Annotated in this window: 46 protein-coding genes and 5 pseudogenes (2 of these 51 cut by a window edge); 25 read left to right on the plus strand and 26 right to left on the minus strand. The window is 72.4% G+C overall.

The genetic code is table 11. The annotated features are described in order from the left end of the window. Both WBG99_RS07450 and WBG99_RS07455 read right to left on the minus strand, forming a co-directional pair. Positions 1–271: the start of a DM13 domain-containing protein gene (locus WBG99_RS07450; protein ID WP_338895565.1), read on the minus strand. It extends 344 nt beyond the left edge of the window; the window shows 271 of its 615 coding nt (coding positions 1–271); the start codon lies at positions 269–271; the stop codon falls past the left edge of the window. Between the two features lie 112 nt (positions 272–383). Further along, complete coding sequence (locus WBG99_RS07455) at positions 384–1,121, minus strand: flavodoxin family protein (RefSeq protein WP_338895566.1); 738 nt, start codon at positions 1,119–1,121, stop codon at positions 384–386. 285 nt (positions 1,122–1,406) lie between these two features. Between WBG99_RS07455 and WBG99_RS07460 the strand changes: the two genes are divergently transcribed. The 13 genes and pseudogenes from WBG99_RS07460 to WBG99_RS07520 all read left to right on the plus strand — a co-directional run bounded on the left by WBG99_RS07460 (position 1,407) and on the right by WBG99_RS07520 (position 14,132). Further along, positions 1,407–3,215: a methylmalonyl-CoA mutase subunit beta gene (locus WBG99_RS07460; protein ID WP_338895567.1), complete on the plus strand. Its 1,809-nt coding sequence runs from the start codon at positions 1,407–1,409 to the stop codon at positions 3,213–3,215. Next, positions 3,215–5,389, plus strand: coding sequence for a methylmalonyl-CoA mutase (gene scpA, locus WBG99_RS07465; RefSeq protein WP_338895568.1), 2,175 nt, complete (start codon positions 3,215–3,217; stop codon positions 5,387–5,389). Before WBG99_RS07460 ends, scpA begins: the two co-directional genes overlap by 1 nt. Beyond that, positions 5,386–6,366 (plus strand): methylmalonyl Co-A mutase-associated GTPase MeaB, encoded by a 981-nt coding sequence (gene meaB, locus WBG99_RS07470; protein ID WP_338895569.1) that lies wholly within the window; start codon positions 5,386–5,388, stop codon positions 6,364–6,366. The genes scpA and meaB overlap by 4 nt, the downstream gene beginning before the upstream one ends. 158 nt (positions 6,367–6,524) lie before the next feature. Further along, entirely contained in the window at positions 6,525–7,112 is a 588-nt protein-coding gene (locus WBG99_RS07475) for a transmembrane domain-containing protein (protein ID WP_338895570.1), read from the plus strand. A 201-nt stretch (positions 7,113–7,313) separates the two neighbouring features. Continuing rightward, positions 7,314–7,930, plus strand: a pseudogene (locus WBG99_RS07480) (class F sortase). Between the two features lie 173 nt (positions 7,931–8,103). Continuing rightward, positions 8,104–8,919, plus strand: coding sequence for a carbonic anhydrase (locus WBG99_RS07485; protein ID WP_338895571.1), 816 nt, complete (start codon positions 8,104–8,106; stop codon positions 8,917–8,919). 211 nt (positions 8,920–9,130) lie between these two features. After that, positions 9,131–9,289, plus strand: a pseudogene (locus WBG99_RS07490) (hypothetical protein); the annotation flags it as partial. Between the two features lie 15 nt (positions 9,290–9,304). After that, positions 9,305–10,138, plus strand: coding sequence for a PaaX family transcriptional regulator C-terminal domain-containing protein (locus WBG99_RS07495; RefSeq protein ID WP_338895572.1), 834 nt, complete (start codon positions 9,305–9,307; stop codon positions 10,136–10,138). A gap of 84 nt (positions 10,139–10,222) precedes the next feature. Continuing rightward, positions 10,223–11,116, plus strand: coding sequence for a sulfotransferase (locus tag WBG99_RS07500; protein ID WP_338895573.1), 894 nt, complete (start codon positions 10,223–10,225; stop codon positions 11,114–11,116). Continuing rightward, a complete protein-coding gene (locus WBG99_RS07505) occupies positions 11,098–11,523 on the plus strand; it encodes a hypothetical protein (RefSeq protein WP_338895574.1) in 426 nt (141 codons plus the stop codon). The genes WBG99_RS07500 and WBG99_RS07505 overlap by 19 nt, the downstream gene beginning before the upstream one ends. After that, complete coding sequence (locus tag WBG99_RS07510; RefSeq protein WP_338895575.1) at positions 11,520–12,761, plus strand: glycosyltransferase family 4 protein; 1,242 nt, start codon at positions 11,520–11,522, stop codon at positions 12,759–12,761. Before WBG99_RS07505 ends, WBG99_RS07510 begins: the two co-directional genes overlap by 4 nt. Next, positions 12,758–13,309 (plus strand): adenylyl-sulfate kinase, encoded by a 552-nt coding sequence (gene cysC / locus WBG99_RS07515; RefSeq protein WP_338895576.1) that lies wholly within the window; start codon positions 12,758–12,760, stop codon positions 13,307–13,309. The genes WBG99_RS07510 and cysC overlap by 4 nt, the downstream gene beginning before the upstream one ends. Before the next feature lie 370 nt (positions 13,310–13,679). After that, positions 13,680–14,132, plus strand: coding sequence for an ATP-binding protein (locus WBG99_RS07520; RefSeq protein WP_338895577.1), 453 nt, complete (start codon positions 13,680–13,682; stop codon positions 14,130–14,132). Positions 14,133–14,165: 33 nt separating this feature from the next. Here the strand turns inward: WBG99_RS07520 and argF are convergent, their stop codons facing one another. Together argF and WBG99_RS07530 are read right to left on the minus strand one after the other, a co-directional pair. Continuing rightward, a complete protein-coding gene (argF, locus tag WBG99_RS07525) occupies positions 14,166–15,173 on the minus strand; it encodes an ornithine carbamoyltransferase (RefSeq protein ID WP_338895578.1) in 1,008 nt (335 codons plus the stop codon). 119 nt (positions 15,174–15,292) lie between these two features. Beyond that, on the minus strand, positions 15,293–16,516 hold the full coding sequence (locus WBG99_RS07530) for an arginine deiminase (protein WP_338895579.1): 1,224 nt from the start codon (positions 16,514–16,516) through the stop codon (positions 15,293–15,295). 192 nt (positions 16,517–16,708) lie between these two features. Between WBG99_RS07530 and WBG99_RS07535 the strand changes: the two are divergent. Beyond that, a pseudogene (locus WBG99_RS07535) lies at positions 16,709–17,056 on the plus strand (hypothetical protein); the annotation flags it as partial. On the opposite strand, the gene uppS reads toward WBG99_RS07535, so the two are convergent. The 4 genes from uppS to WBG99_RS07555 form a co-directional block, all read right to left on the minus strand. Then, positions 17,053–18,921: a polyprenyl diphosphate synthase gene (gene uppS / locus WBG99_RS07540; RefSeq protein WP_338895580.1), complete on the minus strand. Its 1,869-nt coding sequence runs from the start codon at positions 18,919–18,921 to the stop codon at positions 17,053–17,055. The pseudogene WBG99_RS07535 and the gene uppS overlap by 4 nt on opposite strands. Positions 18,922–19,142: 221 nt before the next feature. Further along, the gene (locus tag WBG99_RS07545) at positions 19,143–21,689 is read right to left on the minus strand and encodes a polynucleotide kinase-phosphatase (RefSeq protein WP_338895581.1); all 2,547 of its coding nucleotides are present in this window, start codon (positions 21,687–21,689) and stop codon (positions 19,143–19,145) included. Further along, a complete protein-coding gene (locus WBG99_RS07550) occupies positions 21,686–23,188 on the minus strand; it encodes a 3' terminal RNA ribose 2'-O-methyltransferase Hen1 (protein ID WP_338895582.1) in 1,503 nt (500 codons plus the stop codon). The genes WBG99_RS07545 and WBG99_RS07550 overlap by 4 nt, the downstream gene beginning before the upstream one ends. Positions 23,189–23,415: 227 nt before the next feature. Further along, positions 23,416–24,339, minus strand: a complete 924-nt coding sequence (locus tag WBG99_RS07555; RefSeq protein WP_338895583.1) for an LLM class F420-dependent oxidoreductase — start codon at positions 24,337–24,339, stop codon at positions 23,416–23,418. Between the two features lie 241 nt (positions 24,340–24,580). On the opposite strand from WBG99_RS07555, the gene WBG99_RS07560 reads away from it, so the two are divergent. Further along, on the plus strand, positions 24,581–24,748 hold the full coding sequence (locus WBG99_RS07560) for a hypothetical protein (protein WP_338895584.1): 168 nt from the start codon (positions 24,581–24,583) through the stop codon (positions 24,746–24,748). Between the two features lie 183 nt (positions 24,749–24,931). Here WBG99_RS07560 and WBG99_RS07565 read toward each other — a convergent pair whose 3' ends face one another. The 4 genes from WBG99_RS07565 to WBG99_RS07580 form a co-directional block, all read right to left on the minus strand. After that, complete coding sequence (locus WBG99_RS07565) at positions 24,932–25,408, minus strand: DUF6099 family protein (protein ID WP_338895585.1); 477 nt, start codon at positions 25,406–25,408, stop codon at positions 24,932–24,934. Positions 25,409–25,600: 192 nt separating this feature from the next. Continuing rightward, positions 25,601–25,951: a nucleotide pyrophosphohydrolase gene (locus tag WBG99_RS07570; protein ID WP_338895586.1), complete on the minus strand. Its 351-nt coding sequence runs from the start codon at positions 25,949–25,951 to the stop codon at positions 25,601–25,603. Continuing rightward, positions 25,938–27,113, minus strand: a complete 1,176-nt coding sequence (locus WBG99_RS07575; protein WP_338895587.1) for an ATP-binding protein — start codon at positions 27,111–27,113, stop codon at positions 25,938–25,940. Before WBG99_RS07575 ends, WBG99_RS07570 begins: the two co-directional genes overlap by 14 nt. 481 nt (positions 27,114–27,594) lie before the next feature. Then, the gene (locus WBG99_RS07580) at positions 27,595–27,984 is read right to left on the minus strand and encodes a cell division protein SepF (protein ID WP_338900257.1); all 390 of its coding nucleotides are present in this window, start codon (positions 27,982–27,984) and stop codon (positions 27,595–27,597) included. A gap of 422 nt (positions 27,985–28,406) precedes the next feature. Here WBG99_RS07580 and WBG99_RS07585 point away from each other — a divergent pair, with 422 nt between their 5' ends. Continuing rightward, on the plus strand, positions 28,407–32,534 hold the full coding sequence (locus WBG99_RS07585) for a molybdopterin-dependent oxidoreductase (RefSeq protein ID WP_338895588.1): 4,128 nt from the start codon (positions 28,407–28,409) through the stop codon (positions 32,532–32,534). 40 nt (positions 32,535–32,574) lie between these two features. Here the strand turns inward: WBG99_RS07585 and WBG99_RS07590 are convergent, their stop codons facing one another. After that, positions 32,575–32,769: a hypothetical protein gene (locus tag WBG99_RS07590; protein WP_338895589.1), complete on the minus strand. Its 195-nt coding sequence runs from the start codon at positions 32,767–32,769 to the stop codon at positions 32,575–32,577. 184 nt (positions 32,770–32,953) lie between these two features. Next, positions 32,954–33,097: pseudogene (locus WBG99_RS07595) on the minus strand (VOC family protein); the annotation flags it as partial. A 158-nt stretch (positions 33,098–33,255) separates the two neighbouring features. On the opposite strand from WBG99_RS07595, the gene WBG99_RS07600 reads away from it, so the two are divergent. From WBG99_RS07600 to WBG99_RS07630, 7 genes and pseudogenes are all read left to right on the plus strand, one after another. Continuing rightward, the gene (locus tag WBG99_RS07600; protein ID WP_338895590.1) at positions 33,256–33,405 is read left to right on the plus strand and encodes a hypothetical protein; all 150 of its coding nucleotides are present in this window, start codon (positions 33,256–33,258) and stop codon (positions 33,403–33,405) included. An 85-nt stretch (positions 33,406–33,490) separates the two neighbouring features. Next, positions 33,491–35,176, plus strand: coding sequence for a ribonuclease J (locus tag WBG99_RS07605; protein WP_338895591.1), 1,686 nt, complete (start codon positions 33,491–33,493; stop codon positions 35,174–35,176). A gap of 100 nt (positions 35,177–35,276) precedes the next feature. Then, a complete protein-coding gene (locus tag WBG99_RS07610) occupies positions 35,277–36,005 on the plus strand; it encodes a spermidine synthase (RefSeq protein ID WP_338895592.1) in 729 nt (242 codons plus the stop codon). Positions 36,006–36,506: 501 nt separating this feature from the next. Further along, positions 36,507–37,996, plus strand: a pseudogene (locus tag WBG99_RS07615) (Y4yA family PLP-dependent enzyme). Beyond that, the gene (locus WBG99_RS07620) at positions 37,993–39,336 is read left to right on the plus strand and encodes a pyridoxal-phosphate dependent enzyme (protein WP_338895593.1); all 1,344 of its coding nucleotides are present in this window, start codon (positions 37,993–37,995) and stop codon (positions 39,334–39,336) included. The pseudogene WBG99_RS07615 and the gene WBG99_RS07620 overlap by 4 nt, the downstream one beginning before the upstream one ends. Positions 39,337–39,340: 4 nt before the next feature. Further along, positions 39,341–40,543: an aminotransferase class V-fold PLP-dependent enzyme gene (locus WBG99_RS07625; RefSeq protein ID WP_338895594.1), complete on the plus strand. Its 1,203-nt coding sequence runs from the start codon at positions 39,341–39,343 to the stop codon at positions 40,541–40,543. Between the two features lie 80 nt (positions 40,544–40,623). Further along, complete coding sequence (locus WBG99_RS07630) at positions 40,624–41,394, plus strand: class I SAM-dependent methyltransferase (RefSeq protein ID WP_338895595.1); 771 nt, start codon at positions 40,624–40,626, stop codon at positions 41,392–41,394. Between the two features lie 375 nt (positions 41,395–41,769). On the opposite strand, the gene WBG99_RS07635 is transcribed toward WBG99_RS07630, so the two are convergent. The 11 genes from WBG99_RS07635 to WBG99_RS07685 all read right to left on the minus strand — a co-directional run bounded on the left by WBG99_RS07635 (position 41,770) and on the right by WBG99_RS07685 (position 54,551). Then, entirely contained in the window at positions 41,770–43,548 is a 1,779-nt protein-coding gene (locus tag WBG99_RS07635) for an ABC transporter ATP-binding protein (RefSeq protein ID WP_338895596.1), read from the minus strand. After that, positions 43,545–45,311: an ABC transporter ATP-binding protein gene (locus WBG99_RS07640; protein ID WP_338895597.1), complete on the minus strand. Its 1,767-nt coding sequence runs from the start codon at positions 45,309–45,311 to the stop codon at positions 43,545–43,547. Before WBG99_RS07640 ends, WBG99_RS07635 begins: the two co-directional genes overlap by 4 nt. Further along, positions 45,308–46,390, minus strand: coding sequence for a SagB/ThcOx family dehydrogenase (locus tag WBG99_RS07645; RefSeq protein WP_338895598.1), 1,083 nt, complete (start codon positions 46,388–46,390; stop codon positions 45,308–45,310). Before WBG99_RS07645 ends, WBG99_RS07640 begins: the two co-directional genes overlap by 4 nt. 10 nt (positions 46,391–46,400) lie before the next feature. Beyond that, positions 46,401–47,780 (minus strand): YcaO-like family protein, encoded by a 1,380-nt coding sequence (locus tag WBG99_RS07650; protein WP_338895599.1) that lies wholly within the window; start codon positions 47,778–47,780, stop codon positions 46,401–46,403. Beyond that, positions 47,777–49,258 carry a CocE/NonD family hydrolase gene (locus tag WBG99_RS07655; protein WP_338895600.1) on the minus strand — a complete coding sequence of 494 codons (1,482 nt, stop codon included), beginning with the start codon at positions 49,256–49,258 and terminating at the stop codon, positions 47,777–47,779. The genes WBG99_RS07650 and WBG99_RS07655 overlap by 4 nt, the downstream gene beginning before the upstream one ends. Continuing rightward, positions 49,255–50,208: a hypothetical protein gene (locus tag WBG99_RS07660; protein ID WP_338895601.1), complete on the minus strand. Its 954-nt coding sequence runs from the start codon at positions 50,206–50,208 to the stop codon at positions 49,255–49,257. The genes WBG99_RS07655 and WBG99_RS07660 overlap by 4 nt, the downstream gene beginning before the upstream one ends. A 91-nt stretch (positions 50,209–50,299) precedes the next feature. Beyond that, entirely contained in the window at positions 50,300–50,413 is a 114-nt protein-coding gene (amiA, locus tag WBG99_RS07665) for a streptamidine family RiPP (protein WP_240661371.1), read from the minus strand. Between the two features lie 56 nt (positions 50,414–50,469). Beyond that, a complete protein-coding gene (locus WBG99_RS07670; protein WP_338895602.1) occupies positions 50,470–51,291 on the minus strand; it encodes an ABC transporter ATP-binding protein in 822 nt (273 codons plus the stop codon). Between the two features lie 19 nt (positions 51,292–51,310). Next, entirely contained in the window at positions 51,311–52,318 is a 1,008-nt protein-coding gene (locus tag WBG99_RS07675) for an iron ABC transporter permease (protein ID WP_338895603.1), read from the minus strand. Next, positions 52,315–53,463 carry an iron ABC transporter permease gene (locus WBG99_RS07680; RefSeq protein WP_338900258.1) on the minus strand — a complete coding sequence of 383 codons (1,149 nt, stop codon included), beginning with the start codon at positions 53,461–53,463 and terminating at the stop codon, positions 52,315–52,317. Before WBG99_RS07680 ends, WBG99_RS07675 begins: the two co-directional genes overlap by 4 nt. 110 nt (positions 53,464–53,573) lie before the next feature. After that, positions 53,574–54,551 carry an ABC transporter substrate-binding protein gene (locus WBG99_RS07685; RefSeq protein WP_338895604.1) on the minus strand — a complete coding sequence of 326 codons (978 nt, stop codon included), beginning with the start codon at positions 54,549–54,551 and terminating at the stop codon, positions 53,574–53,576. 92 nt (positions 54,552–54,643) lie between these two features. On the opposite strand from WBG99_RS07685, the gene WBG99_RS07690 reads away from it, so the two are divergent. After that, positions 54,644–55,840: a hypothetical protein gene (locus tag WBG99_RS07690; RefSeq protein WP_338895605.1), complete on the plus strand. Its 1,197-nt coding sequence runs from the start codon at positions 54,644–54,646 to the stop codon at positions 55,838–55,840. 544 nt (positions 55,841–56,384) lie between these two features. Here WBG99_RS07690 and WBG99_RS07695 read toward each other — a convergent pair. Next, on the minus strand, positions 56,385–56,783 hold the full coding sequence (locus tag WBG99_RS07695) for a nuclear transport factor 2 family protein (protein ID WP_338895606.1): 399 nt from the start codon (positions 56,781–56,783) through the stop codon (positions 56,385–56,387). Positions 56,784–56,888: 105 nt separating this feature from the next. On the opposite strand from WBG99_RS07695, the gene WBG99_RS07700 reads away from it, so the two are divergent. Then, positions 56,889–57,292: the 5' portion of a helix-turn-helix domain-containing protein gene (locus WBG99_RS07700; protein WP_338895607.1), read on the plus strand. Its footprint extends 4 nt past the window's final position; only the first 404 of its 408 coding nucleotides appear in the window; it begins with the start codon at positions 56,889–56,891; the stop codon falls past the right edge of the window.

Here is a 57,292-nt window from a genome sequence, read left to right on the forward strand (position 1 = left end):
GGGTGCGGGGGCCGGGGGCCGGGGAGGGCGGCTGGGACGGCTCGTCCGAGGGGGTCGTGGCGGCGGGTTCCTCGGCAGGAGGGGCGGCGGGTTCCTCGGCGGGAGGGGCGACGGGCTCCGCAGCGGCCCCGGGCAGTGCCTCCTGGACGGTTTGGTCCTGCCAGAGTTTCCACGGCTGGAACCAGTACAGGCCGAAGCCGACTCCGACGACCGCCACCACCAGCACCGCGATGACCGACCTTCCGGTCGACCTCTTGCGCGCGCGCCCCATCTCTGCCTCGTCTCCTGGAAGTTCTACTGTCACCCCCATTCAACGCCAGCGGGCGGCCGTCCCCCACCCCGCAGGTGGTGACGGAATCCTTACGGCGTGCTCCCGGGCCGGCTCAGCGGTGCTCGGGGTTGTCCGCGCCAGGCCGGCAGCCGGCGTCCCATTCCGTGCGCTGGTTGCCGTGGGCCGGGACGCCCCCGGCGCGTTTGAGCAGGGCCGCCAGGTGCATCAGGTTCCAGGTCATGAAGGCGGTGTTGCGGTTGGTGAAGTCGTTCTCCGGGCCGCCCGAACCGGGGTCCAGGTACGACGGGCCCGGTCCCGCGGGGCCGATCCAGCCGGCGTCCGCCTGCGGCGGGATCGTGTAGCCGAGGTGCTGGAGGCTGTAGAGGATGTTCATGGCGCAGTGCTTGACGCCGTCCTCGTTTCCCGTGATCAGGCATCCTCCGACCCGGCCGTAGTAGGCGTACTGGCCCCGGGGGTTGAGCAGGCTGGAGCAGCTGTACAGGCGCTCGACGACCCGCTTGGTGACCGAGCTGTTGTCGCCCAGCCAGATCGGCCCGGCCAGCACCAGGATGTCCGCGGCCATCACCCGCTCGTACAGCGCCGGCCAGGCGTCCGTGGTGAAGCCGTGCTCGGTCATGTCCGGTCGGACGCCCGGCGCGATGTCCTCGTCGACCGCGCGCACGAGGTCCGTGGTCACCCCGCGCGCGTCCATGATCGCCCGGCTCCTGTCGATGAGTCCCTGGGTGTGGCTGCGCTCGGGGGACGGTTTGAGCGTGCAGTTGATGAAGAGCGCGCGCAGATCGTCGAAACGGTGGCCGTCCTCGGTGGACGGCGTGGGCGATGCCGGCATGGTGGACTCCGGGGGAGCGGACAGGGCGCGGGAGGGGGCGGGATTCCACCGTCCCTGCGGCAGCGTCTCGCGAGCAGCACGCGTTCCTCCGGCGCGACGCGCCGGAGAGCGGCACGCGGCGGCCGTGCCGGGGGCGGTGGTCGCGGCCGTGCCGGGGGTCAGGGGTCCCACCCGTTCAGCCGCCATGTAGTACGTGACCGCTCCGGCTTCAAGGTCGCCAAGAGAGGGCAAGGTCACAGCCGTGCCCTCTGCTGCTCCTTTGTGCCTCTGGCCTAGCATCCGAGCATGACGGTCCTGCCTGACGACGGGCTTGAGCTGGCCGCCGAGTTCCCTGACGCGACCCACGAGCAGTGGCAGCGCCTCGTCGCGGGCGTGCTGCGCAAGTCGGGCAAGGACGTCGAGGGTGCTCAGGCCGAACAAGCCCTGTCCACCGCGCTGGAGGACGGGCTGCGCACCCGCCCTCTCTACACCGCGCACGACACCGCGCCCGCCCCCGGCTTCCCCGGCTTCGCGCCCTTCGTACGAGGGGGCCGGGCCGCGGGCAACAGCGCGGGCGGCTGGGACGTACGCCAGCGGCACACGGCGGCGGACGGCGACGCGGTGCTCGCGGACCTGGAGAACGGTGTCACCTCCCTGTGGCTGGTGCTCGGCGAGACCGGCCTTCCGGTGTCGTCGCTCGCCCGCGTCCTCGACGGCGTCCACCTCGACCTCGCGCCGGTCGTCCTGGACGCGGGCGCCGAGGTCGAGCCCGCCGCACGGGAGTTGCTGCGGCTGTACGAGGAGCGGGGTGTCGCCAAGGAGGCGGCATGCGGCAACCTCGGCGCCGACCCGCTCGGACACGAGGCCCGTACCGGACAGGCGTACGACTTCGCTCCCGTGGCCGGGCTCGCGCGACTGTGCGCCGAGGAGTACCCGGGGCTGCGGGCGCTGACCGTGGACGCGCTGCCGTACCACGAGGCCGGCGGCTCGGCGGCGCAGGAGCTGGGCTGCTCGCTGGCGACCGGCGTCGCCTACCTGCGGGAGCTGACCGAGGCCGGGCTCAGTGTCGAACAGGCCTGCGGTCAGCTGGAGTTCCGCTATGCGGCGACCGCCGACCAGTTCCTGACCATCGCCAAGCTGCGGGCCGCGCGCCGGCTCTGGGCCCGGGTGGCCGAGGTGTGCGGGGTGCCCGCCGCCGGGGCGCAGACGCAGCACGCGGTGACCTCGCCGGTGATGATGACGCGCCGCGACCCGTGGGTGAACATGCTGCGCACGACCGTCGCCACGCTGGCCGCCGGGGCGGGCGGAGCCGACTCCGTCACCGTGCTGCCCTTCGACCACCCGCTCGGGCTGCCGGACGCGTTCGCCCGGCGCATCGCCCGCAACACCTCGACGATCCTCATCGAGGAGTCCCATCTCTCCCGGGTGATCGACCCGGCGGGCGGCTCCTGGTACGTGGAGCGACTCACGGACGAACTCGCCCGGGCAGGTTGGGAGTTCTTCCAGTGGATCGAGCGGGCCGGCGGCCACGCGGCAGGCCTGCGCTCGGGACACCTCGGCCAGGCCCTCGCCGACACCTGGGCGGCCCGGAGCGACAAGCTCGCCGAGCGACGCGAGCCGATCACCGGCGTCAGCGAGTTCCCGTATGTCGCCGAGAAGCCGGTCGTCCGCGCGCCGGCCCCCGAGCCGCAGTCCGGCGGCCTCCCCCGCGTCCGCCGCGACGAGGCGTACGAGGCGCTGCGCGCCCGCTCCGACGCCCACCTCGCCGCCACCGGCTCCCGGCCACGGATCTTCCTGGCGTCGCTCGGCCCGGCCGCCGCCCACACGGCCCGTACGACCTTCGCCGCCAATGTCTTCCAGGCGGGCGGTATCGAACCCGTCACCGAGGGCACGTTCGAGGAGAGCGGCGCCACCGAAGTGTGCCTGTGCTCCAGCGACGCCCTCTACGAGGAGCGGGCCGCGACCGTGGCCGCGGAGCTCAGGACCGCCGGGGCAACGCAGGTGTTCCTCGCCGGCCGCCCCGGCTCGTACGCCGGTGTCGACGCGTACGTCTTCGCGGGCTGCGACGCCGTGGCCGTCCTGTCCGCCACCCTCGACCGCATGGGAGTGTCCTGATGGGAATCCCCGACTTCTCCGGGATCGAGCTGGGTTCCCCGGCCGTCGACGGCGGCGCCGACGAGTGGCGTACGGCGGTCAAGAAGGCGGCCGGCGGTGACGACCCGCTGTGGGAGACCCCGGAGGGCATCGAGGTCAAGCCGCTGTACACCGGGCAGGACCTGGAGGGCCTGGACTTCCTGGGCACCTACCCGGGCATCGCCCCGTATCTGCGCGGCCCGTACCCGACGATGTACGTCAACCAGCCGTGGACGATCCGGCAGTACGCGGGCTTCTCCACCGCCGAGGAGTCCAACGCCTTCTACCGCCGCAACCTGGCGGCCGGCCAGAAGGGCCTGTCCGTCGCCTTCGACCTGCCCACCCACCGCGGCTACGACAGCGACCACCCGCGCGTGACGGGTGACGTCGGCATGGCGGGCGTGGCGATCGACTCGATCCTCGACATGCGGCAGCTCTTCGACGGCATCCCGCTCGACCGGATGACCGTGTCGATGACGATGAACGGCGCCGTGCTGCCCGTGCTGGCGCTGTACATCGTGGCGGCCGAGGAGCAGGGTGTGCCGGCGGAGAAGCTGGCCGGGACCATCCAGAACGACATCCTCAAGGAGTTCATGGTCCGCAACACCTATATCTATCCGCCGAAGCCGTCGATGCGGATCATCTCCGACATCTTCGCCTTCACCTCGCAGCGGATGCCGCGCTACAACTCCATCTCGATCTCCGGCTACCACATCCAGGAGGCGGGCGCGACGGCCGACCTGGAGCTCGCGTACACACTCGCGGACGGCGTGGAGTACATCCGGGCGGGCCGGGAGGTGGGCCTGGACGTGGACGCGTTCGCGCCCCGGCTGTCGTTCTTCTGGGCGATCGGCATGAACTTCTTCATGGAGGTCGCCAAGCTGCGGGCGGCTCGCCTGCTGTGGGCGAAGCTGGTCAGGCAGTTCGACCCGAAGAATCCCAAGTCCCTGTCCCTGCGCACGCATTCGCAGACCTCGGGCTGGTCGCTGACGGCGCAGGACGTCTTCAACAACGTCACGCGCACGTGCGTCGAGGCGATGGCGGCCACCCAGGGCCACACGCAGTCCCTGCACACCAACGCCCTCGACGAGGCGCTGGCCCTGCCCACCGACTTCTCCGCGCGCATCGCCCGCAACACCCAGCTCCTCATCCAGCAGGAGTCCGGCACGACCCGCGTCATCGACCCGTGGGGCGGCAGCGCCTACGTGGAGAAACTGACGTACGACCTCGCCCGGCGGGCCTGGCAGCACATCCAGGAGGTCGAGCTGGCCGGCGGCATGGCCCAGGCCATCGACGCGGGCATCCCCAAGCTGCGCGTGGAGGAGGCCGCGGCCCGCACACAGGCCCGTATCGACTCCGGGCGGCAGCCGGTGATCGGCGTCAACAAGTACCGCGTGGAGAACGACGAGCGGATCGAGGTCCTGAAGGTCGACAACTCCTCGGTCCGCGCCCAGCAGATCGAGAAGCTGCGCCGGCTGCGCGCGGAGCGCGACGAGCGGGAGTGCCAGGACGCGCTGGACGCGCTGACCCGGGCCGCCGGCGGCGAGGGCAACCTGCTGGAGCTGGCGGTGCGCGCGGCCCGCGCGAAGGCGACGGTCGGGGAGATCTCCGACGCCCTGGAGAAGGTGTACGGCCGGCACGCGAGCCAGATCCGTACGATCTCCGGTGTGTACCGCACCGAAGCAGGCGAGTCCCCGAACGTGGAGCGCACCCGGGCCCTGGTGGACGCGTTCGCCGAGGCCGAGGGCCGCCGGCCGCGCATCCTGGTCGCCAAGATGGGCCAGGACGGCCATGACCGGGGCCAGAAGGTGATCGCCACCGCCTTCGCCGACCTCGGTTTCGACGTGGACGTCGGCCCGCTGTTCCAGACTCCGGCCGAGGTGGCCCGCCAGGCCGTCGAGGCGGACGTGCACATCGTCGGGGTGTCGTCGCTGGCCGCCGGGCACCTCACCCTCGTCCCGGCGCTGAAGGAGCAGCTGGCCGAGGAGGGGCGCGAGGACATCGTGATCGTGGTCGGCGGGGTGATCCCGCCGCAGGACGTGCCCACCCTCCTGGAGATGGGCGCGGCGGCCGTGTTCCCGCCCGGGACGGTGATCCCGGACGCGGCGCATGACCTGGTGAAGCGGTTGTCGGACGACCTCGGGCACGACCTGTGATCGATGTCGACGCCTACGTGAAGGGCGTCCTCGACGGGAAGCGGGCGATCGTCGCCCGCGCCATCACCCTCGTCGAGTCCACCAGGCCAGCACACCGGGTGCCGGCCCAGGAACTGCTGACCGCGCTGCTGCCGCACAGCGGGAGGGCCCGGCGGATCGGGGTGAGCGGGGTGCCGGGTGTCGGCAAGTCGACGTTCATCGACGCGTTCGGCACGATGCTGACCTCGCTCGGGCACCGGGTGGCGGTCCTCGCCGTCGACCCCTCGTCCAGCCGTACGGGCGGCTCGATCCTCGGCGACAAGACCCGCATGGAACGCCTGGCCGTCGACCCGGCGGCCTTCGTCCGCCCCTCCCCCACCGCCGGCACGCTCGGCGGTGTCGCCAAGGCGACCCGTGAGTCGATGGTGGTGATGGAGGCCGCCGGCTACGACGTGGTGCTCGTGGAGACCGTCGGCGTCGGCCAGTCCGAGACGGCCGTCGCCGACATGGTCGACTCCTTCCTGCTCCTCACCCTCGCCCGCACCGGCGACCAGTTGCAGGGCATCAAGAAGGGTGTCCTGGAGCTGGCCGACGTCCTCGCCGTCAACAAGGCGGACGGCCCGCACGAGCGCGACGCCCGCACGGCAGCCCGCGAACTCGCGGGCGCCCTGCGGCTGGTGCGCGGCAAGGACACGGTCTGGACGCCGCCGGTGCTGAGCTGCAGCGCCCGCGAGTCGACCGGCCTCGACACCGTCTGGGAACGCCTGGAACAGCACCGCGCCCTCCTCGACTCCACCGGCCGCCTCACCGCCAGGCGCCGCGACCAGCAGATCGAGTGGACCTGGTCCATGGTCCGCGACGAACTCCTCGACCGGCTGCGCACCCATCCCGGCGTACGGAGCCTCGCCCCCACCCTGGAACAGCAGGTCAGAGACGGTGAGCTGACGGCCACACTGGCCGCCGACCGCATCCTGCGGGCCTTCAGGGACTCCACCTAGGCGGATCACGGTCACCCGGTCGCCCGGCCCCGGTTCACCCGGCTGAGCGCCCCGAGTGGTGAAGCCGGGAGAAGTGGCCAACGGTGGATCACGTCGGGGCCGGGTCAAGTCAGCTGACGAAGTGCCAGCTGCCCGGCTGTCGGCGGAAGGACCATCAGATGCGTTCTGCTCGCATGCTGCTCGCTACCGCGGCGGCCACCGCCGTGCTCACCATCACCGCACCCGGGGCATACGCCGAAGGCGACCAGCGGGACCGCGAAGACCACGGTTACAGCAAGGAGCACGACAAGGACCAGCGGGACCGCGAGGACCACGGATACGGCAAGGAGCACGACAAGGACCAGCGGGACCGCGAGGACCACGGATACGGCAAGGAGCACGACAAGGGCAGCAGGCACGACGGACCGCGCGGCGGTGTTCACACGGGTGGCGGAGCGCTGGCCGCGGTGAACGACGAGGAGCAGTGGAACTCGGAGCGGGCCGGCAAGCAGGAGCCGGACGCCTCCAAGGAGCGCGAGCACGGGAAGGAGTCCTGGGAGGGCGGCCACGACAAGGGGTCCTGGAAGGACGAGCACGACAAGGGGTCCTGGAAGGGTGACCACGACAAGCCCCGCGGCGGTGTGCACACCGGCGGCGGCGCGCTCGACACGCCGCCCGTGACCGCGGGCGGGCTGGCCGTCCTCGCGGTGGCCGGTACGGGCCTGTACGTCCTGCGCCGCAGGAAGACCGCCGGAAGCGCGGCCTAGCCGTACCAGGTGCGATAGACACCTGACGCGATAGCGACCGTGGCCGCCACACCGTGTGTCGTGTGGCGGCCACGGCCTGGTCCTCGTCCGCCCTCCACCCGTCCGCCCAGCTGCCGTGCCTAGTGAGGTGGTGTTCGATGGCAGCCCGCCCTTCTCCCCGGCACCGGACCGGTGCCGGCACGCCGTGGTACCCGCGCCGATCTGACCGTGTTGTGCGCCGTGGTCCTGCTGATCCTGGCGGTGATTCTGTCCGGCGGCGAGGACTCCTCGTCCGACGCCTCCCGCCCGCCGAACGCCCGGCACGCCCCGCTGGCCACGCACGCCTCCGAGTCGCCTTCCGCCGCCGTACACCCCGTGGGCCCGCATCTGCCCCGGTCGAAGCCGGTCCGGCTGCGCATCCCGAAGATCCAGGTGGACGCCCCGTTCACCCCCCTCGCCGTCGGCCGCTCCGGGCAACTCGAAGCCCCGCCCGCCGACGACGTCAACCTCGTCGGCTGGCACGCCGAAGGCGCCTCCCCCGGGAGACGGGCACCTCGATCATCGCCGGGCACGTCGACACGGCGACCACTGCCGCCGTCTTCGCGCGGCTCAGCGAACTGAAGAAGGGGGACGTCTTCCACGTCGTACGCGCCGATCGACGCAAGGCGACCTTCGTCGTCGACAGCGTGGAGACGTTCGAGAAGGCCAACTTCCCCGACGAGCGGGTGTACGGGGACACCGCCCGAGCGGAGGCCCGGTTGATCACCTGCGCGGGCGACTACGACCGGGCGGTGAAGGACTACACGGAGAACCTGGTGGTCTTCGCGCATCTGACCTGAGCCCGAGGGCGCACGGGTGCCGGACGGCAGGCAGGCGCTTCACCCATCCCGGCCAAGAACGCATCCCGGAGTGACCAAGAACCGTTCAAGGACCGGCCACGATTCATCAACGCTCGTCCATGATTCAGCAACTTGAATGCTTGAGCGTTCAAGTCGGGCGTACGTTCCTGCCCGTGAACTCAGACGCAGCACCCCGCAGAGGCGACGACGCCACGGCGACCGCCACCAGCGCCGACCTCCCGATAGCCCACGCGAAGCCCCGCGCCCGGCGCACCTTTCTGCGCACCGCACTGGCCGGCACCGCCGTGCTCGGCGGCGGCCTCGCGATCGGCACCTTCCCGGCCGACGCGGAACCCGCCGGCCGCTCCACCGGCGCCGCTCGCTCGTCCTCGGCCGCCCCCCGGCCGAGCACGCCCGAAGCGGCGCTGAAGGAGCTGTCGAAGGGCAACCGCCGCTGGCGGACCTTCAAGCAGCGGCACCCCGACGAGAGCGCCACCCTCCGCAAGACCCTGACGACCGGTCAGCACCCCTTCGCCGTCGTCCTCGGCTGCATCGACTCCCGTGTTCCGCCGGAGCTCGTCTTCGACCAGGGCCTCGGCGACCTGATGACCGTGCGCAGCGCGGGCGAGGTACTGGACGAGGCCGTGCTCGGCAGCGTCGCGTTCGGCGTCCTGGAACTGGACATCCCGCTCGTCGTGGTGCTCGGCCACCAGTCCTGCGGAGCCGTGACGGCGGCGGTCCAGGCGGATCAGACCGGTGAGGCGCTGCCGGCCCACATCCAGTACATCGCCGACGAGATCGCCCCGGTCATCGACCACCGCTTGGAGGGGGACGCCCGGATCACCGCGGCCATCGACGCGAACGTCCGGCTCGTCCGCTCCCGCCTCGCCGCCGAGGCCGACCTCGCCGCCAGGGTGAAGACGGGCAAGGTGGCCATCGTCGGCGCCCGCTACGACCTGACGACCCAGCGGGTGCACCTGCTCAAGTAGGAGGCTCAGGCCCTGGCACGGCGAAGGCGGCCCCGGTGGACACCCACCACCGGGGCCGCCTTCGCCGTTGTCGCGGCTCAGCCCTCGACGAGGGTGACCTCCGGGGCGAACGTGATGAACTCCAGGGTCACCGCCATGTCGACACCTTCGCCCGCCACCGTCTGCCGCCCCGGCCCAGTGGCCCGAGCTCACCTTCGTGGGCGCCTCGGCGGGGGCGGCCCGGGACGGTGAGAGGCTGCGGGCGTTCCCCAGGGCGGAGCTGGCGCGGTACAGGTGTCCGCGCGAGATCGTGTTCCTGGACGCGCTGCCGCGCACGGCGACCGGCAAGCTCCAGCGGTTCCGCCTACGCACCCTGAGTGACCAGCGGTGACACCGAAGACCTAAAATGATCAACGTGTCCGAACAGCATGCACCGCGTTCGCTCATCGTCACCTTCTACGGCGCGTACGGCCGGTCGGTGCCGGGTCCCGTGCCCGTCTCCGAGCTGATCCGGCTGCTCGCCGCGGTGGGTGTCGACGCGCCCTCCGTCCGCTCGTCGGTGTCCCGGCTGAAACGGCGCGGGCTGCTGCTGCCGGCCCGCACGGCGGCGGGGGCGGGGGCGGCCGGGTACGCGCTGTCTCAGGACGCGCGGCAGTTGCTGGACGACGTCGACCGGCGGATCTACGCGACGGCGCCCGAGCAGGACGAGGGCTGGGTGCTGGCCGTGTTCTCGGTACCGGAGGCGGAGCGGCAGAAGCGGCATGTACTGCGCTCCCGGCTGGCCGGACTCGGCTTCGGCACGGCCGCCCCGGGGGTGTGGATCGCGCCGGCCCGCCTGTACGAGGAGACCCGGCACACCCTGACCCGGCTGCGGCTCGACCCGTACGTGGACCTGTTCCGGGGCAAGCACCTGGGGTTCGCGGCGACCGCCGAGGCAGTGGCGCGCTGGTGGGACCTGGCCGGGATCGCCAAGCAGCACGAGGCGTTCCTCGACCGGCACGCGCCCGTGCTGCACGGCTGGGACCACCGCGCCGACACCCCACCGCAGGAGGCGTACCGCGACTATCTGCTGGCCGTGGACTCCTGGCGCCATCTGCCGTACGCAGACCCGGGACTGCCGACCGCGCTGTTGCCGGCGGACTGGCCGGGGGTGCGCTCGGCGGCCGTCTTCCGGGCACTGCATACGCGGCTGCGGGACGCGGGCGCCGTCTACGCCGGCGTGACCGCGAGCCAACCGTGAAAACCCGTAACAACTCTGCCCGCTCAGGGAACCCTCAGGGTTCTCCTTCCGTCTTCTCAGAATCCTTACTTACTATTCTGACGCATGAGTCTCCTGCGCAACCTGAACCGTGCACTCACCGCCACCACCGGCCTGCAAGTGCGCAAGGCCGCCCCGGTAGCGCCCGCCGCGCCCAAGGCCAAGGCTGCGAAGCCGGCCGTGAAGAAGCCCACGGCGGTGTACCGATGTCCGGCTCCCGAGGAACTGGCCATGGACAGGCTGCTGAGGCAGCCGGTCTTCATCATGTCGCCCGTGCGCTCCGGCTCGACCCTGCTGCGGATGCTCCTCAACGCGCACTCGCGGCTGCACTCCCCGCACGAGCTGCACATACGCCGCCTGGAGGTCGGCTACGGCAGCAAGCTGGCGCAGAAGGCGATGAGCGCCCTCGACCTGGAGCGCGGCGACCTGGAGCATCTGCTCTGGGACCGGGTCATGCACCGCGAACTGGTTAGATCGGGCAAGGACTTCGTCGTCGAGAAGACCCCGAGCAACGCCTTCGTCCACGAGCGCATCCGGGACTGCTGGCCCGACGCCCGCTTCGTCTTCCTGCTGCGCCACCCGGTCTCCATCGCCCAGTCGTGGCACGAGGGCGACCCCGACAAGCGCACCTACGACGAGGCCGCCGCCGACGCGCTGCGCTACATGAAGGCCGTCGACAGGGCCCGCAAGGCGCTCACCGGCCACACCGTGCGCTACGAGGACATCACCGCCGACCCCGGGAAGGAGATGCGACGGCTGTGCGCGTTCCTCGACATCGACTTCGAGCCGGCCATGCTCGACTACGGCCGGAAGGACGACACACAGGTCGTGAAGGGCCTCGGCGACTGGCGTGACAAGATCAAGACCGGTCAGGTGCAGGCCGGGCGCGCACTCCCCACCGAGGACGACATCCCGGAGATCCTCCGGCCGATGTGCCGGGCGTGGGACTACAGCCGGTGAAGCCGCACGCCGAGATAACCGAGGTGTGGCCGCGCGACGGCCGCATCAGACTCGTCGGACGCATTCACGGGGTCCCGGCGGAAGGCACCTGGGAGCTGCTTCTCACCCGCCGCGCCCACGCCGACCGCCGGCTGCGTTACGCCGCCGACGTCACGGGCGACCGCTTCGAGAGCCGGCTGCCCGTCGACGACCTCGCCGCGTCCGACTACGCGCCCGTCGAGGAGTGGGACATCCACCTGACGGACGGCAAGGTCGAACTGCGCGCCGGAAGGCATCTCGACGACGTGCGCGGCAAGAAGAAGATCTTCGTGTATCCGGAGCAGCGCACCGGGGACCTCCGCGTGCGCCCCTATTACACGATCAAGGACAACCTGTCTCTGGAGTGCCGCACGGGAGGCTCCGCATGATCGACCGTCGCCCCCTCCCCCAGCGCCCCCGCATCCGGTATCTGCTGCTGCACGCGTACGGCCGGGGCGGCACCATCCGCACCGTGATGAACCAGGCCAACTCGCTCGTGGCGGCGGGCTGGAGCGTGGAGATCGTCAGCGCGACCCGCCGCCGCGACGACATACAGTTCCCCCTCGACCCCCGGGTGCGGGTCTCCGCGGTCGTCGATCTGCGCGAGGGCGCCTACACCCCACCGTCCGGCCTGGTCGCCCGCTGGCGCGACCGCAAGCGGGGCGAGCTGCTGGAGGCGCCCTCGCAGCACATCCCGAAGGGCGAGTTCGGCTACCGCCACTTCAACCGGTACGTCGAGGACCGACTCATCGCGTACCTGCGGTCGTTGACCGACGGCATCCTGGTGACCACCCGGCCCGCACTGAACTTCCTGGCCGCCGAGTACGCCACCGGCGGTGTGGTCCGGGTCGCCCAGGAGCACATGAACCTCGGCACCCACAAGCGGGACGTGCAGCAGCGCATCCAGGAGACCTACCCGCGCTTCGCCGCGGTCGCCGTGCTCACCGAGCGCGACCGCGGCGAGTACGCCGAAATCCTGCCCGGGGCCCGGGTCGTCCGCGTCCCCAACGCCGTGCACTCCCTCGACCAGGTCCCCGCCGACCCCAGGTCGAAGATCGCGGTGGCGGCAGGCCGGCTCTTCCCGCAGAAGGGTTTCGACCTGCTGATCCCGGCCTGGGCGAAGCTCGTCGAGACGTACCCCGACTGGCAGCTGAGAATTTACGGCAGCGGCGAGAAGAAGTCGGAACTTCGCGACCTCATCGAAGGACACCATCTCTACAATCACGTGTTCCTCATGGGACACACCGACCGCCTGGACGACGAACTCGCCAAGGCCTCCTTCTACGTGCTCAGTTCACGCTTCGAAGGACTGCCGATGGTGATGATCGAGGCGATGAGCCACGCCCTGCCCGTGGTGAGCTTCGACTGCCCGACCGGCCCCGCCGACGTGCTGACGCACGGCGTGGACGGGCTGCTCGTCGCGCCCGAGGACCCCGACGCGCTCGCCGACGCGATGGCCCGGCTGATGGCCGACGAGGCGCTGCGCGCCGACATGGGTGTGGCCGCGGTCCTCACGGCCGCCTCGTACGGCCCGGACTCCGTCCATCACCGCTGGGAGTCCCTCTTCACCTCCCTCCACGAGCAACGGCACGGCACCGGCGCCGCCGCGAAAGGAACACGCGCATGAGCACCTCGTCCAGGGCTCGGGGAGCCACGGTCTGGCTCACCGGGCTGCCGAGCGCGGGCAAGACCACGATCGCCCGGACCCTCGCCGGCCGGCTGCGGTCCGAGGGGCACCGTGTGGAGGTCCTCGACGGTGACGAGATCCGCCGCTTCCTCTCCGCCGGCCTCGGCTTCTCCCGCGCGGACCGCAACACCAACGTGCAGCGCATCGGCCTCGTCGCCGAGGTCCTCGCCCGCAACGGCGTGCTCTCCATCGTCCCCGTCATCGCGCCGTACGCCGACAGCCGCGAGGCCGTCCGCAAGCGCCACGACGTGAGCGGCACACCGTACTTCGAGGTGCACGTCGCCACCCCCGTCGAGGTGTGCAGCGAGCGCGACGTGAAGGGCCTGTACGCCCGTCAGGCCGCCGGCCGGCTCAAGGGCCTGACCGGTGTCGACGACCCGTACGAGCCTCCGGCCGACCCGGCGCTCGTGGTGCCGACGCAGCACCAGACGCCCGACGAATCGGCCGCGGCCGTGTACGCGTTGCTCGCGGATCGGGGCCTCGCATGAGCGTCTCCATGCTGTCCCGGTCGGGGTCGCCCCGCCACCGTGGCGACGGGCACCCTGTCGGCGTCGGCAGGTGCCTCCGGCCCTGAAGTTATCGCTGATATCTGACTGCCGTCACGAGTACGCGATGCCGTGCGACGGGTGCGCGACAGACCGGGTGCGGCCGTCGGCCTGGCGGGCGGGGGCCGTGACTCGGTCACGGACGTTCGACAGGCCGGTAACGGCGGGCTCGGTCGGGCGCCGCGGAGCGTCGGTGTGGGTAGACGGGCTGACGACGGGGCCCAAGGCCCCGCACGGCGCCCGCCGAGCGGCTCTGACGGTCCGCGCCGTACCATTCGTGACGTTGAAAGCAGGACGAGCCATGACCTGCTCCATGAACGGACCCACCGCCGTGCAAGAACCCTCCGCCCCCGCCTCCTGGCGCATCGCGCTGCCGCACACCGCCGCGGCCGTGCCCGTGGCCCGCGCGTTGGTCCGCACGGCGCTGACGGAGCTGGAGCACAGGACCGACTGCGACACAGCGGAACTGCTCACGGCGGAACTGGTCGCGAACGCGATCGAGCACGCGGCCGGGGACGGGCCCATAGAGCTGGTCGTCGAGCTGCTGCCGTCCGGCTGCAAGGTGGAGGTCCACGACCCCGATCCGGCACCCCCGGGCGACCTCACCGCCCCGGGCCGCGGCGAGCCCGACCCCTGGCAGGAGCACGGGCGCGGCCTGCTCCTCATCCGCACCCTCAGCTCCTCCTGCGGCCACCGCCCCACGGACTCCGGCAAGGCGGTCTGGTTCCGCCTCCCGACGGTGCCTCCACAGCGCCGCCCCACATGAGCCGCCCCACATGGACCGCCCCGAAGCCGAACGTCAGGCCAGCGTCGCCACCAGAACCGCCTTGATCGTGTGCAGCCGGTTCTCCGCCTCGTCGAAGACGACCGAGTGCGCCGACTCGAACACCTCGTCGGTGACCTCCAGCGACTCCCGACCGTGGACTTCGTGAATCTCACGCCCCACCTTCGTGCCGAGGTCGTGGAAGGCCGGCAGGCAGTGCAGGAACTTGACGTCCGGGTTCCCGGTGGCACGCAGAACGTCCATGGTCACCGCGTACGGGGACAGGGCGCCGATGCGCTCGCCCCAGACCTCCTTGGGCTCCCCCATGGAGACCCAGACGTCCGTGGCCACGAAGTCGGCGCCCGCGACCCCGTCGGACACCTGCTCGGTGAGCGTGACCCGCGCCCCGCTGACCTCCGCGAGCCTGCGCGCGCGGGTGACGACCTCCTCGGCCGGCCAGTAGGCCCGCGGGGCGACGACACGGACGTCCATACCGAGGAGGGCCCCGGTGACCAGGTAGGAGTTGCCCATGTTGAAGCGGGCGTCGCCGAGGTAGGCGAAAGCCATCGCGTCGAGCGGCTTGGCGCTGTGCTCGGTCATGGTCATCACGTCGGCGAGCATCTGCGTGGGGTGCCAGTCGTCGGTGAGGCCGTTGTAGACCGGCACGCCGGCGTACGCGGCGAGTTCCTCGACGTTCGCCTGGCTGGCGCCGCGGTACTCGATCGCGTCGAACATCCGGCCGAGTACCCGCGCGGTGTCCCGCACGGACTCCTTGTGACCCATCTGCGAGCCGGACGGGTCTAGGTACGTGGTCCGGGCCCCCTGGTCGGCCGCGGCGACCTCGAACGCGCAGCGGGTGCGCGTCGAGGTCTTCTCGAAGACGAGCGCGATGTTCCTGCCCCGCAGCCGCTCGGTCTCCGTCCCGGCCTTCTTGGCCGCCTTCAGCTCCACGGCCAGCTCGATCAGCCCACGGAACTCCTCCGCGGTGAAGTCCAGCTCCTTGAGGAAGTGGCGCCCGGCGAGGGCGTGGGGGACAGTCGCCATGGGGCGCTCCTGGGTTGACGGGGACAGGGACAGCACAAGGAAGGCTGGAAGTCTATACGATGTTCCACATTTCTATACGGCCACCCTCTCGGTGGTCGCCCCCCTCGACGGCCGGTCCCCTACACCGCCGCTCTCTCCACCGGGCAGCTCATACAGCGCGGCCCGCCCCTCCCCCGCCCCAGCTCGCTCCCCGGGATCTCGATCACCTCGATGCCCTGCTTGCGCAGATGCGTGTTGGTGGTGGCGTTGCGCTCGTAGGCGACGACGACGCCCGGTTCGACGGCGAGGACGTTGCAGCCGTCGTCCCACTGCTCGCGCTCGGCGGCGTGGACGTCCTGCGTGGCCGTGAGCACCCGGATCTCGTTGAGGCCGAGCGCGGCGGCGATCGCGCGGTGCATGTGCTCCGGCGGATGGTCGGTGACCTTGAGCTCCTTCTCGCCGACGCCGGGTTCGATGGTGTACGAGCGGAGCATGCCGAGTCCGGCGTACTGGGTGAAGGTGTCACCGTCGACCATGGTCATGACGGTGTCGAGGTGCATGAAGGCCCGGCGCTTCGGCATGTCGAGGGCCACGATCGTCTGCGCGGAGCCGGCGGCGAAGAGTTTGTGGGCGAGCATCTCGACGGCCTGCGGGGTGGTGCGCTCGCTCATGCCGATAAGGACGGCGCCGTTGCCGATGACGAGGACGTCGCCGCCCTCGATGGTGGACGGATAGTCGGCCTGACCCTCCGACCAGACGTGGAACGTCTCGTCACGGAAGAGGGGATGGTGCCGGTAGATCGCCTCGAAGTGGACGGTCTCGCGCTGGCGGGCGGGCCAGCGCATGGCGTTGATGGAGACCCCGTCGTAGATCCAGGCGGAGGTGTCGCGGGTGAAGAGGTGGTTGGGGAGGGGACCGAGGAGGAAGTCGTCGAGTTCCATGACATGGAAGCGGACGCTCGCCGGTTCCATGTGCGCGTCCAGGAACTCCCGCTTGGTCATGCCGCCGATCAGCGCCTCGACCAGTTCCGGCAGGGGCAGGGACTCGAAGGCCGCCCGGAGGTGGTCCGTGGCGAGGGGGCCGTACTCCTTCTCGTCGAAGACCCGGTCGAGGACGAGCTCCCGGGCCTCGGGGATCCGCATGACGTCGGTGAGGAGGTCGCCGAAGAGATGGACGGCGACCCCCCGGTCGCGCAGGACGTCCGCGAGTCCGTCGTGCTCGGCGCGCGCCCGGCGCACCCACAGCACGTCGTCGAAGAGCAGCATGTCCTTGTTGCTGGGGGTGAGCCTCTTGAGCTCCAGATCCGGCCGGTGCAGGATGACGCGGCGCAGGCGCCCGGCCTCGGAGTCGACATGGAATCCCATGCCTTCATCCTGACCATTCGGGCGCGTGTTCACCCACTGGCCGACGGAAACGACTCCTTCATTTCGTCCTCTTGACGATAAACGGGCCGCCTTATTATCGTCCAAGCGACGCTAACGAGCCTTGAAGCACCACCGAGGGGGGCGTCCATGGCCGGTGCGCCACCGGCCCGACCAGGCCGGGAAGTCGCTCTCCTCGGCGCGGCGGGGCACCAGACCGCCGGTACCGTCTGGGGCTCGACGGCGAACAGGGGTGCCGTCGAGCCCCACGCCTCGTCCGGTGTGCTCGCGGGGACCGGCACGGGGAGGCGGCCGGAACGTCCCTCGTCGCCGGCCGGCTCGACGGTCACCGCACACCGCCACCTCACCGTCGCATCCGACCGCCTCATCGCCTTCGGAACGGATGGAGAGCGACGCACTGGACCTGACGTGGGGCCAGACGGTATGGGTGTGGCCGGGGTGCGCCTGCGGCTGCCGGGCCGACCTGGCCGAAGAGAACACCGAGCCCCCCATGGCAACCCTGTTGCAGCGGCCCTGGCCTAGCCCTCGGTCTCCCCCGGCGCCCGTGTGGGCACCGTCGGTGTCGTGGTGCCTCCCTTGCGGCGTTTGCGGTGGGTGTAGGCGGTGACGGCGGCCCAGAGGTCGCGGCGGTCGACCTCGGGCCAGGGCTGGTCGGTGAAGTGGAGTTCCGCGTAATGGGCGTGCCAGGGAAGGAAGTTGGAGGTACGGATCTCGCCGCTGGTGCGCCACAGGAGGTCGACGTCGGGCAGGGCGTGGTGGGGCAGATGGGCGGCGAAGAGCTGCTCGGAGACCCTGGCGGGATCGACCTCACCGGCCAGGGCGGCACGGGCCAAGGCCGCGCCCGCCTGGGCGAGTTCGGCGCGACCGCCGTAGTTGACGCAGACGTTGAGGGTCAGGCCCGTACGGTTGCGGGTGGCGTGTTCCTGGCTGCGGAGTACGTTGACCACGTCGTCCGGGAGCCCGTCGGGGGACCCCACCCAGCGGAGCCGTACGTCGTGGTCGAGCAGTTCACCGTCGAGGAGTTCGGCGCGCATGATCGCGAAGAGCTTGGAGACCTCGTCGGGCGAGCGCTTCCAGTTCTCGGTGGAGAAGGCGTAGACGGTCAGGTGGGGGAGGCCGATCTCCAGGGCACCCTGGACGACGTCCCGCAGCGCGACCGCTCCGGCGCGGTGCCCCTCGTCGCGGGGCAGTCCGAGGCCCGTGGCCCAGCGGCCGTTGCCGTCCATCACGATCGCGACGTGCTGCGGCAGATGGGCCGCGGCTATGGCCGGCGGGCGGGCACCGTCGCGGTGCGGACGCGGCGGCAGGGGCGGTTCGGCGATCCGGGCCGTGTGCCGCTCGGGGCCGGCTAGCGGGGCCGGTGCCGTGTCGTCGCGGGGAGACCCGTCCGCGCCGGCCCGCCCCACCGTGTCCATGGCCGTGTCCATGGCCGTGTCCCTGCCCGGCGGCAGCGTCAGACGCCACACCACGGCGGCCCGTGCCCGGGCGGGGGCGAGGATCCGCCACTCGGTGTGCCGGGCGACGCGTACCGGGCGGCGCAGGGCTGCGGAACCGGCCCGTACGATCGCGTCCAGCTCCGCGCCGAACAGGTCGACGGCGGTGTCGAGCACGATCGCGGGGCCCAGCGGCAGGGAGCCGCGCAGCGCCCGGCGGGAGCCCTCCAGCCACTCCCGGGCCTCGCCGGCGAGGTGGCCGATCATCCGCTGCACGGCGGGGGTCCACTGCCGGGAGATCAGCTCGTCCGGGGTGACATGGAAACGGTCGAGGACTTCGGCGGGGAACCACACGTGTCCGCCGTCCAGGTCCTCGGGGAGGTCGCGGAGCATGTCGGTGAGGAACAGCCCCTCCACGAAACGGGTGAACCCCGCGAGGTCCCGAAGCCGCACGGGAACGGGCAGCCCACAGCGCACCAGCATCCGCATGAGCTGTTCGGGCCAGCTGATGTTCTGGGCGTGGGCCCGCTCCCGCCACTCCTGCCAGGTCGTCACGCCCTTGCGGTCGTCGTCCCGCTGGACCGCGTCCAGCGCGCCCAGCAGGTCGCCGAGGTCCAGCCCCCAGCGCCACACCGCGTCGGTCAGCGCGAGCCGGATCGGGTCGTCGCTGGTCCCGCTGGCCAGGTCCGCCTCCAGCGCGGCCCGCCACTCCCGGAGCCGGCGGCCCCGCTCCCGCGGCGCCTCCTCGGAGAGGTCGAGCAGGTCGTCCGCGTAGCCGAAGGCCGCGTACAGCGCCCAGGAGACCGGGCGGACCACCGGCGGCATCAGCTGCATCAGGGCGTATTCGGTGGGCCGGGTCGTGCGGACCAGACGGCGGCACTCGTCGTACCCGGCGTCGAGTGCCGATCGCGCTCGCCCGGACCGTGTCCGGGACCGCGTTGTGGTGCGACGCATGGGAAACCCCGCATACCTTCGAGTGGGACCGATGGGACCGACCCGGGTGACGGCGACCGTCCGCGCCTGGCCGCGGTCACTGTCACCCGAGCACTGCCGGAACCGCTGGAACCACGGGAACCATTCGAACGCAGTGCACGGCCACGCCTTTCTGCGACATTATCAGCCGCAAAGTCGCTTCACCGGCGCGGGTACACGGGTCACGGGCGGGTCCCCGCCCCTCACAACCGGGGGTCGACGGGCTCCGACTCCAGAGCCAGCACCCCGAACACCGCCTCGTGCACCCGCCACAGCGGCTCCCCCTCGGCGAGCCGGTCCAGGGCCTCCAGGCCGAGGGCGTACTCGCGCAGGGCGAGCGACCGCTTGTGGTTGAGGAACCGGCCGCGCAGCCGCGCGAGGTTCTCGGGCCGGGTGTACTCCGGGCCGTAGATGATCCGCAGGTACTCCCGGCCCCGGCACTTGACGCCCGGCTGGACCAGCCGTCCCTGATCGCCGCGTACCACCGCCCCGACCGGTTTGACGACCATGCCCTCGCCGCCCCGGCCGGTCATCTCCAGCCACCAGTCGGTGCCGGCCCGCACCGAGTCCTCGTCGCCGGTGTCGACGAAGAGCCGTCGGGTGGTCTGCAGCAGGCCGCTGACGTCGTACTCGACGAGCCGGTCGATGAGGCCCAGTTGCTCGTCGTGCGGCAGGGCGGCAAGGCTGCGGCCCCGGACGGCGAGGATCTGGAAGGGGGCGAGCCGCACACCGTCCAGGCCCTCGGTCGGCCAGCAGTAGCGCCGGTACGCCTCGGTGAACGCGCTCGCGTCGGCGGCCCGCTCGCGCTGCCTGCCCAGCAGCTCACCCACGTCCACACCGCGTGCCGCGGCGCCCTCCAGGGCGGCCAGCGCACCCGGGAACACCGCGCCGGACGCGGCGCCGACGGCCGCGTACTGGGTGCGCAGCAGCCCGGACGCCTTCAGCGACCACGGCATCAGCTCGGCGTCGAGCAGCACCCAGTCGGTGTCCAGCTCCTCCCACAGTCCGGCCGCGGTCACGGCCTCGCGCATCCGGCCGAGGATCAGCTCGGTGCGGGCCTCGTCGTCGAAGAACGGGCGCCCGGTCCTGGTGTAGAGGGAGCCGGTGGGGCCGTCCACGCCGAAGCGCTCGCGGGCCGCGTCCGCGTCACGGCAGACCAGGGCTACCGCCCGCGATCCCATGTGCTTCTCCTCGCACACGACCCGCGCGACACCGTCCGCCTTGTACTGCGTGAACGCCTCCGCCGGGTGCTCCAGATAGCCTTCGATGAGCGAGGTGGCCGTCGGCGCCATGGTCGGCGGCAGATACGGCAGCAGCCGCGGGTCCACCGCGAAGCGGCTCATGACCTCCAGGGCCGCCGCCGCGTTCTCCTCGCGGACCGACACCCGGCCCGCGTGCCGGGTCTCGACGACCCGTCGGCCGTGCACGTCCGCCAGGTCCAGCGGTCGGCCCTCGTGCCCGCCGGGCGCCTCCGAGGCCAGCGGCTTGGCCGGCTCGTACCAGACCTTCTCGGCCGGTACGTCGACCAGCTCGCGCTCCGGCCAGCGCAGCGCGGTGAGCCTGCCGCCGAAGACGGCGCCCGTGTCCAGGCAGATGGTGTTGTTCAGCCAGGTCGCGGTGGGCACCGGGGTGTGGCCGTAGACCACGGCCGCACGGCCCCGGTAGTCCTCCGCCCACGGGTAGCGGACCGGCAGCCCGAACTCGTCGGTCTCGCCCGTGGTGTCGCCGTACAGGGCGTGGCTGCGCACCCGGCCGGAGGTCCGGCCGTGGTACTTCTCCGGCAGACCGGCGTGGCAGACGACGAGCCGGCCGCCGTCGAGGACGTAGTGGCTGACGAGACCGTCGATGAACTCCCGTACCTGCTTCTTGAACTCCTCGCTCTCGCCCTCCATCTGCTCGATGGTCTCGGCGAGGCCGTGCGTGTGCTGGACGTTGCGTCCCTTGAGGTAGCGGCCGTACTTGTTCTCGTGGTTGCCGGGCACACACAGCGCGTTGCCCGAGCCGACCATCGACATGACGCGGCGCAGCACGCCGGGGCTGTCCGGGCCGCGGTCGACGAGGTCGCCGACGAAGACGGCCGTACGGCCCTTTGGGTGCACACCGTCGACGTAGCCCAGCGTGCCGAGCAGCGACTCCAGTTCGCTCGCGCAGCCGTGGATGTCGCCGACGATGTCGAACGGGCCGGTGAGGTGGGTCAGGTCGTTGAAGCGCTTCTCGGTGACGACCGTGGCGCTCTCGACGTCCTCCACGCCCCGCAGGACGTGCACCTTGCGGAAGCCCTCGCGCTCCAGGTGCCGCAGGGAACGGCGGAGTTCGCGGGTGTGGCGCTGGATCACGCGGCGCGGCATGTCGGCGCGGTCGGTGCGGGCCGCGTTGCGCCCGGCACACACCTCCTCCGGCACGTCGAGCACGATGGCGATCGGCAGCACGTCGTGCTTCCTGGCCAGCTCGATCAGCTGCTTGCGGGCCTCCGGCTGCACGCTGGTCGCGTCGACGACCGTACGGCGGCCGGCCGCGAGGCGCTTGCCCGCGATGTAGTGCAGCACGTCGAAGGCGTCGCGGGTCGCGCTCTGGTCGTTCTCGTCGTCGGAGACCAGGCCCCGGCAGAAGTCGGAGGAGATGACCTCGGTGGGCTTGAAGTTCCGGCGGGCGAAGGTGGACTTGCCGGAGCCGGAGGCACCGATGAGCACGACGAGGGAGAGGTCGGTGACGGGCAGGGTGCGTCCCCGCTTCAGCTGGGTCTCGGTCATGCCGCCTTCGCCTCCTTCGCGTTCACGGACTCGGTGGTGGTCTCGGTGGTGGCTGTCTTCATGGAGAAGACGGCCATCTGGGTGGGCGGGCCCACCTCCGGGTCGTCGGGCCCGACGGGGACGAACTCCACCGCGTAGCCGTGCCGTTCGGCCACGGCGTTCGCCCAGGTCCGGAACTCCTCGCGCGTCCACTCGAAGCGGTGGTCGCCGTGGCGGACGTGCCCGGCCGGGAGGGTCTCCCAGCGGACGTTGTACTCGACGTTCGGGGTCGTCACGAGGACGGTGCGGGGACGGGCCGCGCCGAACACCGCGTACTCCAGGGCCGGCAGCCGGGGCAGGTCGACATGTTCGATGACCTCGGAGAGCACGGCGGCGTCATAGCCCTTGAGCCGGTTGTCGGTGTAGGCGAGGGAACTCTGGAAGAGCTGGACGCGGGAGGCCTGCCGCTCGCCCATGCGGTCCAGCTTGAGACGGCGGGAGGCGATGGTGAGCGCGCGCATCGACACGTCCGTGCCGACGATCTCGGTGAAACGCGCGTCCTTCAGCAGGGCCTGCACCAACTGGCCCTGACCGCACCCGAGATCCAGGACGCGCGCGGCGCCGGCCTCCGTGAGCGCGGCGGTGATCGCGTCCCGGCGCCGCACGGCCAGCGGCGTCGGCTTCTCCTCGGTCTCGCCGTCCGCTGACTCCTCGACGGCGTTGTCGATCGCCTCGACCTCGCTGTCGTCGGCCTCGGCCAGCCGTACGAGTTCCAGGCGCTCCATGGCCTGCCGGGTCAGCGACCAGCGGCGGGAGAGATACCGGCTGGTGATCAGCTTGTGCTCCGGGTGGACCGGGAGCCAGCCCTCGCCCGCCCGCAGCAGCTTGTCGACCTCGTCGGACGACACCCAGTAGTGCTTGGCGTCGTCGAGGACCGGCAGCAGCACGTACAGGTGGCGCAGCGCCTCGGCCAGGGTCAGCGACTGCGACTCCAGGACGACCCGTACGTAGCGGGAGTCGCCCCACTCCGGGAACTGGGTGTCCAGTGCGACCGCCTCGGCGGTGACCGTCCAGCCGAGCGGTTCGAAGAGCTTGGCGACGAGGTCCCGGCCGCCGCGCGCGGGCAGCGCAGGTATCTCGACGCGCAGGGGGCGGGTCTGTCCCGGGGCGTCGGGCCTGGCGTCGCAGCGTCCGCTCATCGCGCTGGAGAACACGCTGCTCAGTGCGACGGCGAGCAGGGAGGAGGCCGCGTACGGGCGGTCGTTGACGTACTGTGCGAGGGCGGCGTCGGGGGCCCCGCCACGGCCCTTGCCCTTGCCGCGCCGGACCAGTGCCACCGCGTCCACCTCCAGCAGCAGTGCGGCCGTGCACCGCTCGACGTCCGCCTCGGGGTAGAGCACGTGCGCCTTGCCGTAGGAGGTGGAGAACGCCTGCGCCCTGTCGGGATGCTTGTGCAGCAGGAAACCGAGATCGGTCGCGGGGCGCTCTGGGGTACCGGTGGTACTGATCGTCAGGAACACAGTGGGGTTGCCTCGTGGTGGGTGACTGAGCCGGGTGTCTGAGGTCGATGGGTGGGTGGCGTATGGGTGGCTGAGCTGCGCATACCCGCTGCGGCGCGCTTCCCCAACGTACAGCGAGGGCCGCGGGACCACGGAGGCATTTTCGGTACGGCGTCGGCTTCGGCCGGCCCTGTTCCCCGCGCCCCCTGAGGGGTGCGGGGACCGGCCCGCCGTGTCGGGCGGTGCCGCTACGAGAGCTGCGACTGCACCTGGGAGGAGATCAGCTCCAGGTGGTCCAGGTCGTCGAGGTCGAGGATCTGGAGGTAGACGCGCTGGGAGCCGATGGCCTGGTAACGGCCGACCCTGTCGACGACCTCGGCCGGGGAGCCGGCGAGCCCGTTGGCCTTGAGCTCCTCCACCTCGCGGCCGATCACGGCGGCGCGGCGGGCGACCTCGGCGTCGTCCTTGCCGACGCAGGCGACCAGGGCGTTCGAGTACACGAGGTCGCCGCCCGTGCGGCCGGCCTCCTCGGCGGCCTTGCGCACCCGGCCGAACTGGCGCTCGCTGTCCTCGATCGAGGCGAACGGCATGTTGAACTCGTCGGCATACCGCCCGGCGAGGCGCGGGGTGCGGCTCGCGCCGTGCCCGCCGATGAGGACCGGCACCTTGGCCTGCGCCGGCTTGGGCAGGGCGGGCGAGTCGGTCAACTGGTAGTGCCTGCCCTCGTACGAGAAGGTCTTGCCGACCTCGGTGGCCCACAGGCCGGTGACGATGGCCAGTTGCTCCTCCAGGCGGGCGAACTTCTCCTTGGGGAACGGAATGCCGTACGCCTTGTGCTCCTCCTCGAACCAGCCCGCGCCCAGGCCGAGTTCGACCCGGCCGCCGGACATCTGGTCGATCTGGGCGACCTGGATGGCGAGCACGCCGGGCAGGCGGAAGGTGCCGGCGGTCATCAGGGTGCCGAGGCGGATGCGCTTGGTCTCGCGGGCGAGTCCGGCCAGGGTGATCCAGGCGTCGGTGGGGCCGGGCAGGCCGTCGACCGAGCCCATGCGGAGGTAGTGGTCGGAGCGGAAGAAGGCGTCGAAACCGAGGTCCTCGGTGGCCTTGGCGACAGTGAGGAGTGTGTCGTAGGTCGCCCCCTGCTGGGGCTCGGTGAAGATGCGAAGATCCATGACTCCATCCTGCACGCTGGTCCACCGGTCAACCCCACCGGTCCCGCCGGAGCCGCAAGGGTTCCCGGTCGGGTGAATATCCGTCAATCCGGCGCCTGGGACGGGCTCGGGCCAGTGACCGGCGGGAACGGTGATCGTTGCTCGGGAGGAGCCGGACCGCCCGGCACCCGTCCGGCCGCCGCTGCCGGGACGCTTGCACACGTGCCCCCTCGGGGGGGGCGAGGGCCGAGGAGGCCGTCACATGTCCCAGGAAGCCGTGCCGGAGCAGGCCACCGTGCCTGCGCAGCCCAGAGGTCTGCTCCAGCAGATGGAGGAGCTGATGGCTGCCCTGAACGCGGACCTGTCCCAGCTCGACGCGGATCTCTCCACGCCGCGACCCGCCCCGGCGGAGCGGACCGACTCGGCCTGACCTGCCCCGACCGCTCGTCGGCGCCCGGCCGCGATTCCCGGGGCCGGGCGTTCCCCATGTCCCACGGGGCTGCGCCCCGAACCGTGCCCGGGGCACTGCGCGTCCCGGGCCCTCGCCGCGTGCGTGGATGTGCGTGGGAGCGTCCGGGCCGGTCGCGCCGTCCCCGCACCCCGCGCGGGGCCCTCATCCCGCTGCCGCGTCCCTCTCGGTCAGTACCTGGTCTCTCACCGCCAGACGGCGGAGCATCTCCAGGACTCGGTCGCGTGCCTCGTCCGCGGCGTCGATGGCTTCCATGCACTGCCAGTAGGTCGCTTCCTCGTCGGCGGCGCTGGCGAGACCGACGAGGGCTATGCCGACCTCGCCGAGGAGACCGCCGAGGCGGTGGAGGGACTCATGGGCGTCGCCCAGCTCGGTGAGCCGGGCGGCGCGTAAATCGCCCACGCCGAGAGGCGGGGCGCCGAGTATGCCGCAGCCGCTGCCCGCCAGCTCGGTCAACCCCAGTGCCTCGCCGCGCAGTTCGGGAGGGCCTGAGACCGCGAGGCGGCTGCCGATCGCCTGCGCGAGGGCACAGGACTGCCACGCCTCCGCCATGATCTGACGTCCCTCGACGCTGCCCGCCAGAGCACGTCTGCTCAACAAGATGAGCCGCACCGCATCCATGCGCTGCCCCCGACTGTCCCGACGCGCTCTCACACGTCCGCCTGAACTCCTGCCTGTTCATTACCCACAGTGAAGCCGAGTGAGACGGAAAGCCAGAGGAAGCCCGAAATCTGTGGATAGCAAATCGACTGTGGACAACACTTCAACTCCGGAGAGTGACAAGCGGACTGACACGCTCATCTCCCGGCACCGTCAGAGCCGCTTCGACGGAGGAAACCTGTGTTCGTTGCGGTCGATCTTCGCCTCCAGCGCCGCCAGCGGATCGATGCCCAGCACCTCACAGAACTGGAGCAAGTAGGCGAGCACATCGGCGACTTCGTCCGTGACCCGATGGGCGGTCTCCGGGTCCGACATCACGCGCGCGGACTCGTCCGGCGTCAACCACTGGAAGACCTCGACGAGTTCGGACGCCTCGACGCTCAGGGCGGAGACCAGGTTCTTGGGCGTGTGGTAGGGCTGCCAGTCACGGGCGGCGGCGAACTCGGCGAGCCGTCGCTGCAGGGTCGCCACATCGGGTTTCCGGGCGGGTTCAGGATCTTTCACGGTTCAGGTCTACCACCGTCACCCCGGGCACCCCCGCGGCCCAGGAGGCGTCGCTCACCGCGCCGACCAGCCGGATGTGCCCCCGGTCGCACATCCGGGCCGCCAGCCGCACCAGCTCCAGGGCCTGCCCGGGGTCCAGGGCGCGGTCGAAGCCGTCGGCGAGGACCGTGAGTGTCTGGAGCGCGGCAGGCACCTCCGCGACCGGGTCGACCTCCAGCACTCCGGGACCGGTGAACAGCACGAGGGCGAGCGCGAGGTACCTCAGCTCTCCGTCCCCGAGCAGGCCCAGGGCCGTGCGCACCCCGTCGCCCCGGTCCAGCACCGCCCGTACCGCACCGTCGCGCAGCGGCTCGGCCAGCAGGTCCAGGACCGGCCCGACGCAGCCGTCACGGACGGCCGAGACCAGCAGCGCGTGCCGCCGGCCGCACTCCGTCCGCGTACGCCACAGCACGTCGGCGAGGTTGTCGCAGCCCGGGAGCAGCCGTCCGGTGCCGAGCGGCACGGCGGCGCGCATACGTCCGGGGCACGGATCGCAGGCGTAGACCGAGCGCAGCGCGACGACCATCTGCTCGGCGGCGGCGAGGACCCGGCGCTGGCCGTCCGTCTTGCCGGCGACGCGGAGCGGAAGCAGCGTGGTGCCGAGCCGGTCGTCGGGCAGCGGGCCTCGGGTGACCGGGGTGGAGCCCGCCGTGTGCCAGGCGGCCTGGACGACGGGGCGGCCCGGGTCGACCAGTGCCGTCTCCAGCAGGATCAGCCCGCCCGCCGTCAGCCGCTCGCCCACGATGCGGAGTTCGGGCTCGGCCTGGACGGCGATGTCGAGCTGGACGGGTCCTTCGGGCCCGTCGGCCGTGCAGCCGATGCGGAAGCCGCGCCGCCGCTGGGCGTCGGGGCGCGCCCGCTCCGGGACACAGCCCTCCGGTTCCGGGAACGCCTCGTCGACAGGGGCGCCGCCGCCGAGCCGCGCCAGCGCCTCGTACGCCCGCAGGGCGGTGGTCTTGCCGCTGCCGCTGCGTCCCGCGAGCAGGGTCAGCGGCCCCATCGAGAGGAAGGCGCCCCGGTGCCCGGCGAAGGCGGAGAGCCGCAGTTCGGTGACGCTCGGCCGTTCCGGACGCGCCCCGGCGTCCATGCCGGGGCGCGTCGGCGACAGGGATGGCACGGTCATATGCGGACACTAGGCGCCCACCCGTCAGGTGAACCGTTCCACCCAGTGGATCTTCCTACGATCGAGGGAGCGCCCCGGTTCAGTCCACGGCGCCCCACTCCACCAGGGAGCGCCGGGCGAGCGTGAAGCGCTCCGGGCAAGCCGCAAGTGCTCCCGGCGGGTCGCAAGCGCTCCGGACCGATCGGGAAGCCCCTCGAAACGATCGGGAGCGCCCTGGACCGGCCGGGCCTGCGACTCCCCGGTACGGCCACCCGTGCCGGGCGGGCCGACCGCTCAAGAACCAATCGGGAGCGCATCAGATCGACCAGGCGCTCATCGGACCGACACCGGGAGCGTCCCGCGCGGGCCGGGAGCGCTCCGGGCCAACGGGGCGCGCCCCGCAAACCGGATGGAAGCGTCCCTCGTCAGCCGGAACGCTCCGGACCGACGGGGGCGCCTCGGGCCGTGTCGGCGCGCGGGTCGGGAGCGTCCCGGGCCCGGGTCACATGCCGGGGATCCCGGCGTCTTCCATGAGCCCTCGCACCTCGGTGCCGGGCGGCGTGAGAAGGAACACGTTCCGGTCGACGCGGTGCATTCCGCTGGCGAGGCCGAAAACGACCCCCGTACTGAAATCGAGGACGCGCTTGGCGGTGTCGGACTCCGCGCCCGACAGATCGAGCAGCACCGGAATGCCCGCCATCAGCGTCTCCGCCACCTCCCGGGCGTCCGCGAAGACATTGACGCGCAGGACCACGAAGCGGCGCCGGGCCTCGGTCTCGGCTTCCGGTATGGACCGATGGCCGACCGCGGACGGCCACGCGTCCCGGCCCCGCAGCGGCACGACCTGGGCGAGCCCCTCCCACTGTTCGTCGGTGACATCGTGGCTGTTCACCCTGTTCACCGGCCTTCCCCCTGGCTCGCACTGAATGACTGCATCAGCCATTCTTACGCATGGTCACCCGTTCGGCCCAACAGCGACACGGACCGCGACGCCCCCGTCCGGTACAACGGCCGGTTCACGCCCTCACAGCCCCTTGCGCGGCCGTGTGTGGCGGGCGTAACCCCTCATGATCGCGTCATGTGACATCGGCGTAACGGGCAATTCGTACGATCGGGCGTGCCGGGCCGATCGTGCGTGCCGGGCGGCGAGGTAGACGTTGAGCGGATGCCGTCCGGCCGCCGTACCAGACGGCGACCGGACGCGGCACCGCGCAGCGACCGGCCGCCGTACCGGACAGCGGCCGGCAACCCGCCCGGACACCCCCGGGGTGACACCGCCCGGACATCCCGGACGCCGACAGAGAGGGGCCGCCCGTGGCCGCACAGGGCCCGCGGAGTACCACGAGCCAGGTCCGGACCGTGTGCTCGTACTGCGGTGTCGGCTGCGGCATGCTCCTCGACGTCGGGATGGGCCCCGACGGCCGGCGTACGGTCCTGAGGGCGTCCGGTGACAAGTCACACCCTGCCAACTTCGGCCGCCTCTGCACCAAGGGCGCGACCACGGCCGACATGCTGTCCGCACCCGGCCGGCTCGCCACCGCCCTCGTACGGGACGACCGGGGCGAGGAGCCGGTCCCCGCTCCCGTCGGCCGCGCGATCACCGAGACCGCCCGGCGGCTGCGAGCGATCATCGACGAGCACGGGCCCGACGCGTTCGCCTTCTACGTCTCCGGCCAGATGAGCCTCGAAGCCCAGTATCTGGCGAACAAGCTGGCCAAGGGCTTCATCCGCACCAACCAGATCGAGTCCAACTCCCGCCTGTGCATGGCGAGCGCCGGCACGGGCTACAAGCTCTCGCTGGGCGCCGACGGACCGCCCGGCTCGTACGAGGATCTGGACAAGGCGGACGTCTTCCTCGTCATCGGCTCGAACATGGCCGACTGTCATCCCGTCCTCTTCCTGCGGATGATGGACCGGGTCAAGGCGGGCGCCAAGCTGATCGTCGTCGATCCGCGGCGGACGGCGACCGCCAAGAAGGCCGACCTGTTCCTCCAGATACACCCGGGTACGGATCTCGCGCTGCTCAACGGCCTTCTTCATCTGCTGCACACCGACGGGCACACCGACCCCGACTTCATCGCCGCCCACACCGAGGGCTGGGAGGCGATGCCCGGCTTCCTCGCCGCTTACCCGCCGGACGCCGTCGCCGGGATCACGGGTCTCGCCGCGGACGACATACGCGAGGCCGCCCGGCTGATCGGCGAGGCCGGCGAGTGGACGAGCTGCTGGACCATGGGGCTCAACCAGTCCACGCACGGCACCTGGAACACCAACGCCCTCGTCAATCTGCACCTCGCGACCGGCGCCGTCTGCCGCCCGGGCAGCGGCCCGTTCTCGCTGACCGGGCAGCCCAACGCCATGGGCGGGCGCGAGATGGGCTACATGGGGCCGGGGCTGCCGGGTCAGCGGTCCGTGCTCGTGGACGAGGAGCGGGCGTTCGTCGAGGAGCTGTGGGGGCTGGCGCCGGAGACCCTGCGCAAGGGCGGGGTCGGCAAGGGCACCGTCGAGATGTTCCAGAAGATGGCCGACGGGGAGATCAAGGCCTGCTGGATCATCTGCACCAACCCCGTCGCCTCGGTCGCCAATCGGAAGACCGTCATCGAGGGGCTGGAGGCCGCCGAGTTCGTCGTCACGCAGGACGTCTTCGCGGACACCGAGACCAACGCGTACGCCGATGTCGTGCTCCCCGGCGCCATGTGGACCGAGTCCGAGGGCGTCCTCATCAACAGCGAGCGCGATCTGACGCTCGCGGCCCCCGCCGCCGATCCGCCCGGCGAGGCGATGGCCGACTGGCGGATCATCGCCGCCGTCGCCCGGGAGATGGGGTTCGAGAAGGGGTTCTCGTACGACAGTGCCGAGCAGGTGTTCGAGGAGATCAAGCAGGCCTGGAACCCGAAGACCGGGTGGGATCTGCGGGGCGTGACGTACGAGCGGCTGCGGTCGGGGCCGGTGCAGTGGCCGGCGGCCTCGGAGGAGGGGCCGGACCGCAACCCCATCCGCTACCGGGAGAGCGGTTCGCCGGTGTTTCCCACGGCGAGCGGGCGGGCCGTGTTCCATGCCCGGCCGCACCTGGCACCCGCCGAGATGCCGGACGACGACTATCCGTTCGTGCTCAACACCGGGCGGCTCCAGCATCAGTGGCACACACTGACGAAGACGGGCAAGGTCGCCAAGCTCAACAGGCTGAACCCCGGGCCCTTCGTGGAGGTGCATCCGCAGGACGCCGAGTCGCTGGGGATCGCCGAGGGGGACTCCGTCGAGGTCGCCTCGCGGCGGGGGCGGGCCGTGCTGCCGGCGGTGGTGACCGATCGGGTGCGCCCGGGGTGCCTGTTCGCGCCGTTCCACTGGAACGACCTGTTCGGGGAATATCTGAGCATCAACGCGGTGACGAGTGACGCGGTGGACCCGCTGTCGTTCCAGCCGGAGTTGAAGGTGTGCGCGGTGGGGCTGGCCAGGGTTTCCTCGCCCCCGCCGCCCCTGCCCGTCCCGTCCAGGGGGGTCGCCGCCCCGTCGCCCCCGCTTCCGGGGACCGCGCCCGGGACCGCGACGTCGTCACCCGGGGCCGCGATGACCGCCCTCGGGCTGGCACCCGCTCCCCCGCCCGTCCTGTCCGCCCAGGAGCGGCAGTACCTCACCGGCTTCCTCGCCGGACTCGGCTCCGGGGTGCGGGGCGTCCCCGTGCTGCCGACCGACGCGCCGTTCAGCCCCGAGCACGCGCTGTGGGTGAACGGCGTGCTCGCCGGGATGTACTCGCGGTCGGCGCCTCCGAGCGCGGCACCCGCCGCCGTCGAGCCGGCCGGGCGTGAGGTCGTCGTGCTGTGGGCCTCGCAGACCGGGACCGCCGAGGAGTTCGCGGCGGCGGCGGCCGAGCATCTCGGCGCGGCGGGACACCGGGCGACGCTCGTCGGCATGGACGAGGCGAACCCGGGCCAACTGCCGCTGGGTGCCGACCTGTTGCTGATCACCAGTACCTTCGGTGACGGCGACGCGCCCGACAACGGCTCGGGGTTCTGGGACGCGCTCTCGCACCAGGAGGCCCCGCGCCTGGAGGGTGTGCGCTACGCGGTGCTGGCCTTCGGGGACTCCTCCTACGACGACTTCTGCGGGCACGGCCGACGGCTGGACGCACGCCTCGACGAGCTGGGCGCGGTGCGCCTCGCCCCGCGTACGGACTGCGAGCCGGACTACGAACCGTCGGCGGACGCCTGGCTCGGCCAGGTCATCACCGCGCTCGGGGCGGGGACCGGCACGGACACGGACGCGGCTCCGGGAGCACAGCCGCAGGCCGACCCCGCCGCCGCCCCGGCCCCCCTCATCCGTTCCGCCAAGCCCGTGCCCGCCTCCGCGCGGCTGGTCGGCAACCGGCTGCTCAGCCGGGCCGGGGCGGGCAAGGAGGTACGCCGGTTCACCTTCGACACCAGCGGGACGGGGCTGTCGTACGAGGCGGGCGACGCGCTCGGCGTGCGGCCGGTCAACTCCCTCGACCTGACGGCGGAGTGGCTGGCGGTGACCGGCCTGGACGGCTCGACCCCCGTGGAGGTCGGCGGCGTGGGCGAGGTGCCCTTCGCCGAGGCCCTGCACCGGCACCTGGACATCACCCGGATCACCCCTGACCTGCTCCGCTTCGTCTGTGAACGGACGCGGGACAACCGGGAGTTGAAGAAGCTGATGCGCCCGGACAACAAGGACGGGCTGGCCCAGTGGTCGTGGGGGCGGCAGGCCGTGGACGTGGTGGCCGAGTTCGCCGCGCGGGCCTCCGCGCAGGACTGGACCGGCGTCTTCAAGCGGCTCCAGCCCCGGCTGTACTCCATCTCGTCGAGCCCGCTCGTCGAGCCGCGCCACGTCTCGCTGACGGTGTCGGTCGTGCGGTACGAGAACCTGCGCGGTCGCCCGCGCGGCGGCGTCTGCTCACCCTTCCTCGCGGACGGCGACGCGGACATGGAGGTGCCGGTGTTCGTGCGGAGCTCACCGCACTTCCGGCCGCCGGCCGACCCGGTGACCCCCACGATCATGGTCGGCCCCGGTACCGGCGTCGCCCCCTTCCTCGGCTTCCTCCAGGAACGGCGGGCCCTCGGCCACCGGGCGCCCAACTGGCTGTTCTTCGGGGAGCAGCACCGGGCGACGGACTTCTACTACGAAGAGGAGCTGACGGCCCTTCAGGAGACGGGTGTCCTCAGCAGGTTGGACACCGCGTTCTCCCGTGACCAGCGCGCGAAGGTCTATGTCCAGGACCGGATGCGCGAGCACGGCCCCGAGCTGTGGCACTGGCTCCAGGACGGCGCCCGCTTCTACGTCTGCGGTGACGCCTCCCGCATGGCGAAGGACGTCGACCAGGCGCTGCGGGACATCGCGGTCACGCACGGCGGGATGACCGAGGGCGAGGCCGCCGCGTATGTGAAGCAACTGGCGACGGAGAAGCGGTACGTGCGGGACGTGTACTGAGCGTCGATCGGTTCTGTCGGCGGTCCCGCGCGTCCCTGGTTCAGATCCAGCCCTGCCGGGAGGCGTGTGGTGCGCCGCACCGCGTCCGGCCGAGCGTGTCCGCCTCGGCATCCCATGCCCGCCCGGGAATCCGCTCCTCGCCGGGTTTCGGCGGCCAGCGCGGCGACCCGCGCACCTGCTCACCGTCGACCGTCGGTTCCCGACCACCGCAGACCGTGGAACCCCTGCCGCGCATGCGGGAGATCGCGACAACGGCCGACCGCCGTCCTCCGAGACCGACGGCTTTGCCATCTCTTTACAACGTGTCCCGCGGCTGTCTCGTCTCTCCGCTCGACAAGTGCTTCCGCCGCGCCCCGGGCAACCGGCCGGGACGGGCGGCCTCACGACGCCGTCGAACCCAACGGCCCCGCATCCGGCGGCAGCGTGACGCCGTTGGCGGTCGTCACGGGCAGGAACATCCCGGCCGGCTCCCCGACCTCAAGGCCCAGGATCCCGGCAAGGAAACGAGCGGACTTCTCCCGGTCACGGGTGAGAACGATGGTGTGGTTGAACTCGACTGACACTGGTCGATGCCTCCACGGGCATCTCCGCGGCGCCTCCATGCCTCACCCGACCGATGACCGACACGCGATGCCGCGCCAGAGATCCTAAGCACCTCGCCACAGGCACGTCGAGCGGTTCCCTGCGCAGCGCCGACGGCAGCCGCGTCCTGCTGTACACCGTGTGGACCAGCATCGAGGCACACCGGGAAGCCGCTGACGCCGGTCACCACGACGAAGGGCACGAGATCTTCTCCAGCACACCCGGGGTACGGCCCACCGGCGGCGGGCGCTACCGCCTCCACCACTCCCTGTCCCTCCCCTCGCGGTGACCGAGGCGCCCGCCGCCGTGCCTCGCCTCGCCTCCACCGTGCAGGCAGTGGATCACCCCGGCAGAGTCTCCGATAACGTGAGGGTATGAGCCATCCGCACCCCGAACTCAAAGCCGCCCCGCCACTGCCCGAAGGAGGGCTGAGGGTCACCGCCCTGGGCGGCCTGGGCGAAATCGGCCGCAACATGACCGTCTTCGAGCATGCCGGAAAGCTGCTGATCGTGGACTGCGGCGTGTTGTTCCCGGAGGACAACCAGCCCGGCGTGGACGTGATCCTTCCCGACTTCACCTCCATCCGGGACCGCCTCGACGACATCGTGGCCATCGTGCTCACCCACGGCCACGAGGACCACATCGGTGGCGTGCCCTATCTGCTGCGGGAGCGGGCGGACATCCCCGTCGTCGGCTCCAAGCTCACCCTCGCTTTCATCGAGGCCAAGCTCAAGGAACACCGGATCCGGCCCCGCACGGTGCGCGTGCGCGAGGGCGACCGGCGCGGCTTCGGCCCCTTCGACTGCGAGTTCGTGGCCGTCAACCACTCCATCCCCGACGGCCTCGCCGTCGCGATCCGCACCGGCGCCGGGATGGTGCTGCACACCGGTGACTTCAAGATGGACCAGTTCCCCCTGGACGACCGCATCACCGACCTGCGCGCCTTCGCCCGCCTCGGCGAGGAGGGCGTCGACCTCTTCCTCACCGACTCCACCAACGCCGAGGTCCCCGGCTTCACCACCTCCGAACGCGAACTGAACCCCGCGATCGAACAGGTGATGCGCACCGCGCCCCGCCGGGTCATCGTCTCCAGCTTCGCCAGCCACGTGCACCGCATCCAGCAGGTCCTGGACGCCGCCCACCAGCACGGCCGCAAGGTGGCCTTCGTGGGCCGCTCCATGGTCCGCAACATGGGCATCGCCCGCGACCTGGGCTACCTCAAGGTCCCGCCCGGCCTCGTCGTGAACGCCAAGGAACTGGAGAAGCTGCCCGACCACCAGGTCACCCTCGTGTGCACGGGCTCCCAGGGCGAACCGATGGCGGCCCTGTCGCGGATGGCCAACCGCGACCACCAGATCCGCATCGGCAAGGGCGACACCGTCCTGCTCGCCAGCTCCCTCATCCCCGGCAACGAGAACGCCATCTACCGCGTGATCAACGGCCTGACCCGGTGGGGCGCCAACGTCGTCCACAAGGGCAACGCCAAGGTGCACGTCTCCGGCCACGCCAGCGCCGGCGAACTCGTCTACTGCTACAACATCGTCCGGCCCCGCAACGTCATGCCGGTGCACGGCGAGTTCCGCCACCTGCGGGCCAACGCCGACCTCGCCATCCGTACCGGCGTCGACCCCGACCGGGTCGTCATCGCCGAGGACGGTGTCGTCGTCGACCTCGTCGACGGCCGCGCCTCCATCACCGGCAAGGTGCCCGCGGGCAACGTCTACGTGGAGGGCATGGAGGTCGGCGGCGCCACGGAGGCGTCCCTCAAGGACCGCGTCACCCTCGCCGAGGAGGGCGTCGTCACGGTCGTGGCCATCGTCGACGCCGACACCGGCGCCCTGGCCGAGGCCCCCGACTTCCTGGCCCGCGGCTTCGTCCACGACGACACCACCTTCGAGCCGGTCGTCCCCGTCATCGAGAAAACGCTGGCCAACGCCGCGCAGGAGGGCGTCGGCGACGCCCACCAGCTCGAACAGCTCATCGCCCGCGCCGTGGCCAACTGGGCGTTCCGCACCCACCGCCGCAGGCCACTGATCATCCCCGTCATCATCGACGCCTGACCGGGCCGCCGCCCCGACTCCCCCTCCCCCGCCGGGGCAGAGCATGCGTCGCCACGCGGCCACGGCACCCGAACGTCCCCGAACGTCAGAAAGGTGAACGATGAGCCTGCGCTTCGAGGAGATCGACTGGCAGCCGACACCGATCGGCGAGATCAGTCTGCGCCGGCGCCGCCACCCTGTCTCGGGAGACGACGTGTACGAGGTGAAGCTCGGCGACGAGTTCCTGATGTCCAGTCTCTTCACCAGCGGCGAGATCGCGCTCACCGAACTCGCCCTGGCGCAGTTGCCGGACACCGCACTGGACGTGGCCGTCGGCGGACTCGGACTCGGCTACACCGCCCAGGCCGCCCTGGACGACCCCCGGGTGCGCTCGCTGACCGTGATCGACGCGCTCGCCGAAGTCATCGACTGGCATCAGCGGCACCTGGTGCCCCTCGGAGCCCGGCTCACGTCGGACGCCCGCTGCCGCCTGGTCCACGGCGACTTCTTCGCGCTGGCCGCCGACCCCGGCGGTCTGGACCCCGAGGAGCCGGGCCGCCGCTTCCACGCCGTCCTGCTGGACGTCGACCACTCACCGCGCCATGTGCTCCACCCGCGCCACGCGGCCCTGTACCAGCCCGCCGGGCTCCGCGCCCTCGCCGGCCACCTCCACCCGGGCGGGGTGTTCGCCCTGTGGTCGAACGACCCGCCCGACGAGCAGTTCGCCTCCGCGCTCACGGCCGTCTTCGCACAGGCAGCGGCCCATGTCGTCGACTTCGACAACCCCCTGCAAGGCGGTACCTCGACCAACACCGTCTACCTGGCCGGCAAGGCGCCGGACGGGCCGTAGGAGGAACTCGGCGGGCGAGGCGGCTGCCGCTCACGTACCGCCGAACAGCCGCTCCGGTGGTGGCCCAGCGTCTCCAGGCCCTCCGCGAGAAGATCGGCGGCGAGTGCGGGGGCTGCCCATCGGTGCAGTTCAGAAGCCTCGCTGCGGTCTCTGACCCAGCGGCTTGCAAGCATCCTCTCTACGCGGTGAAGCGGATAGTCCCGGCCTTCGCGTGGTCCGAGCAGCGGCCCGCGGTACGCCGGCCTGCCACACCGAGGCCGCCGCCGAGACGGGCGGCTCCGGCGAGTGGGCGGGACACGTCCTCAAGAACTGACAACGCGGCAGCCGAACGGAGCAGCCGCCCTCGACGGCCGAACCCCGGGCTCTTCCCAGGGCTTAAAGGGATATGCAACGGGAAATGATGATCCCCGAACGGTTGTCCGAGTGGCTGCCGACGCTCCACGGCGGTGTCGCTCGGCCGCCTGGGGCTGCGGCAGCCCCTGCACGGGGAGGGGCCCTGCCGTGCGTGCGCCCTTGTACCTCCAGCCTCGGCTGGAGCCACCGCTCGACTCGCTGCTGGATGCCGCGTCCTTTCTGCACTCCCTCGTCGACGCCCTGGGCTCACCGCTCAACGTGCTGCTGCCCGACCGGATCGTCGAGAACGCCGCAGGGTTCCGCGGCGTCTACCACAAGCATCACCTCACCGGCCGGGTCTACTTCGCGCACAAGGCGAACCAGGCGTACAGCCTGGCGCGGCGGCTGACGGCGACCGACCCGGCCTCGGTCGGCATCGACGTCGCCTCGCTGGACGAGCTGCGACACGCGCTGGGGTGCGGCTTCACCCCCGACCGGATCATGGCCACGGGTCCCAAGGACCCGGAGTTCCTGTGGCTGGCCGCCCGCACCGGCGCCTGCGTGAACATCGACGCGCACGCCGAGCTCGACCAACTCGCCCGGCTGATACGGAAGTACGATCTGCCTCGGACGGACATCCTGCTGCGGCTGTCGGAGTTCGAGGCCTCCGACTCCGCCGCGTCGGGCACGAAGGTGCTCTTCCGGCGCAGCCGCTTCGGCTCACCCGTGCGGGAGCTCGACGCCCTGCTCGACACGGTCGAGCGGCACCAGGACGCCGTCCGGTTGACCGGGGTGGCCTACCACCTGGACACCACCGGGCTCACGGAGAAGGCCGTCGCACTGGAGAGCTGCATCACGGTCATGGACGAATGCCGCGCCCGCGGCATGGAACCCCGTGTCATCGACATCGGCGGCGGCTTCGGAGTCGGCTATGTCGCCGACGCCGGTCAGTGGGAGCGCTACACCACCGAACTCACCGAGGCCGTGCTCGGGACCCGTCCGGCCCTGACCTGGCGCGGCCATGGCTACGGACTGCGGAACGAGGGCGGCACCCTGCGCGGAGCCCCGGCGCTCTACCCGGCCCACCGTCCCACCGCCGGGCCGGGATACCTCGACGAACTGCTGGCCCACCCCGCCCCCTCCTCGGGCCGCCCGCTCGCCACCCTCCTCCTGGAGCACCTCCACGACCTCGTCTGCGAACCGGGCAGGGCACTCGTCGACCAGTGCGGACTGTCACTGGCGCGGGTGCTCGACGTGCGCCGTACCGGCCGGGACCCGGGTGACGTCCTGGTGCGCCTCGGCATGAACGCCGGTGACATGAGCCTGGAGGAGCACGGCGTCCTCGTGGATCCGGTCCTCCTCCCCGTTCCGGAGCGCAAAGGGATGACGACGGGCCGGTGGGGGTCTTCCTGGCCGGCAATCTGTGCCTGGAGGCCGATCTGATCACGCGACGCAAGGTCTTCCTGCCCCGGCTGCCCCGCGCGGGCGACCTGCTGGCCTTCGCGAACACCGCCGGTTACGCGATGGACTTCCACGCCCACCGTGCGCAGCGGCAGCCGGTCGCGCGGACCGTCGCCGTCACCCGGGAGGAAACCTCCTGGCGTTGGTGCCTGGACGAGGAGTACTGGCCGATCACGCGAGGGGAACCCGTTTCATGAGGTACGACAGCATCACGGAGGCCATCGGCAACACACCGCTGGTGCGGATCGATCCGGCCGTACACGGCCTGCGCCACATCGATCTGTACGCCAAGCTGGAGATGCTCAACCCCTTCGGCTCGGTCAAGGACCGGGCCGCGTGGAACATGGCCGGCCCCGGTCTCGCCTCGGCGGCTGAGCGCGGTGCGACGGTGGTGGAGCTGTCGAGCGGCAACACGGCGAAGGCCCTCGCCCTGCTCGCGGGGATGCACGGCCTCAGGTTCAAGAGCGTCACCAACCGGATGCGGGTGCCGGAGATCAAGGAGCTTCTTCTGCTGCTGGGTGCGGAGATCGAGGAGTTGCCGGGGCAGAGCGAGTGCCTGGACCCGACCGCCACGGACGACCCGCTGACCCGCTTCCACCAGGCGCTCGCCGAGGACGGGAGCGCGTATCTGCACACCGACCAGTACTTCAACCCGCGCAACACCGAGGCCCATGTGACGGGCACCGGGCAGGAGATCGTCAAGGACCTGGACGGGCGGGCTCCGGACTGGTTCATCGCGTGCGTGGGCACGGCCGGCTCCTCCACCGGTGTCGCCCGGGCGCTGCGCGAACAGGACTCCGGGGTAGCGGTGGTCGGGCTCGTCGCCCACAAGTCGGACTTCATCCCCGGCATCCGCACCATCGACGAGGTGCACCAGGTGGGCCTGTTCGACCCGGCGACGTACGACACGATCGAGTCGGTGACCGCCGACGAGGCCATCGACGGGATGCTGACGCTGATCCGCCGCTGCGGGCTGCTGGCCGGACCCACGGGTGGCGCCGCCTACCACGGCGCCGTGCGCCGCCTCCGTACGGTGGACGCGGAACTGACGGAGGCGGGGGCGGCGGGGCGCCGGACGGCGGTCTTCATCGTCTGCGACCGTGCCGAGAGCTACCTCAGTTACGTACGGCAGCGCCGTCCCGAGCTTCTGGGCCGGCCGCCCCGGAAGAACTCCGCGGCGGCCCTCTCCGACGCCGAGGTGCGAGCGGAGGCCGCGGTCGTCGACGCGGCGGACGCTCGCCGATGGATCGAGGACGGTCAGCCGCGCCCCCTCGTGGTCGACCTGCGCGGTCCGCACGCGTACGCCGCGCTGCACATCGACGGCTCGGTCAATATCGCCGACGAGCTGTTCGACGAGCTCGTGCGCGGCGGCCTGCCGTTCAGCAAACGGCAGCCGGTGCTGCTGGCGTGCCCGGTCGGCGAGAAGTCGGCTCGCTATGCCGCGCTGCTGACGCGCATGGGCCATCCCGACGTGCGCAGTCTGTCCGGTGGGATCGTCGCGTGGCGTGACGCCGGCGCCCCGCTGGTGAGGGACTGACGCCATGGCCGGCACCGACCTGACGGAACTGGCCGGGTGGCAGCGGGAGTTGCGGGCCCAGTTCCCCATCATCACCGCGCACCCCGACGTGGCCTACCTGGACAGCGCGGCCACCTCGCAGAAGCCGCGGGCCGTCCTGGACGCCGTACAGACGTATCTGACGACGGCGAACGCCAATGCCGGGCGCGGGAGTTACCCGTGGGCCAACCAGACGACGGCCTTGGTGGAACGGACCCGGCGGCGTGTCAAGGAGTTCCTCGGCGACCCCGATCCCGAGTGCTCGCGAGTCCACTTCACCAGCGGCACCACCGAAGGGCTGCGGACCGTCGCCCGCGACTGGCTCCCGGGCCGGCTCTCGCAGGGCGACGAGATCCTCGTTCCCTTCGCCGACCACCGGGCGAACCTGGAACCCTGGCTGGAGGTCCGGCGGCTGCTGGCGGCGCGGGGCGTCACCGTGCACCTGCGCGAGCTGCCGTACCAGAAGTCGTCGGGCGACTACGACCACCGGGCGCTGGCCGAAGTCGTCGGCCCGCGCACCCGCTTCGTCGCCGCCACCCACGTCCACCATGTCTACGGCGGCGACATGAACGTGCACCGCATCCGTGAGGCCGTCGGGCCGGACGTGCCGATCTGCCTGGACGCCGCCCAGAGCATCGGCCATCTCCCGGTGTCCGTGAACCGGCTCGACGTGGACTTCGTCGTCTTCTCCGGACACAAGGCGTTGGCCCTGCCCGGCTCCGGTGCCGTCTGGGCCCGCAACGCACCCGGGCGCGGCGGGGAGTTCCGGCCCGGCGGCTGGAGCGGCACCCCGAACACGGTGGGCATCGCCTCCCTGGGGGCCGCGCTCGACTGGCTGGACGCGGCGGACACCGAGCGGATCGCGCGCTGGACCACCGCCCTGACCGCCCGGCTCACCGAGGGGCTCCGCCGTCTGGCCCCGTACGAGGTGCTGGGCTGTCAGGCCAGTCTGGCCGCCGACTCGGCCGCGCAGCGGCGCCACGGCATCGTCACCTTCCGGCACCGCGACATCCCGTCGGACGACCTGGGCTTCATCCTGTACAGCCACGGCATCATGGTGCGGGCCGACAACCTGTGCCAGGCCGGTACGGACAAGCGGGACGGCTCGGTGCGGATCAGCCTGCACGTCTACAACACCGCGCAGGAGATCGACCGCCTGCTGAGCGTGCTGACGACCCTGGAGCAGTAAGGCGAATGGAAACCGTTTCCAACAAGGGGTAGGTTCTGAGCCTACTCGGCGATGGAGAGACGGAAGAGGCGACGCGAAGCATGGGCGTAAGCATGGACACGGCCAAGCTGTGGGTGGAGCGCTGGGAACTGCAGCAGCAGCACTACGCCATCGCCCGCGAGGAGCGGTTCACGGTCATCGCCGACGTCGTCGAACACGTCGTCGCGCACCAGGACCGGCCGTTGGTCCTCGACCTCGGCTGCGGACCGGGATCGCTGGCCTCCCGGCTCGTCGCGAGGCTGCCGGACGCGGAGGTCGTCGCCGTGGACATGGATCCGGTGCTCCTGGAGCTCGGCCGTGCCCATCACGCGGAAGCCGCCCGCTATGTGGACGCCGTGATCGGGGACAGCGGATGGACCGACGCCCTCGGCCTGGACCGCCCGCTGGACGCGGTCGTCTCGACGACAGCCCTCCACTACCTCTCGGAACGGACCCTGCTGCGGACCTACCGTCGGCTGGAGAGCCTGCTGCGGCCGGGGGGCGCCCTCGTCAACGGCGACCACTTCGCCCCGGACGACCGGCGCTGCTCGGAACTCACCGCCTATGTGGGGCGACGACGAGCCGAGCGGTCACGCACCCACGACCACGAGGACTGGGACGCCTGGTGGAGTGCGGCGGCCCAGGACCCGGAACTGACCGACCTGTTCGCCCAACGCGAGAAGCGCCAGGCGGCGCTCGCGAACCACGGCGGAAACGACAACGACCTGACGCTCACCCGCCACGCCGAACTCCTGGAGCAGTCGGGCTTTCGCGGCATCACCCCGGTCTGGCAGTGCGGCGACAGCCACGTCCTCGTCGCACTCAAGGGCTGACCGGCCCCCTGGGGAGGACGTCGCCGGCGACACGGCCCGGCACCGGGGGGAATCGGTGTGCGCCTCCCGACGGCCCGACAGCGGGCGTCCGGCGGACTCCGAAGCCGTCGGGGAGTGGGCCGAACGCGTCACCGCCGACGCCTGAGGCGGCCCGGCAAGCCCGTCGGAGTCGGGCCGGGACACCACGACACGCCGGGCCGGGCCGGGCCGGCACGAGCCGAAGGCGGGCGTACGCAGCCGCAGGGACTCCACGAGCACGGCACCGCCCTCGTTCACCGGCCCGTCCGCACCGGACCCGGCGGCTGTCCCTCACAGTCGCAGCCGCAGCCGTCCGGCAGACGCGTCAGGAGGATTCCGCACGCTCCAGCACGGGGCTCAGGGTGGCGTGAGGGTCAGCACGCGGTTGAGCGCGCCGTCGGGGCGGGTGGTCAGGTCGTCCCAGGTACCCACCTCCGCGATGCGGCCGGATTCCAGGACGGCGATACGGTCCGCGCGACGGATGGTGGCGGGGCGGTGTGCGATGACGATGGTCGTACGGCTGCCTGACGCGAGCGCGGTGGCGAGCTGGGCGTCGCCGGCGTTGTCCAGGTGGGCGGTGGTCTCGTCCAGCACGAGGACCCTGGGCCCGGCCAGCAGGGCGCGGGCGAGGGCGATACGGGCGCGCTGGCCGCCGGAGAGGGTGGAGCCGCGCTCCCCGACAGGGGAGTCCATGGGGGCGATCCCGTCGACGCCGCACAGCCGGGCGGTTTCGGCCAGGAGGTCGTCGTTCGCGTCCGGCGCGGCGAGGCGCAGGTTCTCGGCGAGGGTGCCGTGGAAGAGGGGGGTGTCCTGCCCCACGACGGCGACGGCGCGGCGCAGTTCGGCGTCGGCCACGTCACGGAGGTCGACGGGGTCGCCGTCGCGGGGCACCAGCTGGACCGCTCCCTCGGACGGGTCCCAGAAACGGGCCAGCAGGTGGGCGCAGGTCGACTTGCCCGCCCCCGAGACACCGACCAGGGCGAGGGTCTGCCCCGCGGGAACCGTCAGCTCGACCGCGTCCAGCACGGGCCGGCCCCCGTAGTCGAAGCTCACCTTGTGCAGCCGGACGCCCAGCGGGCCCGGTGGGATCGGGCGGGGTGAGGCGGGCAGCGGGGCGAGAGCGGGGGCTTTCACCGCCGCGTCGACGCGGGCGGCGGCGGCGCGCAGGCCGACGGCCCGGCTCAGGGCCCTGGCCGACTCGGCGACCGGCCCGAGCACCGACAGTGCCAGCGTCATCGCCGCCGGGGCCCACGCGCCGTGCAGGCGCCCGGAGGTCACGGACTGCGCGGCTGCGGCCACCACGCCGAGGACCGCGAGCACGATGAGCAGATCGCGGACGGCGGCGGCCATGGCTTCCCAGGTGGCCTCGGCCCGCTGTGCCTCGCCCACCCGCCGGCCCTGCTCGGCGAGACGGCCGCGCCGCTCGGCCAGCCCCCCGAAGGCGAGCAGTTCGCGCAGCCCGTCGACGGTCTCCACGGTGTCGGCCGACAGCTTCGCGGTGGCCGCCCGCGCGCGGGCCCCGCGCGTGGCGCGTTCCCGCGCGTCCGCGAAGGGAGCCACGGCGAGCAGTGCGGCGACCGGCAGCACCGCCGCCAGCAGCCACGCCTCCGCCGTCGCCAGCACCGCGGCCCCACCGGTGAACACCACGCCAGAGGCCAGGAGTTGGGCCGTGGTGTGGGCGTAGAAGAACTCCAGCGCCTCCACGTCGGCCATCGCGGTGGCGGCCAGGTCCCCGCTGCGCCGGCCCGCCACGCGGGCGGGCGCGCCGCGGGCGAGCCCGTCGAAGACCCGCACACGCAGCTCGGCCAGTACCCGGTAGGCCAGGTCGTGGGAGAGGTCCATCTCGCGCCAGGTCATCAGGGCGCGTACGAGGACGAGGGCGACCAGCGCGGTGACCGTGCCGGGCGAGGGGGCGCGGTCCTCGATGACGGCGGTTCCGACGCTGTGCGCGGCCAGCGTCAGCAGCGCCACCAGAGAGCCCTGTTCGACGAGCGCGGCGGCGCAGGTGCGGGCCATCATGACCCGGTGCCCGGCGAGGGCGGGCAGCAGGGCACGCAGTGAGCCTCGCGGGGGCACGGACTCGTCGGTGGTGCCGCCCGGCGTCACGTCGGCATCGGCGTCGATGGTGCTGCTCATGCGGCGAGCCCTCCTTCGTGGGTTTGGCCCGCTTCGACGAGTGCGGCGTAGACCCCTCCGGCGTCGAGGAGGCCGGCGTGTTCGCCGATGGCGTCCACGCGTCCGCCGTCGAGCACCACGATGCGGTCGGCGTGCCGGACGGCGGCGAGCCGGTGGGCGACCAGCAGGACGGTCCGGCCGCCCGCGGCGTCCAGCAGTTCGCGGACGATGTGGGCCTCCCGGCGTTCGTCGACCGCGCTCGTGGCCTCGTCGAGGACGAGCACCCGGGCGTCGGCGAGCAGGGCGCGGGCGAGGGCGAGGCGCTGGCGTTGTCCGCCGGACAGGGTGGCGCCGCGTTCGCCGAGCACGGTGGCGTAGCCGTCGGGGAGGGCCGCGATCTCGTCGTGGATGCCGGCGGTCCGTGCCGCGCGGAGAAGTTCGTCGTCCGTGGCGGACGGCCGGGCCAGGCGCAGGTTCTCGGCGATGGTGGCGTGGAAGAGGTAGGTCTCCTGCGAGACGACGGCGATGCCCCGCCGCAGTGAGTCGAGTGCGTACCCGGCCACGTCGCGGCCGTCCACGGTGATCCGGCCCTGCTGCGGGTCACCGTGGCGCAGGAGCAGGGCGAGCAGGGTGGACTTGCCGGCCCCGGAAGGGCCGACGACGGCGGTGGTACGCCCCGCCTCGGCGGTGAAGGTGACCTCGCGGAGGGCGGGTGTCCCGGCGCCGTCGTAGCTGAACCCCACCTGTTCGAAGCGCACTTGGGGCGGGTCCGGCCAGTGCGCTGGTTCCGTCGCCGTGTCGGGGACCGAGGGGGCGGCGGTGCGCAGCGCCGCCAGCCCGTCCGCGGCCGACACTCCCAGGTACCCGGCGTGCCACTCGCGGGACAGGTCGCGTACGGGCCTGAAGCACTCGGAGGCCAGGAGCAGCACCAGGTAGGTGCCGGTCGGCGTGGTGGATCCGGTGACGGCCGACCAGCAGGCGAGCAGCGCGGCGGCCACGGCGCCGCCCTGGATGGCCAGGTCGGTGAGTCCGGTGTCGACCAGCGACACCCGGAGCTTGGCGACGGTGGCCCGGTGCAGCGCCGCCGAACGCTCCTCCAGCCGCTGGCGGGTGCGTCCGACGGCGCCCGCGGCCCGCAGCGCGGGCATGCCCTGCAGTGCTTCGAGGTAGTCGGCGCCCAGTTGTTCGTAGGTGTCCCAGTGTTCCTTGCCGCGCTTGGCGAGGAGCCGGTCCCAGGCACGTGGGCCGAACAGGCCCAGCAGCAGCGCGGGTACGAGGCCGAGGAGGGCGAGCGGTTCGACGGCGGCCAGGACGGCGAGCAGCAGGGGCGGCACCGTGACGGTGACGAGGAGCTGCGGCAGGTAGCGGGAGACATAGGCGTCGACGCCCTCCACCCCGTCGACGAGGGCGGTGCGCACCGCCCCGGCGCGCGACGGCGGTCCTCCCGGCCGAAGACCGGAGGAGGTCAGGTGTGCGGGCCCGAGCCGTCCGAGGTGGGTGAGGAGTTCGTCCCGCAGACGCACCCTGACCCGCGCCCCGGCACGGGTGGCGGTACGCCGCTGCCAGTGGCCGAGCCCCGCGCGGGCGGCGACGACGACGAGCGCTGCCCCGAGGAGCGGCGGGAGCCGGTCCGCGTCGCCCCGCGCCACGTCGGCGAGGGCGACCGCGAGCAGCACGGCCTGCGCGAGGTGGGCGAGGGTGACGGCCCCCTGCAGGAGCGTGGCCGCGAGCAGGGGGCGCTGTGCGTGCCGTGCGGCACGGCGCAGCTCGGGGTGGACGATCACGGGGTCCCCTCTTCGGAGTGGGTGGTGCCGAGGGCCAGGCCGTGGACGATCCAGTCCCTGCCCGGTGCGGCGCCGAGCGCGGCACCGAGGTCGGCCTGCTGCCAGGAGCCGACGGGGCGGCCGGCCAGGCCGTGCCGGCCGGCGGTCACATGGGCCATGTGGACGGCGAAGCCGGCGCGCAGGTGGGCCCTGCGGATCTGCGGGGCTTCGGCGTCCGTCGGGCAGCCGTGGCCGAGGAGAACGGCGCCCGCGTCCGCGATCCACGCCTGGCCCGCGGCCCAGGCGGCGAGGGTCGGGCGGGCCTCACCGGCGGCGAGACGGCGCACTGTGCCGTCGGGCGCCGGCTCGACGAGCGCGGGCTGTGGTTCGCCGACGGCCGCGCACCACGCGAGTTCGCCGGCGCCGGCCTCGACGGCGGTCGCGAGCACCGCCCGCAGGGCCTCCTGGGGCGGGGTACCCCGCAGCGGTGGCCGGGCGCTGCGGCGGGTCAGCAGGTCGCGGGGGGTGGGTGCGTCCACGGTCCGGCGTGCCGCCTCGGGCGGGGCGAAGTGCAGTGCGCCGAGGGGGTCTTCGGTGTGCCCGTCGAGGTGGACTTCCCCGGGCCCTGTGCCCAGAGCGCGCGCCGCGAGCCACAGCGCGGCGGCGGCGTGCCCGGTGTCCAGCAGGATCAGTGGCCAGGCACGGTGGTCGTAGTGCGAGATCGTGCGCTGCGCGGTGACGGAGAGTTCGACGGTGGCACCGGGCGGTGTCCCGTGGGGTGCCGGGCCGAGACGGTGCACACTGTGGCCCAGCGGGTCGTAGCCGTAGCGTCCGGGCGGCAGTGGGCAGCCGGTGCCCACGACGAGCCGGGCGTCCACCGGGTGCAGCGCGCCGGCGGACGGGGCGGGCCGCAGCCGTGCGGACCCGTCCGAGGCCGCCAGGGACAGATGGAGCAGCCGGCCCAGGTCGAGTTCTGCGGGGCCTGAGTCCGGCAGGGGAAGCGCCGGTCCGGGCCACGGTGGGACGGCGGACCCGGCAGGTGTGTCCGGGCCCGGCTTCTGTGGAGTGCGGGCCTGGGCCAGCGCGGTGACGAGATCCACTGGGTGGTCCTCACATGTGGGGCGGAGGAGCCAGCGTGAAGTCCTCCGGCGCGCTCGGCGCGGTCGTGCGCCACCCGCGGGCCACGGCGGCGTCGGCGAGGCGCGGGGAGCCGAAGTACCCGAAAGCCGCCGGGGCGTTGGGGATGAGGCCGGAGACGAGGACCCGGGCGACGCGCAGCGCCGTTTCGGCCACGTCCTCGGTGGTGAGGTCGAACGTCATGAGGCGGTGGCCGCCGTCGTGGAGCGCGCGCCGAAGTCGGTCCCGGCTGCCGGGCTCGACCGCGTCGACGGGTATGGTCCCGTGCGCGGGCTCGGTGAACCGGCGGGCCTCGGGCGCCATCCGCTCGTCCAGCCAGACCTGTACGTGCGCGCCCAGGTCCCGTACGTGGGCGAAGCCTTCGCCGCAGGCGTCGAGGTAGCGGCGGTCCTCGCGGTGGTCGAGGTAGAGCCCGCGTGCCAGCAGCCCCGCCTCGACGGCCTGGAACACCCAGCCGTCGGGATCGGCGAGGCCCTGGGTGAAGACCCAGGTGTGGACGGCCTCCAGTACGGCCTTGCGGGCGGCCTCGGCCGGGTCGTACTTGCAGGCGAACCCGGCGGCGTAGAGGCCGAGTCGGCGGTCGTGGACGAGTGCGGCCATACAGGGGGCGAACTCCGAGGGCATCTCGGCGAGGTGGACGTCGAGCCCGGATCCGGCGAGGTCGTCGGCGAGGCCGGGCACGCTAGCCGGGTCGATGCCACGGGTCGGGCCGTCGAGGTGCCACCACAGTTCGAGGGCGTCGCGTTCGACGATCTCCAGCAGGCCGCGCTCGACCGCGTCGTCGAAGCCCTGCCCGGTGGCGATGCCCGCGTAGTTGAGGTGGTGGGTGCGGGGCAGCGAACGCAACTCGCCCTGGCGCCAGTTGAGGTGGGTGAGAGCGACCGGTGCCCAGACCTCGGCTCTCTCCCCGTCGGGCAGCCGTTCCTCGCCGCGTGTCCACAGGGACGGGGTGTCGGGGGTGAGGGGGCGGTAGGGGAACCGCTCGCGGGCGTACTGCCAGTCGGCGTAGGCGGGCAACTCGTCGGGTCCGTACAGCCGCAGGCCCCTGCCCACCAGTTCGGCGGCGGTGGCGCGCAGCGGGGCGTCGGGGTGTCCGGGCGGGGGCACGCGGTTGCCGCAGTAGCGCTCGACTCCCTCGGCTATCGCGGCGATCCGGGCACCCTCGGGGTCGCCGAAGGTGGTGCCGAGCGACACCCGGTCAGCCGGCCACAGGCCGAGCTTGCGGGCATCGGCGATCTCCGCGGTGAGCGCGGTGTAGCGGGGTGGGGTGCCCGGAGGGTGCTCGACGGGCTTGACCTTGCGGACGATGCCGCACACGGGGTCGACCAGGGCTTCCAGCGGCAGCGCCGTCATCTCAGGATCTCCTGTACGGGATCGGTGGGGGTGGGACGGGAGCGGAGCACGGGCAGACGGAGCGCCACGTGCCCGGGGTCGACCTCGCGCCGGGAGGCGAGGAGCCGGGTGGCCGTGACCGGGTCGTCGCCGGTGTGGGGGTTGCGGGCGTGGACGGGGAAGTGGTGGCCGGTGATCTCCAGGCGGAGCCGGGTGCCGGCGGGCAGCCGCCGTGCGAGCCGGCCGAGCCCCACGGTGAACTCGGCGGCCCTTCCCGGGGGATCCGCGCGGCGGACGATTCCGACGGCGAGCCGCTCGGCCGCCCCTTCAGGGGTGACCGCGACGAGCCGTGCCGCCCAGTCCGCGGAGGGGGTGTCGGCGGTCGCCCTCACACGGACCTCGGCGGCGCCGACGACATCCAGCGGGCGCGGCAGCGGCGGGGTGGCGAACAGGCAGCGGTCGGGCGTGCCCTCCGTGGGAACGGTCAACTCCTCGGACAGGACCGGCCGTTCGGGGTCGGCCGTAAAGGAGGCACCGTGCAGCAGCCGTACGTGCTGAGTGCGCGGCTCGCCCTGGGTCCGGGCGGGCACCCACAGGGGGCCGCCGCCCAGCGCGACGGCGCCCCGGTGTCCGGAGACAAGGCCCTCGGTGAGAGCGAGCCGGGCCCAGCGCGCGTAGAGATCGCCGAGGCTCACCCGGTGCGCGGGCCGGGCGTCGGTGCCGGGCGCGGCGGCGAGGCGGTGCCCCCAGGGGCCGAGCAGCAGCCGCGCGGAGGGGCCGCCCCAGCGGCGCCACAGCGCGACGGTGTCCTCGGTGAAGTGGTCGTGGTGGCCGCCCACCGCGAGCAGGGGCATCCCGGCGCGCTCGGCCCGTGAAGTGAGCCGGCCGCGCTCGCGGTGCCGCCACAGGCCCGGCCAGGAGGGAAGGCTCCGGCCGAGCCGGGCAGGGAGATCGATCAGCGGCAGGTGGGCAAGGATGCCGGGGTCCGTGGTGAGTACGTCCGCCAGGGCGTCCTCGTCGGAGTCGCGCCGGTCGCCATGGGCGGCCCACCACCCCGCGCGGGCCGCCAGCCGTTCCACGCCGGAGGGCTCGCGTGCCGTATCGGCGGCGCCGAGCGCGGGCACGGCGGCGATGACGGCGTCGGGGCGGGCGTCCTCGGGCGCGTCGAGCGCGAGGGCGACGGCGCAGTGGGCGGCGTAGGAGGCGCCGACCGCCACGACGCGCCCGTCGCTCCAGGGCTGCCGGCGGATCCAGCGGGCGGTCAGCGCCCCGTCGGCGGCCTCGTTCTCGTACGGGTGCCACTCCCCGGGCGACGCGTGCCTGCCGCGTACGTCCTGGACGAGGGCGGCGAACCCTCGTTCGGCCCACCCCCGCAGTTCGGCGCGGTGCCGGCGTCGGTCGTAGGGCGTGCGGATGAGGACGGCGGGGAAGGGCCCCTCGCCGTCCGGGAGCCGGCCGTCGGTGGCGAGGCCCTCGACGGGCTCGGTGAACGCCGTCATCCGGCCTTCCCCGGCATGGGGGCGACGTCGGGGACGGGCAGGACGGGGTGCTCGGTGACGGTCAGCGTGCGCAGGTCGACGCGCCGGAGCCGGCGCCGCGCGGGCAGTCCGCCGAGGTGGGGGGTGCCGGTGGCCCACCGGGTGAGGTCGTCTGCGAGCAGGGCGGCGAGCAACCCGGCCGCGGTAGCGGTGAGGTGTACGGACGCGCCGGACGTGCGAGGTCCGCTCCAGTAGGCGGCCAGCTCGCGGTGCGCCGGCGTGGCGGCCAGCCTGCGGGCACGGACATGGGCCGAGGTGACGTCCCCCGGAGCGGCCGCGAGGGGCTCGACGCAGACCTGCCAGCCCTCACGGTGGCAGCGCAGCCAGGCGATGCCGCGCTCGGGCAGCCGGTCGGCGGCGTCCCACAGCCCTTCGGGAACGGGACCGTCAAGACACCACACGACGGCGGCGGGCACCGCGTCGGCCGGGGCGCCGGATGCGGCCCGGTGTACGCGGGCCAGGTCGTCGCGTGCCGGGGGAGTCGCGCCCGCCGGACTGCCGGACGTCGCCGGAGCCGCGTCGGCCAGGCCGCCGGACGCCACGGGGGCCACCCCGGTCGGGTCCCCGGGTTCCGCCGACCGTGGCCGCGCGCCCGAGGATCGCAGGAGCGCGGCCAGCGGCTCGGTGAGCACGGGATCGCCCAGCAGCAGGACGTCCCGGCGCTCGGCGGGCCATTCGGCGCGGCGCGGACCGCCCGCCAGGTAGCCGGCACCGTCGAAGGCCCGGACGAGCCGGTCGAGTTCGGCGTCCGGCTCGCCGGTGGACCGGCCGGACAGCCGGGAGAGCAGAGCGCTGTCGTCCGCGTCACCCGTCCGTACGGTGAGGAACTCCCCGTCGGCCGTGCGGACGGCGAGCCCCCGCCCGGGTACGGCGACGATCTCGACACCGGATGCGAGCTGGCTGCGGGACACGTCGGTTCTCCTGGGGAAGAGGGCCTGAGTGGGCGTGGGCCCGCCCGCACGGTGACGGGCGGGCCCACGGTCGAGGGTGCTGGACCCGCGTTTACTCCTCGGTGTCGTCGAAGGGGTTCTCGACGAGCGCGTTGGAGTGGGAGGCCGAGTCGTGAGCCAGCTGGCCCGGGTCGGCGATCGGCGCGAAGACCTGCTCGTTGTCCATGAACTCTCCTTCGTCGCAAGGGAAGTACGGCACTCCTTTGAGCGCCACATGACAACTTACTGAATATGATTTTCATATTCTAGTCCCGGGAGGGGGTGATCTGGGTAACACACCGGCCAGCCGCCCTCGGGGTCCCGGCCGACCCGTCCCGCCACCTTGAGCACCTCCGCGAGCAGCCCGGGGGTGACGACCTCCTTCGGGGTCCCGTCGGCCACCACGCGGCCGTCCCGCAGGGCGACTATCCGCTCGGCGAACCGGGCCGCGTGGGCCAGGTCGTGCAGCACCATCACGACGGTGAGGCCGCGCTCCTCGCGCAGCCGCACCACGGTCCGCAGCACATCGAGTTGGTGATGCAGGTCCAGGTAGGTGGTCGGCTCGTCGAGCAGCAGGACGCGGGTGTCCTGGGCCAGCGCCATCGCGAGCCGGACCCGCTGCCGCTCACCCCCGGACAGCGCGTCGATGTCACGCTCGGCCCACTGCTCCACGCCGACGTCGCGCAGTGCACGCCGTACGACGGGGTCGTCGCCCTCGCGCAGCATGCCGAGCGGGCCGCGCGCCGCATACCGCCCCTGCCTGACGAGGTGCCGGACGGTCATACCGGGGACGGCCGGGGCCGACTGGTGCAGCAGCGCGACCCGCCGGGCGGTGGCGCGCCGGGAGAGCCCTGCGAGGTCGTCGCCGCCGAGCAGGACGCGCCCCTCGTCCGGCCGCAGCAGGCCGGCGGCCAGCCGCAACAGGGTCGACTTGCCGCAGCCGTTGAGGCCGATGAGGGCGGTCAGCTCGCCCGGTTCGACGGTCACGTCGACGCCGCGCAGCACGGGGCGGCCGGGATAGCCGAAGCGGACTTTCTCGACGCGGATACCCACGGGTTCGGTCATGTTCTGTCCTTCGTCGACATCAGAACGTTCGGCTCGGCGTCCGGCGCACGACGACCAGCAGCAGCACCGCTCCGAGGCAGGTGGTGAGCGCCCCGACCGGCAGCGTGAACCGTCCGGAGTCCAGCACGACGGCCAGCAGCCGCGAGGACAGTTGCGCCACCGCGTCCGCCCCGCCCACCACGGCCGCCCCGACGAGGGCGGCACCAGGCAGCGTCAGCCGCAGGTCCGCGCCGAACAGGGCGAACGCGAGGTGCGGCACCAGCAGCCCCACGAAACCCAGCGCCCCCACGGCAGCCACCGCGCCCGCTGTCAGTGCCACGGCGCACAACAGGGCGAGGCTCCGGGCGCGCGCGGCGGACAGCCCCGCCGCACCGGCGATGTCGTCGCCGCAGCGCAGCAGGGTCAGCGGACCCGCCAGCAGCCACGCCGGCGCGCCCCAGGCCAACGCCCACGGCCACAACAGGTGCCAGTGCTCCCACACCCGGCCCTCCGTCGTACCGACGAGCCACTGGACGACACTGCCGAGCTCCCCCGGCGCCACCAGCAGCACCATGGCGGTGAGCCCACCGAGGACCGCCGACACCAGCACCCCGTACACGGCGGTCTGCGCGGGATCGCCGCCGCCACGCCCGGCGAGCAGCCACAGGAACGCCGCCCCGGTGAACCCGCCCAGACACGCGGCGACGACGACCGCGAGCGGCGATTCCCACCCCGCCAGCCCGAGGCCGGTCGCGGTGACGGCCCCGAGCACCGCGCCCGGAGTCACGCCCGTGACCTCGGGCCCGGCGAGCGGGTTGCGCAGGGCGGACTGCAGCACCAGACCCGCCACACCGAGGCATGCCCCCGCGCCGAGGGCCACCAGCAGCCGGGGCAGGCGGAGTTGGAGCAGGATGTGCCGCTCCGTCGCGTCACCGCCCCCGCCGAGGACGTCCCAGACCACGGCGGGGGACATGCCGCGACCGGCCAACAGGCCCCCGCAGGCGCACAGGACGACGAGTACCGCGAGCACCCCGAAACGCCGGCTCACCGCGCCTCCTCCGACGCGGTTGCCCCATGGGGCGGGAGACGGGTGCCGGCAGGACCGTCGCCCTCGGACATCTCGCCATGGCCGCGTCCTCGTGGCCCCGGCGGGACTTCCGCCCCCGGTGGCTCGACGTGCGCGGCCTCGGAACCGGCCCCCGACTGCTCCACGCGCTCGGCCTCGGAGCCCGCCGCCGGCCGTGGAGTCCTCGGCCTCCGCTTTCCCGACCGGAGCAGGGCGACACCGACGGGCACACCGAACAGGGACGTCCAGGCGCCGACCGGTGTCTCCACGGGTGCCAGCGCCAGCCGGGCCGGGACGTCGGCGACGGCCACCACGACGGCGCCCCACAGCGCCGACCAGGGCAGCCAACGCACCGCGTCCGCCGCCGGGTCGAGCCGTCGCGCCAGATGCGGGGCGAGGAACCCGACCCACGCCACCGGACCGCACACGGCCGTCACGGGCGCGATCAGCAGGACGGCGATGGCCAGCGCGGCGAACCGGGCACGGTGGACGCGGACGCCCAACGCCTCGGCGTCGTCGTCGCCCAGCCGCAGCACCGAGAGCACCGGCGCGCACAGCACGAGCGCGGGTGCCGCGACGAGCAGCCAGGGCCACAGCCCGGTGACGTCGTCCCAGGTACGGGCGGAGAGCGAGCCGAGCAGGTACCGGTAGATCAGCTGGAGGTCCAGCTGGTCGGCCATGACCATGAGCACGAGCAGCGCGGCCTGCAGGGCGGCGGCGACCGCGGCCCCGGTGAGCAGCACGGCGGACGGGCTGCGCCCGAGTCCGGCGGCGAGCAGCGTGAGCGCGCCGCCGAGCGCGGCCCCGCCGATGGCCAGCAGGGGCTGGGCGACAGCGGGGATGGACACCGCCAGCACCAGGGGCGCGGCGACCCCGAGCGCGGCCCCGGAGGACACGCCCAGCATCTCGGGAACGGCCAGCGGGTTACGCAGCGCCTCCTGCAGTACGAGCCCTGCCGCGCCCAGGCAGGCCCCGGCGATCAGCGCCAGCACCAGCCGGGGAACACGCAGTTCGGTGACGACGACCCCGGCGAGCGTGCTGTCCCCGTCCAGCAGCGCACCGGGCAGGCGGTGCGCTGGGACGTAGGGCGTGCCCAGGCTCAGCATGCAGGCGGACGCCGCGACCAACAGCACGCTCACTGCGAGGAGTTGCCACCGTCTGCCCGGGCGCGGGAACCGTACGGACCGCCGCCCGTCCGAAGCGTCTCCGGCCGCGTTCTGGGTCGCGGTCGGCGCGGTCACCGCAGGGCGGCCGTGGCCTCGTCGAGGACGATGCCCAGCGAGCGGGTGCCGCGCCCCTTGGCCCACACCTCGGAGTTCACCTCGTGTACGTCGCCGTTCCGCACGGCCGGGATCTTCCCCCACAGCGGGTTCTTCGCCAGCTTCTCCGACAGCTTGCCGTCCGGCTCGCCGAAGCTGATCGTCTCGACGAACAGCACGTCCACGTCCCGCGCGAGGATCTCTTCGAGGCTGTAACTGCCCTCCACACCCCGGGACTTCCACGGGTAGTCAGCCAGCTTGGGGAACAGTCCGGCGGCCACGTCCGTCCCCGGGGTGGCGACGCCGAAGTTCTCGTCGCTGCCGTAGATGATGAGCGCGGTCTTGTCGCTCCTGGTCCGTTCCGCGTCGGCGAGCTTGGTGCGGAAGGTCTTCTCGGCCCTCTCGCCCTCGGCGGTGCGGCCGGTGAGCGCGGCGACGTCGCGCAGGTAACCGACGCTGTCCTGCCACTCCTCGGGCTGCATGGGCCAGAACGTGGTGGCGCCCTTCAGGGCAGGGGCGAGCTTGCCGTGGGTGTCCTCGAGGCCGATCACGAGGTCGGGCTTGTGGGAGAGGATCGCCTCCACCTCGGGCGCGATGAACCCGCCGGGGACGACGGCGGCCTTCTTCGCCTTCTCCGCCCCCAGAAATCCGGGCTGGGCCAGGAGGGCGTTGTTCGTGGCCGTGGGGACGACGCCCAGCTCGGTCAGGATGTCGTCGCAGAGCGCGAACAGGCAGACGATGCGCTCCGGCTCCCGATTCAACGAGATCTCGACGCCGTTCGCGTCGGTCAACCGACGTGTCGCCTTGATGGGTTCCACGGTGACGTCGGTCTTCGCGTCGGCCACTGCGCTCTCTTCACTCGCGGGTTCGGTGGACGCACCGCACCCGGCCAGGACGGAACCCACTATCGCCACGCTGACCCAGGTGCGGACGAATCTCGACGGTGAGCCCAGCATCGATGCCCTCGCTTCTTCTCATGGTCCCGGAACGCATCGAAGATACACGATGATAATCGTTTTCATCAGATGCTCTATCAGGGAGGTCCTCGATGAACGCCGGCCCACTGCTGCTCGTCTCCGACCACATAGGCGGATCCGTCCACGTGCTGACCGTCCCGGACGGCGTGGAGGCACACCGTCTCACCGGCCGCCACCTCTCCGAACACGCCGGCTTCCTGGCCCTGCCGGGTGGCAGGACAGCCTGCGTCGACGACCGCAGGGGCGAGCTGCTGGTGCTCGACCCGTTCGGCGCGGAGCTGGTGGAGGCCGCTGTCCCGGTCGCCGTGCCGGCCGAGCACCTCGCCTGCGACCCGTCCGGCCGGTGGGTGGCCGTCACGACGGGCCTGGGGAAGAACGGCGGTCCGTGGTCGGACCTGCTGACGGTGGTCGACCTGGCCACGACGGACGCCACGCGGGTGCGTACCCGCGTGGGCGAGCCGGGTGTGACGGTCATGGGCGACAGCGACCCCCTGGTCGTCCTGCGCCACCGGGAACCCGGCGCGTTCGCCGTCCACCGGTTCGCCGACCTGCTGGGCTCACCGACCGGCTGCCCGCCGGTCACGCCCCACGCACACCTCGTCCTGCCGGACGACGGGCACGGCGACGCGCAAGCCTCGTACTGCGGCCACGTGTTCGCGGCCACGGGAGAGGGCGTGCACCGGGCGCGCCGCGAGGGCGACGCGCTCGTCCCGGAGCCGACGCTCCCGTGGGGTTCGCCCGCGCGGGGCTGGTACCTGCGGCTCGACCCCCGGCGACGGGCACTGTGGTCGACCCTGCGGGGCGGCCCCACGGACCCGCTGCGCTGGCCGGAGTGGACGAACCAGGCGTGGCGCCATGATCTGGAAACGGGTCGCACGACCCTGACGGACCTGGGCCCGGGGCTGGTCTTCCGGCTGGCCCTCACCAAGGACCACACCGCGTTCACCCGCATCCACCCGGACGGCGACGAACTGGTCCTGCTGGACACCGACCACACCGTACGCCGCGTCCCCCTCCCCGCCATGGACGGGGCTCCCCGCCGGGGAGGCACCCCCTGGGAGGGCGTCCAGCGCCGTGCGGTGGCCGCCTCGCCGGGCGCCGACTGGGTCGCCGTCACCCGCGGCGGCCACGGCGAAGTTCACGTCTTCGACGCCCGAACGGCCGCTGAGACAACCCGCGCGAAGCTGGACACGCCACTGCACCACGGCGGCCACGCGATGCTCCGCACGCCGGACGACGGCGCCGAAGGGGACCCGGTGGGGAGGTGATCCCGCCTCGCTGCCGGCCGGGCCACCGCCCGGTCGGCAGCGCGAAGGTGACCGCTCCTCAAGGGGCGGTTCGGTGGAGTTACCTCCATGGCCACCTTCCTCCACCGGCTGGGCCCGGCTCGCGTTCCGGCGACGACGGCTCTTCTCACACTGTGGATCGTCGTCCCGCCACGGCCCTGGTCGTCCTCGAGGCACCGGACGGGCGAAGGCCGACCTCCGCCAGCCACGAGTCCGGCGTCGAGTCCGCCATCGAGTCCGCGGTCACCGGCCTGGAGCGGGCCCCGCAGCGAAACTCGCCCTTCCCCTCGCCAGTGTCGTCCACTCGAAGCGGGCAAGTCCCCGGTGCGGAGGCGGCGTACCCGCCCCCTCCGCACACAGTGCCTCCGCAACGGCCGTGTCCGCTCGCTGCCACCACGACTCCCGCACCCGGACGTCACCACCGCAGGACCGCCGCAGGACCTGCCACGGGCGGCGGCCGGAAGGCGGTTGCCCGTGAGCCAAGCAAGCAGAACCGACCGAACGGCTCAGCCGGGTTCCCGTCGGCTCAGGCGCCGAAGAAGGCGTCCTCCGCCTCCTGGTCGGCCGAGAACAGCCACACCTCCGCGATCTTGTCGCCCTCGACCCGCAGCACATCGACCCCGCCCATCGACATCTCCCCGCCCTCACACTTGGCGGAGAAGTGGACAGGAATCGCGACCAGATCGCCGTTGATCATGGGGGCACCGGTCAGCGCGAGGTCGAACGTCCCCTGCGTGGCGGCCATCTGGGCGCCGAGGAACTCGCCCACCGCCGCCCCGCCGCGGTGGCTGCCGGAGAAGCGGTGGGCACCGGGCTGGTGCCAGACGATGCCGTCGGCGAACATGCCCGCGACGGCGGCGAAGTCCTTGGCGGACACCGCGTCGACGTAACGGTTGGCGACGGCCAGCGTGGAGGTGGGCTCCATGATCGGTTCTCCTCGGTCAAGTGCAGTCGAGTACTGCCTGGTGGGGCCCTATACTCACGAACGGTAACCAGTCACCTCAACGTAACCGATGGAGGAGTGTGACGCATGCCACAGCATCCGGCGTTCGACGTCATGACGGCGACCTGCCCCTCCCGTACGTCGCTCGCTCGCATCGCCAACAAGTGGACGGCGATGGTGGTCATCGCCCTGAGTGGCGGACGCCTGCGCTTCCGCGACCTGCGCACCACCGTCGACGGCATCAGCGCGAAGGTGCTCACCGAGACGCTCCGCGACCTGGAGCGCGACGGAATCGTCACCCGGCACGCGTACGCGGAGGTCCCCCCGAGGGTCGAGTACGAGTTGACGGCACTGGGACGCACCCTGCACGCGCCCCTTCAGGCCCTGGGCCGCTGGGCCGAGGAACACGTCACCGAGGTACTCGCGGCGCGCGAGAGCTACGACGCCGCCCGGCAACCCGTCCCGGCGAGGTCAGGCACGCGGACGGAGGA

This window comes from Streptomyces sp. TG1A-60, assembly GCF_037201975.1.
In the GTDB taxonomy this organism is placed as follows: domain Bacteria; phylum Actinomycetota; class Actinomycetes; order Streptomycetales; family Streptomycetaceae; genus Streptomyces.

What these genes read in the sequence shown, in the direction of transcription:
- WBG99_RS07625 (WP_338895594.1), top strand. Translation starts at nt 39,341, where the DNA reads ATGGCCGGCACCGACCTGACGGAACTGGCCGGGTGGCAGCGGGAGTTG.
- WBG99_RS07455 (WP_338895566.1), bottom strand. Translation starts at nt 1,121, where the DNA reads ATGCCGGCATCGCCCACGCCGTCCACCGAGGACGGCCACCGTTTCGAC.
- WBG99_RS07565 (WP_338895585.1), bottom strand. Translation starts at nt 25,408, where the DNA reads ATGGATGCGGTGCGGCTCATCTTGTTGAGCAGACGTGCTCTGGCGGGC.
- WBG99_RS07560 (WP_338895584.1), top strand. Translation starts at nt 24,581, where the DNA reads ATGTCCCAGGAAGCCGTGCCGGAGCAGGCCACCGTGCCTGCGCAGCCC.
- uppS (WP_338895580.1), bottom strand. Translation starts at nt 18,921, where the DNA reads ATGCGTCGCACCACAACGCGGTCCCGGACACGGTCCGGGCGAGCGCGA.
- WBG99_RS07520 (WP_338895577.1), top strand. Translation starts at nt 13,680, where the DNA reads ATGAACGGACCCACCGCCGTGCAAGAACCCTCCGCCCCCGCCTCCTGG.
- WBG99_RS07685 (WP_338895604.1), bottom strand. Translation starts at nt 54,551, where the DNA reads ATGCTGGGCTCACCGTCGAGATTCGTCCGCACCTGGGTCAGCGTGGCG.
- WBG99_RS07635 (WP_338895596.1), bottom strand. Translation starts at nt 43,548, where the DNA reads ATGAGCAGCACCATCGACGCCGATGCCGACGTGACGCCGGGCGGCACC.
- WBG99_RS07650 (WP_338895599.1), bottom strand. Translation starts at nt 47,780, where the DNA reads ATGACGGCGCTGCCGCTGGAAGCCCTGGTCGACCCCGTGTGCGGCATC.
- WBG99_RS07670 (WP_338895602.1), bottom strand. Translation starts at nt 51,291, where the DNA reads ATGACCGAACCCGTGGGTATCCGCGTCGAGAAAGTCCGCTTCGGCTAT.
- WBG99_RS07495 (WP_338895572.1), top strand. Translation starts at nt 9,305, where the DNA reads ATGATCAACGTGTCCGAACAGCATGCACCGCGTTCGCTCATCGTCACC.
- WBG99_RS07610 (WP_338895592.1), top strand. Translation starts at nt 35,277, where the DNA reads ATGAGCCTGCGCTTCGAGGAGATCGACTGGCAGCCGACACCGATCGGC.
- WBG99_RS07695 (WP_338895606.1), bottom strand. Translation starts at nt 56,783, where the DNA reads ATGGAGCCCACCTCCACGCTGGCCGTCGCCAACCGTTACGTCGACGCG.
- WBG99_RS07620 (WP_338895593.1), top strand. Translation starts at nt 37,993, where the DNA reads ATGAGGTACGACAGCATCACGGAGGCCATCGGCAACACACCGCTGGTG.
- WBG99_RS07630 (WP_338895595.1), top strand. Translation starts at nt 40,624, where the DNA reads ATGGGCGTAAGCATGGACACGGCCAAGCTGTGGGTGGAGCGCTGGGAA.
- argF (WP_338895578.1), bottom strand. Translation starts at nt 15,173, where the DNA reads ATGGCGACTGTCCCCCACGCCCTCGCCGGGCGCCACTTCCTCAAGGAG.
- WBG99_RS07605 (WP_338895591.1), top strand. Translation starts at nt 33,491, where the DNA reads ATGAGCCATCCGCACCCCGAACTCAAAGCCGCCCCGCCACTGCCCGAA.
- WBG99_RS07530 (WP_338895579.1), bottom strand. Translation starts at nt 16,516, where the DNA reads ATGGGATTCCATGTCGACTCCGAGGCCGGGCGCCTGCGCCGCGTCATC.
- WBG99_RS07575 (WP_338895587.1), bottom strand. Translation starts at nt 27,113, where the DNA reads ATGACCGTGCCATCCCTGTCGCCGACGCGCCCCGGCATGGACGCCGGG.
- WBG99_RS07545 (WP_338895581.1), bottom strand. Translation starts at nt 21,689, where the DNA reads ATGACCGAGACCCAGCTGAAGCGGGGACGCACCCTGCCCGTCACCGAC.
- scpA (WP_338895568.1), top strand. Translation starts at nt 3,215, where the DNA reads ATGGGAATCCCCGACTTCTCCGGGATCGAGCTGGGTTCCCCGGCCGTC.
- WBG99_RS07500 (WP_338895573.1), top strand. Translation starts at nt 10,223, where the DNA reads ATGAGTCTCCTGCGCAACCTGAACCGTGCACTCACCGCCACCACCGGC.
- WBG99_RS07510 (WP_338895575.1), top strand. Translation starts at nt 11,520, where the DNA reads ATGATCGACCGTCGCCCCCTCCCCCAGCGCCCCCGCATCCGGTATCTG.
- WBG99_RS07655 (WP_338895600.1), bottom strand. Translation starts at nt 49,258, where the DNA reads ATGACGGCGTTCACCGAGCCCGTCGAGGGCCTCGCCACCGACGGCCGG.
- WBG99_RS07460 (WP_338895567.1), top strand. Translation starts at nt 1,407, where the DNA reads ATGACGGTCCTGCCTGACGACGGGCTTGAGCTGGCCGCCGAGTTCCCT.
- WBG99_RS07590 (WP_338895589.1), bottom strand. Translation starts at nt 32,769, where the DNA reads ATGCGCGGCAGGGGTTCCACGGTCTGCGGTGGTCGGGAACCGACGGTC.
- WBG99_RS07690 (WP_338895605.1), top strand. Translation starts at nt 54,644, where the DNA reads ATGAACGCCGGCCCACTGCTGCTCGTCTCCGACCACATAGGCGGATCC.
- WBG99_RS07555 (WP_338895583.1), bottom strand. Translation starts at nt 24,339, where the DNA reads ATGGATCTTCGCATCTTCACCGAGCCCCAGCAGGGGGCGACCTACGAC.
- cysC (WP_338895576.1), top strand. Translation starts at nt 12,758, where the DNA reads ATGAGCACCTCGTCCAGGGCTCGGGGAGCCACGGTCTGGCTCACCGGG.
- WBG99_RS07475 (WP_338895570.1), top strand. Translation starts at nt 6,525, where the DNA reads ATGCGTTCTGCTCGCATGCTGCTCGCTACCGCGGCGGCCACCGCCGTG.
- amiA (WP_240661371.1), bottom strand. Translation starts at nt 50,413, where the DNA reads ATGGACAACGAGCAGGTCTTCGCGCCGATCGCCGACCCGGGCCAGCTG.